This is a genomic window from Clostridium sp. UMB9555A (genome assembly GCF_030222355.1).
GTDB lineage: Bacteria > Bacillota > Clostridia > Clostridiales > Clostridiaceae > Sarcina > Sarcina perfringens.
Genome location: NZ_JASORQ010000001.1, coordinates 230,687 through 288,357 on the forward strand (window position 1 = coordinate 230,687; position 57,671 = coordinate 288,357).

Annotated in this window: 53 protein-coding genes and 1 other annotated feature (2 of these 54 running past the window's edge); of the genes, 38 read left to right on the top strand and 15 right to left on the bottom strand. The window is 28.9% G+C overall.

Annotation, left to right across the window (positions count from 1 at the left end; all coding sequences use genetic code 11):
• The 4 genes from QP548_RS01015 to QP548_RS01030 form a co-directional block, all read left to right on the top strand.
• Positions 1 to 1,879, top strand: partial view of a sensor histidine kinase gene (locus tag QP548_RS01015; protein WP_061428957.1) — the 3' portion only. Its footprint begins 158 nt before the window's first position; the window shows 1,879 of its 2,037 coding nt (coding positions 159-2,037); its start codon lies beyond the left edge, outside the window; it ends in the stop codon at positions 1,877 to 1,879.
• Between the two features lie 45 nt (positions 1,880 to 1,924).
• On the top strand, positions 1,925 to 2,422 hold the full coding sequence (locus QP548_RS01020) for a TspO/MBR family protein (RefSeq protein WP_003481998.1): 498 nt from the start codon (positions 1,925 to 1,927) through the stop codon (positions 2,420 to 2,422).
• Between the two features lie 162 nt (positions 2,423 to 2,584).
• On the top strand, positions 2,585 to 3,742 hold the full coding sequence (locus QP548_RS01025; RefSeq protein ID WP_061428956.1) for an amidohydrolase: 1,158 nt from the start codon (positions 2,585 to 2,587) through the stop codon (positions 3,740 to 3,742).
• 227 nt (positions 3,743 to 3,969) lie between these two features.
• The gene (locus tag QP548_RS01030; protein WP_061428955.1) at positions 3,970 to 6,132 is read left to right on the top strand and encodes a type IA DNA topoisomerase; all 2,163 of its coding nucleotides are present in this window, start codon (positions 3,970 to 3,972) and stop codon (positions 6,130 to 6,132) included.
• A gap of 212 nt (positions 6,133 to 6,344) precedes the next feature.
• Here QP548_RS01030 and QP548_RS01035 read toward each other — a convergent pair whose 3' ends face one another.
• The 5 genes from QP548_RS01035 to asnA all read right to left on the bottom strand — a co-directional run bounded on the left by QP548_RS01035 (position 6,345) and on the right by asnA (position 10,043).
• Entirely contained in the window at positions 6,345 to 6,800 is a 456-nt protein-coding gene (locus tag QP548_RS01035) for a hypothetical protein (RefSeq protein ID WP_061428954.1), read from the bottom strand.
• Positions 6,801 to 6,896: 96 nt separating this feature from the next.
• Entirely contained in the window at positions 6,897 to 7,607 is a 711-nt protein-coding gene (locus QP548_RS01040) for an LrgB family protein (protein ID WP_061428953.1), read from the bottom strand.
• Entirely contained in the window at positions 7,600 to 7,977 is a 378-nt protein-coding gene (locus QP548_RS01045; protein WP_003451739.1) for a CidA/LrgA family protein, read from the bottom strand. The genes QP548_RS01040 and QP548_RS01045 overlap by 8 nt, the downstream gene beginning before the upstream one ends.
• A 111-nt stretch (positions 7,978 to 8,088) precedes the next feature.
• Positions 8,089 to 8,907, bottom strand: coding sequence for a tetratricopeptide repeat protein (locus tag QP548_RS01050; RefSeq protein WP_003461934.1), 819 nt, complete (start codon positions 8,905 to 8,907; stop codon positions 8,089 to 8,091).
• 125 nt (positions 8,908 to 9,032) lie between these two features.
• Positions 9,033 to 10,043, bottom strand: coding sequence for an aspartate--ammonia ligase (asnA, locus tag QP548_RS01055; protein ID WP_061428952.1), 1,011 nt, complete (start codon positions 10,041 to 10,043; stop codon positions 9,033 to 9,035).
• A 187-nt stretch (positions 10,044 to 10,230) separates the two neighbouring features.
• Positions 10,231 to 10,490 (bottom strand) — a binding site (T-box leader).
• A gap of 142 nt (positions 10,491 to 10,632) precedes the next feature.
• Between asnA and ppaX the strand changes: the two genes are divergently transcribed.
• Positions 10,633 to 11,277, top strand: a complete 645-nt coding sequence (gene ppaX, locus QP548_RS01060) for a pyrophosphatase PpaX (protein WP_061428951.1) — start codon at positions 10,633 to 10,635, stop codon at positions 11,275 to 11,277.
• 55 nt (positions 11,278 to 11,332) lie between these two features.
• On the opposite strand, the gene QP548_RS01065 is transcribed toward ppaX, so the two are convergent.
• Positions 11,333 to 12,604: a D-alanyl-D-alanine carboxypeptidase family protein gene (locus QP548_RS01065; protein ID WP_061428950.1), complete on the bottom strand. Its 1,272-nt coding sequence runs from the start codon at positions 12,602 to 12,604 to the stop codon at positions 11,333 to 11,335.
• A gap of 174 nt (positions 12,605 to 12,778) precedes the next feature.
• Between QP548_RS01065 and QP548_RS01070 the strand changes: the two genes are divergently transcribed.
• Together QP548_RS01070 and QP548_RS01075 are read left to right on the top strand one after the other, a co-directional pair.
• Positions 12,779 to 13,345, top strand: a complete 567-nt coding sequence (locus QP548_RS01070) for a hypothetical protein (RefSeq protein WP_061428949.1) — start codon at positions 12,779 to 12,781, stop codon at positions 13,343 to 13,345.
• Between the two features lie 106 nt (positions 13,346 to 13,451).
• Entirely contained in the window at positions 13,452 to 13,607 is a 156-nt protein-coding gene (locus QP548_RS01075) for a hypothetical protein (protein ID WP_164472963.1), read from the top strand.
• A gap of 139 nt (positions 13,608 to 13,746) precedes the next feature.
• Here the strand turns inward: QP548_RS01075 and QP548_RS01080 are convergent, their stop codons facing one another.
• Positions 13,747 to 14,016, bottom strand: a complete 270-nt coding sequence (locus tag QP548_RS01080; protein ID WP_061428948.1) for an acylphosphatase — start codon at positions 14,014 to 14,016, stop codon at positions 13,747 to 13,749.
• A 183-nt stretch (positions 14,017 to 14,199) separates the two neighbouring features.
• Between QP548_RS01080 and ndk the strand changes: the two genes are divergently transcribed.
• Complete coding sequence (gene ndk, locus QP548_RS01085; RefSeq protein WP_061428947.1) at positions 14,200 to 14,631, top strand: nucleoside-diphosphate kinase; 432 nt, start codon at positions 14,200 to 14,202, stop codon at positions 14,629 to 14,631.
• Positions 14,632 to 14,665: 34 nt separating this feature from the next.
• On the opposite strand, the gene QP548_RS01090 is transcribed toward ndk, so the two are convergent.
• Genes QP548_RS01090 through QP548_RS01110 form a run of 5 tightly spaced genes read right to left on the bottom strand, consistent with a single transcriptional unit; the run spans position 14,666 to position 19,012 of the window.
• Positions 14,666 to 15,748, bottom strand: coding sequence for an ABC transporter substrate-binding protein (locus tag QP548_RS01090; protein WP_003451653.1), 1,083 nt, complete (start codon positions 15,746 to 15,748; stop codon positions 14,666 to 14,668).
• Position 15,749: 1 nt separating this feature from the next.
• Positions 15,750 to 16,550 (bottom strand): ABC transporter permease, encoded by an 801-nt coding sequence (locus tag QP548_RS01095; RefSeq protein ID WP_061428946.1) that lies wholly within the window; start codon positions 16,548 to 16,550, stop codon positions 15,750 to 15,752.
• Positions 16,544 to 17,389 carry an ABC transporter permease gene (locus tag QP548_RS01100; RefSeq protein WP_061428945.1) on the bottom strand — a complete coding sequence of 282 codons (846 nt, stop codon included), beginning with the start codon at positions 17,387 to 17,389 and terminating at the stop codon, positions 16,544 to 16,546. The genes QP548_RS01095 and QP548_RS01100 overlap by 7 nt, the downstream gene beginning before the upstream one ends.
• A gap of 2 nt (positions 17,390 to 17,391) precedes the next feature.
• A complete protein-coding gene (gene potA, locus QP548_RS01105; RefSeq protein ID WP_003451084.1) occupies positions 17,392 to 18,441 on the bottom strand; it encodes a spermidine/putrescine ABC transporter ATP-binding protein in 1,050 nt (349 codons plus the stop codon).
• A gap of 31 nt (positions 18,442 to 18,472) precedes the next feature.
• A complete protein-coding gene (locus tag QP548_RS01110) occupies positions 18,473 to 19,012 on the bottom strand; it encodes a helix-turn-helix domain-containing protein (protein ID WP_003451138.1) in 540 nt (179 codons plus the stop codon).
• Between the two features lie 325 nt (positions 19,013 to 19,337).
• On the opposite strand from QP548_RS01110, the gene QP548_RS01115 reads away from it, so the two are divergent.
• The gene (locus QP548_RS01115) at positions 19,338 to 20,414 is read left to right on the top strand and encodes a GNAT family N-acetyltransferase (RefSeq protein ID WP_061428944.1); all 1,077 of its coding nucleotides are present in this window, start codon (positions 19,338 to 19,340) and stop codon (positions 20,412 to 20,414) included.
• A gap of 53 nt (positions 20,415 to 20,467) precedes the next feature.
• Positions 20,468 to 20,860, top strand: coding sequence for a hypothetical protein (locus tag QP548_RS01120; RefSeq protein WP_061428943.1), 393 nt, complete (start codon positions 20,468 to 20,470; stop codon positions 20,858 to 20,860).
• 35 nt (positions 20,861 to 20,895) lie between these two features.
• On the opposite strand, the gene QP548_RS01125 is transcribed toward QP548_RS01120, so the two are convergent.
• Together QP548_RS01125 and QP548_RS01130 are read right to left on the bottom strand one after the other, a co-directional pair.
• Positions 20,896 to 22,296 carry an alanine/glycine:cation symporter family protein gene (locus tag QP548_RS01125; RefSeq protein WP_061428942.1) on the bottom strand — a complete coding sequence of 467 codons (1,401 nt, stop codon included), beginning with the start codon at positions 22,294 to 22,296 and terminating at the stop codon, positions 20,896 to 20,898.
• A gap of 293 nt (positions 22,297 to 22,589) precedes the next feature.
• Positions 22,590 to 25,079, bottom strand: coding sequence for a transglycosylase domain-containing protein (locus tag QP548_RS01130; RefSeq protein ID WP_061428941.1), 2,490 nt, complete (start codon positions 25,077 to 25,079; stop codon positions 22,590 to 22,592).
• Between the two features lie 136 nt (positions 25,080 to 25,215).
• Between QP548_RS01130 and yunB the strand changes: the two genes are divergently transcribed.
• Positions 25,216 to 25,905: a sporulation protein YunB gene (gene yunB, locus QP548_RS01135; RefSeq protein WP_061428940.1), complete on the top strand. Its 690-nt coding sequence runs from the start codon at positions 25,216 to 25,218 to the stop codon at positions 25,903 to 25,905.
• A 33-nt stretch (positions 25,906 to 25,938) separates the two neighbouring features.
• Here yunB and hpt read toward each other — a convergent pair whose 3' ends face one another.
• A complete protein-coding gene (gene hpt / locus QP548_RS01140) occupies positions 25,939 to 26,463 on the bottom strand; it encodes a hypoxanthine phosphoribosyltransferase (RefSeq protein WP_061428939.1) in 525 nt (174 codons plus the stop codon).
• Between the two features lie 106 nt (positions 26,464 to 26,569).
• Between hpt and hflX the strand changes: the two genes are divergently transcribed.
• The 27 genes from hflX to QP548_RS01275 form a co-directional block, all read left to right on the top strand.
• Complete coding sequence (gene hflX, locus QP548_RS01145) at positions 26,570 to 28,363, top strand: GTPase HflX (RefSeq protein WP_061428938.1); 1,794 nt, start codon at positions 26,570 to 26,572, stop codon at positions 28,361 to 28,363.
• Positions 28,364 to 28,494: 131 nt separating this feature from the next.
• A complete protein-coding gene (locus QP548_RS01150; protein ID WP_061428937.1) occupies positions 28,495 to 28,965 on the top strand; it encodes a hypothetical protein in 471 nt (156 codons plus the stop codon).
• Positions 28,966 to 29,010: 45 nt separating this feature from the next.
• Positions 29,011 to 29,913: a nucleotidyltransferase domain-containing protein gene (locus QP548_RS01155; protein WP_061428936.1), complete on the top strand. Its 903-nt coding sequence runs from the start codon at positions 29,011 to 29,013 to the stop codon at positions 29,911 to 29,913.
• A 14-nt stretch (positions 29,914 to 29,927) separates the two neighbouring features.
• Complete coding sequence (locus QP548_RS01160) at positions 29,928 to 31,334, top strand: PLP-dependent aminotransferase family protein (protein ID WP_061428935.1); 1,407 nt, start codon at positions 29,928 to 29,930, stop codon at positions 31,332 to 31,334.
• Positions 31,335 to 31,339: 5 nt separating this feature from the next.
• Positions 31,340 to 31,993 carry a YigZ family protein gene (locus QP548_RS01165; protein WP_061428934.1) on the top strand — a complete coding sequence of 218 codons (654 nt, stop codon included), beginning with the start codon at positions 31,340 to 31,342 and terminating at the stop codon, positions 31,991 to 31,993.
• A gap of 125 nt (positions 31,994 to 32,118) precedes the next feature.
• Positions 32,119 to 32,856, top strand: coding sequence for a YebC/PmpR family DNA-binding transcriptional regulator (locus tag QP548_RS01170; protein ID WP_003451771.1), 738 nt, complete (start codon positions 32,119 to 32,121; stop codon positions 32,854 to 32,856).
• Between the two features lie 281 nt (positions 32,857 to 33,137).
• Positions 33,138 to 33,503 (top strand): hypothetical protein, encoded by a 366-nt coding sequence (locus QP548_RS01175; protein ID WP_061428933.1) that lies wholly within the window; start codon positions 33,138 to 33,140, stop codon positions 33,501 to 33,503.
• Positions 33,504 to 33,537: 34 nt separating this feature from the next.
• Positions 33,538 to 33,822, top strand: a complete 285-nt coding sequence (locus QP548_RS01180) for a hypothetical protein (RefSeq protein ID WP_061428932.1) — start codon at positions 33,538 to 33,540, stop codon at positions 33,820 to 33,822.
• Between the two features lie 526 nt (positions 33,823 to 34,348).
• Complete coding sequence (locus QP548_RS01185; RefSeq protein ID WP_061428931.1) at positions 34,349 to 35,347, top strand: tyrosine-protein phosphatase; 999 nt, start codon at positions 34,349 to 34,351, stop codon at positions 35,345 to 35,347.
• Positions 35,348 to 35,595: 248 nt separating this feature from the next.
• Positions 35,596 to 39,282 carry a multifunctional 2',3'-cyclic-nucleotide 2'-phosphodiesterase/3'-nucleotidase/5'-nucleotidase gene (locus QP548_RS01190; RefSeq protein ID WP_061428930.1) on the top strand — a complete coding sequence of 1,229 codons (3,687 nt, stop codon included), beginning with the start codon at positions 35,596 to 35,598 and terminating at the stop codon, positions 39,280 to 39,282.
• A gap of 249 nt (positions 39,283 to 39,531) precedes the next feature.
• Positions 39,532 to 43,095 (top strand): multifunctional 2',3'-cyclic-nucleotide 2'-phosphodiesterase/3'-nucleotidase/5'-nucleotidase, encoded by a 3,564-nt coding sequence (locus QP548_RS01195; RefSeq protein WP_061428929.1) that lies wholly within the window; start codon positions 39,532 to 39,534, stop codon positions 43,093 to 43,095.
• 303 nt (positions 43,096 to 43,398) lie between these two features.
• Entirely contained in the window at positions 43,399 to 43,992 is a 594-nt protein-coding gene (locus tag QP548_RS01200; protein WP_061428928.1) for a hypothetical protein, read from the top strand.
• 227 nt (positions 43,993 to 44,219) lie between these two features.
• Positions 44,220 to 44,825, top strand: coding sequence for a Holliday junction branch migration protein RuvA (gene ruvA, locus QP548_RS01205; protein ID WP_003451248.1), 606 nt, complete (start codon positions 44,220 to 44,222; stop codon positions 44,823 to 44,825).
• A 13-nt stretch (positions 44,826 to 44,838) separates the two neighbouring features.
• A complete protein-coding gene (gene ruvB, locus QP548_RS01210; protein WP_061428927.1) occupies positions 44,839 to 45,879 on the top strand; it encodes a Holliday junction branch migration DNA helicase RuvB in 1,041 nt (346 codons plus the stop codon).
• A gap of 21 nt (positions 45,880 to 45,900) precedes the next feature.
• Positions 45,901 to 46,926, top strand: a complete 1,026-nt coding sequence (gene queA / locus QP548_RS01215; protein ID WP_061428926.1) for a tRNA preQ1(34) S-adenosylmethionine ribosyltransferase-isomerase QueA — start codon at positions 45,901 to 45,903, stop codon at positions 46,924 to 46,926.
• Between the two features lie 23 nt (positions 46,927 to 46,949).
• Complete coding sequence (tgt, locus tag QP548_RS01220) at positions 46,950 to 48,092, top strand: tRNA guanosine(34) transglycosylase Tgt (protein WP_003468762.1); 1,143 nt, start codon at positions 46,950 to 46,952, stop codon at positions 48,090 to 48,092.
• A 38-nt stretch (positions 48,093 to 48,130) separates the two neighbouring features.
• On the top strand, positions 48,131 to 48,400 hold the full coding sequence (gene yajC / locus QP548_RS01225) for a preprotein translocase subunit YajC (protein ID WP_003451165.1): 270 nt from the start codon (positions 48,131 to 48,133) through the stop codon (positions 48,398 to 48,400).
• A 195-nt stretch (positions 48,401 to 48,595) separates the two neighbouring features.
• Positions 48,596 to 48,736 carry a six-cysteine ranthipeptide SCIFF gene (scfA, locus tag QP548_RS01230; RefSeq protein WP_003451489.1) on the top strand — a complete coding sequence of 47 codons (141 nt, stop codon included), beginning with the start codon at positions 48,596 to 48,598 and terminating at the stop codon, positions 48,734 to 48,736.
• A gap of 69 nt (positions 48,737 to 48,805) precedes the next feature.
• Complete coding sequence (gene scfB / locus QP548_RS01235; protein ID WP_003451573.1) at positions 48,806 to 50,179, top strand: thioether cross-link-forming SCIFF peptide maturase; 1,374 nt, start codon at positions 48,806 to 48,808, stop codon at positions 50,177 to 50,179.
• Positions 50,180 to 50,276: 97 nt separating this feature from the next.
• The gene (secD, locus tag QP548_RS01240) at positions 50,277 to 51,536 is read left to right on the top strand and encodes a protein translocase subunit SecD (RefSeq protein WP_003451081.1); all 1,260 of its coding nucleotides are present in this window, start codon (positions 50,277 to 50,279) and stop codon (positions 51,534 to 51,536) included.
• Positions 51,529 to 52,398: a protein translocase subunit SecF gene (gene secF / locus QP548_RS01245; RefSeq protein ID WP_003451195.1), complete on the top strand. Its 870-nt coding sequence runs from the start codon at positions 51,529 to 51,531 to the stop codon at positions 52,396 to 52,398. The genes secD and secF overlap by 8 nt, the downstream gene beginning before the upstream one ends.
• A gap of 199 nt (positions 52,399 to 52,597) precedes the next feature.
• Positions 52,598 to 53,452 carry a DHH family phosphoesterase gene (locus QP548_RS01250; protein ID WP_003451668.1) on the top strand — a complete coding sequence of 285 codons (855 nt, stop codon included), beginning with the start codon at positions 52,598 to 52,600 and terminating at the stop codon, positions 53,450 to 53,452.
• A 43-nt stretch (positions 53,453 to 53,495) separates the two neighbouring features.
• A complete protein-coding gene (locus QP548_RS01255; RefSeq protein WP_061428925.1) occupies positions 53,496 to 54,014 on the top strand; it encodes an adenine phosphoribosyltransferase in 519 nt (172 codons plus the stop codon).
• A gap of 151 nt (positions 54,015 to 54,165) precedes the next feature.
• Complete coding sequence (locus tag QP548_RS01260; protein WP_061428924.1) at positions 54,166 to 56,346, top strand: RelA/SpoT family protein; 2,181 nt, start codon at positions 54,166 to 54,168, stop codon at positions 56,344 to 56,346.
• A 14-nt stretch (positions 56,347 to 56,360) separates the two neighbouring features.
• Complete coding sequence (dtd, locus tag QP548_RS01265) at positions 56,361 to 56,810, top strand: D-aminoacyl-tRNA deacylase (protein ID WP_061428923.1); 450 nt, start codon at positions 56,361 to 56,363, stop codon at positions 56,808 to 56,810.
• 159 nt (positions 56,811 to 56,969) lie between these two features.
• Positions 56,970 to 57,590, top strand: coding sequence for an MBL fold metallo-hydrolase (locus tag QP548_RS01270; RefSeq protein WP_061428922.1), 621 nt, complete (start codon positions 56,970 to 56,972; stop codon positions 57,588 to 57,590).
• A protein-coding gene (locus QP548_RS01275; protein WP_061428921.1) for a coproporphyrinogen III oxidase crosses the window boundary here: on the top strand, positions 57,580 to 57,671 show its start. It continues 1,351 nt past the right edge of the window; the window shows 92 of its 1,443 coding nt (coding positions 1-92); the start codon lies at positions 57,580 to 57,582; the stop codon falls past the right edge of the window. Before QP548_RS01270 ends, QP548_RS01275 begins: the two co-directional genes overlap by 11 nt.

Genomic DNA, 57,671 nt, shown 5'->3' on the forward strand with positions numbered 1-57,671 from the left:
TACTGCATTATTAATTGGAATAAGTAATAAGATAGGCGATAAGAAAAATTTAGTTTATTTTATTAATATAGGAGTTTTTTGGTTTGTTATTCCGGAAATAATTTCTTTAGTTGCCCAATTAAAATTTTATGTACTAGATAAAATGGTAACTTATAAATTAATAGGTATATTATTTCAATATTTCATTATACTTATAATAATTTTAGGAAAGAAAAAGAATTTAGGTTTCAAAAAATTAAATAGTATTTTGCTAGTATTAAGTATTAGTTTTAATGCTATTTATTTGATTATAATAAATAATACAAATTTAATGAGGGCATTTATTAATGGAATATATATAAATAATTTTATGTTTATATTGGTTGTTCTTTTATTTGTATTATTACTAATAATAATTGTTGTTGATGAGGCAAATACATCTGATAAATTTTTTTATTACTTAATTTTATATATATTATTATTATCAGTAGGGAACATTATTTTTTTAAATAATCTTAATAATATAAATAATACTAAAAGATTAGGAGTGTTTTTTAGTCAAACATTAGAATTCTCAGCTTATTATGTTTTAGTAGAAGGAATAATAAGATTTTCATTAAATAAGAGCTTTAATAATATAAATAGAGTAATGCTTTTAAAAAGAGAATCATATAAGAGAAATAAAAGGTATTTACAAAAAAAAATATATGAATTAAAAGAATTGGAATTTCTTTTAGATAGGGAAGAGTTATTATTTAATAAGATGATATCTATAATTGGAGATTATACATTTATTTTTAAGGATGAAAAACTATTTTATTTAAATAATGAAGCCTTAGAATTTTTAGGAATTAGTAATAAAGAATCTATATTATTTGAAAATATGGAAATCTTATATGAAAAAATATTAGAAAAGCAAGTTTATTTAAAAGAGAAAGGAAGTGTAGATTCTTATCAAGAAATAATTTTTAAGAACCTTAATGGTGGATATTCTAATGGAGAAGTCTATACACTACCTTTTGAAGATAATTATAAAATTATAGTTATAAATGATATTACTAAAAAAAATAATGCTTTAAGATTAAATAAGTATTTAAAAGATAAATTAGAGGAAGAACATATAAAAGGAGAGTTTTTCACTAATATATGTCATGAGTTAAGGACTCCTATAAATGTAATAAGTTCAGCTCTTCAATTAAATAATTTAAATATAGAAAATAAAAATCTTAATTCTATAGAAAGAAATAACTTAGTAATTAAACAAAATTGTTTAAGACTTATAAGGACAATAAATAATTTCATTGATGCTAATAAAATATCAGAGGGACAGATAGAAACAAATATTATGGTTCTTAATATAGTTGAGGTTGTTGAAAATATATTGGATGCATCTGCAGAATATATAAATAAGAAGAAAATAAATTTTATTTTTGATCCAGATTTTGAAGAGATATTTATAGCTATTGATAGTGAGTTTTTAGAAAGAATAATATTAAATCTATTATCAAACTCGGTTAAATATGGAAGAAGAAATGGAAATATATATATGAAGATATATTTTGAAGGAAAAGATCTTGTAATAATGATAGAAAATGATGGAATTGCTATAAGTTATGATGAACAAAAATACATCTTTGATAAATTCACTAAAAGTAATAAGGCTTTAAATAGAACACAAGAAGGAAGTGGGTTAGGGCTTTATATAAGTAAATCTCTTATGAAAATGCAAGGGGGAGATTTAAAAGTTGAGATATATGAGGGATATGGTAATAAATTTAAACTATATTTTTATGATGTAGATTTATTTAAGGAAACTGAAAGAACAGAACATATCGTTAACAACAATTACTATAATTTAAAGGAAAAAGCCGAAATTGAATTTTCTGATATATACATATAATATATATTAAAAGGAATACATATAATTACCTGAGAGGTGATTTATGTGAATATATTCAAGGTTAATGGAAAATTTAATTTAGGTGATTTAATAATAAGTTTGTTAATAACTTTAGGTGGAGGATATGTTATTGGAAAGTTTACTCAGGAGAGTGTACAAGTATATGGCACTTTAAATAAACCTTGGTTTAGTCCACCAGCTATAGTTTTCCCTATAGTATGGACTATTTTATATATACTTATGGCAATAGCAGCCTATAGAATATTTTTAAGGCATAAGCAAGGAGAAAAAACAAAGTCAGCCCTTTGGTTTTATATAATACAACTTGCATTAAATTTTGCTTGGAGCATAATATTCTTTCACTTTAAGTTATACGGATTAGCATTTATAGAACTCATCATATTATTAATATTTATAGTTATAACCACAATTAAATTTTTTAAGTTTGATAAAATAGCAGGAATTCTTATGATTCCTTATATAATATGGGTTTCCTTTGCTGGAGTATTAAACTTTTTTGTATGGATGTTAAATGAAATGTAATTTAAAAATCCCTCTTATTTTAATAGAATAAGAGGGATTTTTTATTTAGTGCTATAATTATATAGAGATATTTAATAAAAACTTTCTTTAAAATAAAGTATGATTTAAAGAATAGCTAAAGGTAATATTTATCAAATCACATAAATAAAAGGGGGATAAAAAATGTTAATTAGAAATGGAAAAATATTTACCTGCGAAGAAGGTAAAATATATGAAAAAGGTGATATTCTAATTAAGGATGGAAAGATAAGTAGAATTGGGGAAGATTTAAGTCAATACATAGGAGAAGAAGAGGTTATTGATGCTAAAGGACTATTAATATTTCCAGGATTTATTGAAGCACATTGTCATTTAGGACTACATGAAGAAGGAAATAATGGGGCTGGAAATGGAACAAATGAAGCTAGTGAGCCTATAACACCGCAAATGAGAGCTATAGATGGAATAAATCCCTTTGATGGAGGATTCCAATATGCAAGGGAAGCAGGAGTTACCACAGCTGTAATTGGGCCTGGAAGTGCTAATGTAATAGGAGGACAGTTTGCCGCTGTAAAAACAAGTGGAATATGTATTGATGACATGATAATAAAGGAACCTGTAGCAATAAAGGTTGCCTTTGGAGAAAATCCAAAAAGGGTTTATTCTGGAAAGAATAAAATGCCTAATACAAGAATGGCTATTGCAGCTTTATTAAGAGAAACTTTAACAGAGGCTGTTAATTATAAAAATAGAAAAATTGATGCTGAAATAGAGGATAGGGATTTTAGTAAGAATTTAAAATATGAGGCTTTACTTCCACTAATTAATAGAGAAATACCTATGAAAGCTCATGCTCATAGGGCAGATGATATTTTAACGGCTATAAGAATAGCTAAGGAATTTAATCTTAAATTAACTTTAGATCACTGTACAGAAGGACACCTAATAAGTGACTATATTAAAAGAGAAAACTTAGATGCTATAGTTGGGCCAACTTTAAGTTTTAATGGAAAGGCAGAGACTTTAAAGAAGACCTTTAAGACTCCAAAGGCTTTAATAGATAAAGGAATTAAAGTAGCAATAACTACAGACCATCCAGTGGTAACAATAGACAATCTTGCACTGTGTGCAGCTATGGCTATGAAAGAAGGAATTACTTTTAATGAGGCCTTAGAAGCAATAACAATAAATCCAGCTGAAATAATAGGTATTGATAAAAGAGTTGGAAGCTTAAAGGAAGGAAAGGATGGAGATTTAGTAATTTTAAATGGAAGTCCTTTTGAAATAGCTACAAAAACTATTTATACAATTATAAATGGAGAGGTAGTTTATAAAGACTAGGAATAAAAGCAATTTTATATTATAATAAATAATGTTTGAATTTGATTTTTAATATATTTTAGATAAATTAATGGAGCTGTATCAATATAACTTAGTAAAACTTATAATTAAATACTAAGTTTTGAGACAGCCCTTATTATTTTAATAAGTGAAATAAATTTTTAAATCTGTCAAAGATATAGAAGAGGAGATAATATAACAAAAGGATTATAATTAGGAGTGATACTTTGAAAAAGGTAATAATTGCAGAAAAACCATCTGTTGCTAGAAATATTGCAGATGCTTTTAATATAAAAAAGAGAAAAGATGGATACTTTGAAGGCGAAGAATATCTTATAACATGGGCTTTCGGACACTTATTGCAGTTATTTGATGCAAAGGATTATGATGAGAACATGAAGGGATGGAGAATGGAAAAATTCCCTTTTATCCCAGAAGTATTTAAATATAAAATAAAACAAGATTCTTTAAATAGAAACATCGTTGATAAGGGTGCGGAAAAGCAAATAAAGATAATAAAAGGTCTTATAGATAGGGAAGATGTAGATGGAATAATTTCTGCTACTGACTTTGATAGAGAGGGACAAGTAATTGCAGATGAAATTTTCCTATATTTTAGTGAAAAGAAACCAGTATATAGACTTTTATTAAATGAATGGACACCAGATGAAGTTAAAAAAGGAATGGAAAAGTTAAAACCTAATGAAGAAATGCAATCTCTTCAAGATGCTGGCATAGGAAGACAGTGGGCAGACTGGATAATTGGTATAAACTTAACTTCTGTTACTACAATAAAATATAAGCTAAATGATGGACAGATTTTAAATATAGGTAGAGTACTCCTACCTACTTTAAAAATAATTTATGACAGAGATAAAGAAATAGAAAACTTTAAATCAAGTGCATATTATAAACTTAATGGTACTTTTAAGACTTCAAAAAATGAGGAGTTTGAAGGAACTTATTATGAGAATAATTCAGAGAAGTTTGAAGATAAGAAGGTTTTAGATGAAATTAAAGAAAAGATAAAGGATAAAAATGCTGAAATAATTGAAAAGCAAACAGAAAGAAAAAAAGAATATCCACCATTTTTATTTAATCTTTCTAATCTTCAAGGATACATAACAAGTAAATACAAAGGATGGACTTCAGATAAGGTTTTAAAAGTAGCTCAATCTTTATATGAAAAGAAGTTTATAACTTATCCTAGAACAGGAAGTATGGCTTTAGAGGAGAGCTTAGTTGATAGAACTAGAAATGTTTTAGAAAAGCTTAAGGTAGGATTACCTTATGAGGAGCAAGTAAAATTTGTTCAAAATAAAAGAGTTTTTGATAATTCAAAGGTTGAGAGCCATAGTGCCATAGTTCCAACTTACATGAAACCTAATAATTTAACCCAAGATGAGAGAATAGTTTATACAGCAGTTAAAAATAGATTTATTATGCAATTTATGCCTATAGCTGAATTTGAGGAAACAAAAATAACTTCTAAGGTAAATGATAAAGATGTTAAGGGAGTATTTATTTCAAAGGGAAAAGTTCAGCTTGTAGAAGGATGGAGAGTTGTTGAAAAAATAGACAGTAAAGATACAATTCTTCCAATGGTAAATGAAAAAGAAATAGTTGACTTAGTAGATAGTAAGATAAATAAGGTTACTAAAAAACCACCTAAAAAGCATACTGAGAAGACTTTACTTAGGGTTATGGAGACTTGTGGCAAGAGTTTTAAAGAGGATGCAGAGGAAGATAGTGAAGAAATGATGGCTTCAATACTAAGTGGATTTAGTATAGGAACACCTGCTACTAGAGCTGAAACAATTAAAAAACTTAAGGATGTAGGATATATTACTACAAAGGGAAAAAGTTTAACTTGTACAGAACTTGGTAGAACCATAGTTGAAATATTCCCTGTTAAGGAGCTTTTAGACTTAGAATACACAGGAAGACTAGAAAAAACTCTTTCAGATATAGAAAGAGGGAAGGTTAAAAAGGAAGATTTCTTAAATCTTATAAAAAACTTCACTATAGAGGGAGTTAAGGCTATAAAAAATGATGATTCCATGGCAAAACACTTTAAAGTAGAGGCTCCAGAAGGGGTAGAGGTTTTAGGAAAATGTCCTAACTGTGGAAATCCTGTTATAGAGGGAGAAAGAGGATTTGGATGTGTTAACTGGAAAAATGGATGTAAATATACCATATGGAAAAATGACAAGTATATAGCTTCCTTTGGGAAACAAGTAACACCTCAGATGGTAAAACTTCTATTGGCTAATGGAAAAGTTGGATTTAGAAATTTAAAAAGTAAAAAGGGAAATACCTTTGCAGCATACTTCATATATGAAAAAGATGAAGAAAAAGGCTATTTCACATGGAAAATGGAATTTATTTAATAAAATATATATGAGTTGTATTAAAAGAAATAAAAATGTTATGTAGCAACATATAATAATAAAACTTACAAACACATTCAGAGAATTACTAGATTTTCCTAAGGTATTCTCTTTATACTGTTTGTAAGTTTTGTAAAAAATTATTTTCATACATACTATTATTAACTTTTGATATAACTCTTTTTGTTTGGTTAAGAGAAAGGTTTAAAATTTTAATTATAATCAAAGGTGAATTTGTAAGATAATTTTGATAAATCTTTTTCTTGTAGGTTAAAAAACTCATTTTCTATGGGAAATAAAATTCTTCTTCCATGTTGTGGAGGAAGTCCCTTAGGGATAACAACACTTTTAAAGGTTTTATTTAGTACCTCTTTATTATTGGTATCACAAACTGAGATATTAAAATTTTCTAAGTTTTCAAAAGTAGTATTTTCAGTTGTATTTAAAAAATAAGCATCTATAAATAGGATATTATCTTCTTTAAACAATTGATTTATTATTAAGTTAAGAGTGTTTTTTTCTGTGGTGAAGGCTGTAATATCATATAAAATTTCTTTGTTTTGAATTTGGTCTTCTTTAGAAAAAGTGCTTGCATCTAAGGTTAGAGTATTTGGATTTAATAGAACTGCTAAGGCAAAAAAGCCTAGAATTTTTTTATATATTTTCATTTTAATGCTCCTTAATTATAGATTTATATTTTTAGTATTTCTATAATTAAGAAATATAGTCATAAAAAGAAAAAAACAGTGAAATTTTATCACTGTTTAGACAAATTTTAATATTAATGCAGATAGCATATATATTGGTGGAGCAAGGAAAACTGTTATTAATCCAGCAACACCTATAGACAATGAACTCATAGCACCATGAGTTTCACCGATTTCTAAAGCTTTAGTAGTTCCAACGGCATGGGCAGCTGTTCCCATAGAAACTCCCATAGCAACTTCATGATCAATTTTAAGTAATTTACATACCATAGGAGCTATGATTGCACCTGTGATACCAGTTATTATTACTGCTATAACTGTGATTGAAGGTATTCCACCAAGTCCACTAGATACTTCAACTCCGATTGGTGTAGTAACTGATTTAGGAACTAAAGAAGCAATAAGTTCATGATTTACTCCTAAGAAATATCCCATTATTATAACACAGCACATAGAAGCAAAACTTCCAACTATTATTCCTGTCATTATTGGTATAAAATGATTTTTTAAAAGTTGTAACTGTTTATATAAAGGTACTGCTAAAATTACAGTTGCAGGTCCTAAAAATGCATTTATAAAACTACCACCAATATTATAAGTTTCAAAACTTATATGGCATGAAACTAAAACTGCAATTACAAGAGCAATTGCTATTAATAAAGGGTTTAGTAGTGGAATTTTAGTCTTCTTGTATATGGTCATACCAATTTCAAATGCAAAAAGAGTTAATAAAATTCCGAATAAAGGGTTATTAACAATGTTATTCATTAACTTCATCTCCTAGTAGTTTTTTTTCTTTTCTTCTTATTAAAGCTTGAACAACTAAACCTGTAACTCCTATTACAACAAAAGTTGAGGCTATACAAATAAATAATAATTTAAGAACATTTCCTTCTAATAATCCAACAGATGTCATAAGTCCAACCCCTGCAGGAACGAAGAAGAAGGCTAAATGATCTAAGAAGAATTGAGCAACACAGTCAATAGATTCTACTTTAACAACTTTAGTACATAGTAAAACTAATAATATTAACATTCCAATAATATTTCCAGGTACACTATGTATAAAACTTTTAGAAATAAATTCGCCTAAGAAGTATATAAACACTACAATAAGCATTTCTCTTAAAAGCTTCACTAGATAATCACTTCCTTTTTTTATTAAAAAAATATAAGGAACTATTTTTTAAGTTCCTTATACATTATAGAATGAATTTAAAATTAAAGCTATAATCAAATATCATAATAATTAATGATTTATACTTATTAAAGCGTTTTCTATATCATTTTTTGATAGGTTGCTTAGAATAGACTCATCATACTTAAGTGCTTTATTTAAAAATTCTTTGGCTTTATAAAAATCTTCTTTTTCTTTTGATATAATTCCCATAAAATAGTATGGTTCTGAAAAATTTACACATTCATCTATTAATTCATCAAAATAAAAGCAAGCTTTTTTTATATCACCAATTTTATAGAAAATCTCTCCTAAATTAGCTCTTATTATTTGGCTTAATTCATCAACTTTTAATCCTTCATTACTTATTGAAATTGCTTTTTCAAAATCTTCATCTTGAATCAAAACATATCCATAAACTTCATAAAAATCTAGAGAGTTAAAATTATTAGCTTTTAAATCATCTAAGATTTGAAGAGAAGTTTTTATATCATTTAATTTCCAATAAAGTATTGCTTGAAGTAAATCAAGTTGATTTGCATCTTCAGGTAAAAATTTTCTTTTAGATACTATGCTTTTTAAAGTTTCTAAAGCTTCAGTATAAGATCCTATTTTAAGTTCTAAGAAAACATAAGTTTTTATAGCTTTTACATTAGAACTATTACATAGAGCAGCCTTTCTATAAAGAGATAAAGCTTCTTCTAAATTATTAGCCCTAAGTTTTTTAGCACCCTTAAACATATAAATTAAATGCTTATTTATAGTTAATTTAAATATTATAAATGATAGAAGTAGTATGCTCCCCATAGGCACACTTACCTTAATCATTAAGAAAACTATAAAAATTATTGCAAGGACATTCAATAATGTATTTAAAATAGACCTTTTCATAATAATTATCCCCCTTATAAATATTAGTTTATTAAAGAAATTATACTATATTTATAAGAGGGATAATATTGAATTTTTTAAAGTTAAATTTAAATTAAATAAAAATCAAAATTTTAATATAACTTTTATAATAAATGTATGTTGTTTTCTTCACAAGTTCTTATCATATCTTCGTCCCACATAGATGCTTGAACTTCTCCAATGTGAGCTTTTCTAAGGAAGAACATACATATTCTAGATTGACCAATTCCACCACCTATAGTATATGGTAATTTTCCTTCAAGAAGCATTTGATGGAATGGTAGTTCTTTTCTTTCTTCACATTCTGCTATTTTTAATTGTTTTAAAAGGCTTTCCTCATCAACTCTTATTCCCATTGATGAAAGTTCTACAGCCTCATCAAATAGAGGATAGTAGAATAATAAATCTCCATTTAATGTCCAATCATCATAGTCTGGACTTCTATCATCATGTTTTTCACCAGAAGCTAATTTTCCACCAATTCCTATTATGAATACAGCGCCAAATTCTTTACATATAGCAGTTTCTCTCTCCTTAGAAGTAAGATCTGGATAACGATCTTCTAATTCTTGTGATGTTATAAATGTTATATCTTCAGGAAGAATTCTTTCTATGTGAGGATATTTTTCTACTATAAAATCTTCTGTTGCTTTAAAAGTACCATATATTGATCTTACAGTTTCTTTTAAAGTTTCTAAATTTCTTTCTTCTTTATCTATTATTTTTTCCCAATCCCATTGGTCAACATAAATAGAGTGAATGTTATCTAAATCTTCATCTCTTCTTATAGCGTTCATATCAGTATAAAGACCTTCACCATGTTCAAACTCATATCTATGAAGAGCTAGTCTTTTCCACTTAGCTAGAGAATGAACTATTTGAATGTTAAACTCTGGCATAGCTTTCATATCAAAACTTACAGGTCTTTCAATTCCATTTAAATCATCATTTAATCCTGAACATTTATTTACGAAAAGTGGAGCAGAAACTCTTGTTAAGTTTAAGTTTTTAGCTAAAGAAGCTTCAAAAAAGTCTTTAAGTTCTTTAATAGCAACTTCTGTCTCTCTAAGTGATAATAAAGGTTTATAGCCCTTTGGTATAAATAATTTTTCCATTTTAAACAACTCCTTAATTTTAAATGTAGTTATATTTTTTGCTACATCTATTTTTTTATAAATTTTGTTTGGCCCCAAACAGGTTATTAAAATTTCTTTAAATGTTTTGTTTTATACGTATAGTTAAAATAATAAAATTTAAAATATAGTTTAAAAGATAATAAAAAAAGCCATCATCCTATATTATTAATAGGACGAAGGCTATATAATCATCTCCGCGGTACCACCTATGTTAGCACAAAAGCACTCACTTAATAACAGTGCATCTTAACACTGTCCTTCTTTTAACGGAAAGAAACCCGTCTAAGTCTACTGTCCAAAATAAATTTTGAAGTTCGGTTAGAAGCTCAAGGATGTTCTTCATCAAAGGTATAGTATGAGGCTTTCACCATCCCTCAATCGCTAAAACTCTTTCCAAAGATTACTTTTTCCTATCAATGCTTTGTACAAGTTATTTATTTAATAATTAATATATACTAAAAATCTTAATTTGTGAAGGGGTTTTTTAAAATTTTTTAAAGTTTATGATATAATTATTAAAAAAATATATATTTTTAAGCTCATTTTTAAAATGACAAAGGAGAAATTTATGATAAAAGCAGTGTTATTTGACTTAGATGGAACATTGATAAATACTAATGATTTAATATTAAAATCATTTAAACATACATTTAAAACTATATTAGATTTAGAACCAACTGAAGAAGAAATTACCATTAACTATGGTAGACCCTTGCAGGAAATTTTTAAATCCTATGATGAAAATAGAATAGAAGAGATGATTAATTGTTATAGAAAAATAAACTTAGAATTACATGATGATGAATGTAAAGAATTTGCTGACGTTGATTTAATGCTACAAACATTAAAGAATAAAGGAATTAAAATTGGTGTTGTAACTTCAAAGAAAAGTGATATGGCAGAACGTGGAGCTAAGTTAATGGGTATATTTAAATATTTCGATACTTTTATAACTCCAGAAGTTACTATAAGGCATAAGCCAGAAGGGGAGCCGGTTTTAAAGGCATGTGAAAATTTAGGAGTTTCTCCTGGTGAAGCTCTTATGGTAGGTGATTCACCTTACGATATTTTAGCAGGTAAAAATGCTGGGGCTAAGACCTGTGGAGTTAAATACACAGCATTGCCTATTGAAAAATTAGGAGAGAGTAAACCAGATTTTTATGTAGATAAACCTTTAGAGATTTTAGAGCTTGTTGAAAAATTAAATTCATAATTTTAGAAGTTTATAATAAAAAAAGATTTAGTCTAAGACTAAATCTTTTTTTATATTAAAATATATTTCTTCTACGTCTTCTACGTTTTCTTAAATTTATTGCTCTTATAATAAGTAATATTAATACAATTACAACTATTGCTAGAACAATTATCCCTAAATAACTTAAGAAATTAGCTTTTATAAGAGTAAATGTACCTATATCAGCTTTTACTGGATAATCCTTAACATAAGCTCTTTGAGTAACAGTAACAGCAGCTGATTCAGGATTAGAAGCTAATTGCCAAGCGTTCATATCATTTAAGTTTATTGATTTTGATGTTTCTTTTTCATTTACATAATTTTTATAATAATCTATGTTTTCAGTTGCAACAAAAGGAACGTCGATTTTCTTTGTTGGTCCAAACCATCTAAAAAGTTTATATTCAACTGGAATAGTATCTATTGTTGTACCAGCCTTTATGTATGGAACTTTATCTACAGAGTAACTGTAATCAATAATTTTATTCATATCATTAAATACAATTTCATCCTTAGCATCATATTGAGAATTTAAAACAGCACCTATTATTTTTCTACCATTTCTTTCGTATACTGATACTAAACATCTTCCAGCAGGAGTTGTAAATCCAGTCTTTCCACCAATATTTCCGTCGATACCAAGTTCTTTATTTCTATTTTCTAAAAGTACTTTTTTTCCGTTTACAGTTATGTCGCTATCCTTAAGTGCCATAGTTTCGCTTACCCAAGGATTTTTATAAGCATTTTGTAAAATAACAGCTAAATCGTAAGCTGTTGAATAGTGATCCTCATTATGTAAGCCGTTTGGAGTAACGAAGTGAGTATTCTTTAATCCTAATTTTTTTACTTCGTCATTCATCATTACACTAAATTTTTCAGCACTTCCAGCCACTCCATCTGCAATTACAGAGGCAGCGTCATTAGCTGAAAACATAAGTAAAGCTTTCATTAAATCATTAGCATTCATTCCTTCGCCAACAGGTATTGGACCAAAGCTATTATTTAATGTATAAGGCTGTTGAGCTTTTGCATCTGCTGTATATGGAAAAGAATCATTCTTTGAAGCATGTTCAGCAAATAAAAGACTTGTCATTACCTTTGTTGTACTAGCAGGATATGCTTTTTCATCAATTCCCTTTGCATAAATAATTTCACCAGTATCATAATCTAAAGTGACAGCATACTTTCCAACTATATTAGGTTGGGAAATTTCAGCAGCCTGAACAGTAGCTTTTGTTGGCGTAAAAAGTGATACTGATAAAGCAATCAATATTGAACTTAAAAGCTTTTTCTTAAATTTAATCAATTTTCATCTCTCCTAATTTCAAAGTCTCATTAAACTTTTTTTATTATAACATCTATAGGGCATAATAACAATAATAATAAAGAAAGAGATGTAAAGCTTTAATTGTGGTATTTACAATACATATCTTATATAATATAAGGTATTTGAAGTAATTAATATTTAGGATGTGATAATATGGCAGCTTTAACTGTAGATGATATTTTGAAAGAAAGTGAAGTTGGAACATTAATTCCACTAATAGTAGAAGTGAATGATAAAGTAGTACCTATAATCTTTGTTAAAGATTATTTAGAAGCTTTAAATGATATAGGTGATAATGTCTTAGTTGCCTTAAAAAGCAGTATTATAAGCAATAAAAAATTAGACTTACTTTTAATTATGATTAGATTTGATGAAAATGAGGAGAACACCTATGATCTATGGTTAAACTATGGATTCAATTGGCACTTTGACTTTTTAAATGGGTTAATTAACTTAGACAAAATACTTATAGATTTTAGAGATGAAGACAACAATAGAATTAAGACTATTGAAGTTGATAATACAATTAAAAAGGATTTAGAAAAGTATAAAGAGTCCTGTGAAGAATCTATTTTAATTAAAGAAGGAAAAGAAGAAAATATAATTAGAGTAGTTAAAAGAAAAAAATATGAATCTTGGAACAATGAAGATGCTTTATATTTAATTGATGAAGTATTAGAAGATTATAGTAGCATACAAGATATGTGGGAGAACTTATAATCTAAGTAAAAAAGTTTATGAAACTATAATATACATAATCAACTTAAAAATAGAGTATATAAATAAGCCTGCCTTGAAATAATAAATTTAAAGGTGGGTGATAAATATGAAAGATAATAAAAATAATAAGAATCATAATAATAAAAAACATAAAGATCATGAACCTGATGACGGCACATTTATTTCATACAAGGAAAATGAAGAGTTTAATAGCAATGGAAGCTCAAGATATGGATATGAACAAGATAGCTGTGACTTATAAAAAGCTATAGGAAGGAGTAGGGGCTTTTAAAAATTTAAGAACAAAATTTATGAACTATATTATAATAATTAGTGAATAACATTTATTATATATTTATAAGTTTTAAATTTAATAATAGCCCCATTTCCTTTACTTATAATTAGTATGTAGAAAATCTTTTTTCACGTGTATCAATAGTTAAATCCTTCTCGTCTATAGAAATAACTTTTGAAAAGCCATTACCATTTAAAATTTTAGTTTTAAATGTTTTTATTGAGGATTCATCACCTTGCACCTCTATAAGCACTTGACCATCATCTAAATTTTCAGCATAACCAGTTAAAGATAATAAGCTAGCTTGATACTTACAAAAGAATCTGAAACCTACTCCTTGGACTCTACCATTTACTAGGAATTCTTTTCTAATCACAGTAAACACCTCCTATATTTATTATAATTACAATACTATATAAAAGCACTTATTTCTCTAACTAAGGTGAAAATAATAATTTAATAACTAAATATTTAGTAATTTCCTTGTGATTGTTTACATAAATAGGAAATTATATGTATAATATATCTTAGAGGGAAATAATATTGAGGAGGAATTTCAATGAGGTTAGAAAAAAGTCTTGTTTTAATAAAACCTGATGCCGTTGAAAGAAATTTAATAGGTAAAATATTAGAGGTTTATGAGGGAGCAGGATTAAAGATAAAGGCTATAGAAATGAAGCAAATAACTAAGGAATTTGCTGAAAAACATTATGAAGAACATAGAGATAAGCAATTTTTTAATTCTCTAATAAAATATATAACAAGAAGTCCTCTTGTAGCTTTAATTCTTGAAGGAGAAGATGCCATAAATAAAATAAGATCTCTAAATGGAGCAACAAACCCAGAAAAGGCTGAGTTTGGAACAATAAGAAGAAGGTTTGCCTTAAGCGGAACAGAAAACTCAGTTCATGCGTCAGATTCAATAGAAAGTGCTGAGAAAGAAATTAAGCTATGGTTCCCAAAAATATTTTGCGAAGAAATTTGTGGATAATATAAAATGCATGTGCTTTTGCACATGCATTTTTTTAATAAACACACTTAATTTCTAACCAAGCTTCATCATATTTTCTAAGTATTTTAGAAGGTAAATCTATAAATACCTCACAATTTTTTAATGACTCTTCATCTGGGTATGCAACTTTATCATCTCTTATATCCTCAGGTAAAAGGTCATATGCAGCTGTGTTTGGAGTAGAGTATCCTATATATTCTACATTTTGCTCAGCATTTTCAGGATCGCAAAGGAAGTTTATAAACTTCTCAGCATTTTCTTTATGCTTTGCATTTTTAGGAATTGCTATGGCATCAAACCATTTATTTGATCCTTCCTTAGGAATAGCATAAGCTAAATCGGGATTTCTCTCTATCATTGTTACAGCATCTCCAGACCAAGCAACAGCAAGGGAAGCCTCTCCACCAACCATGGCATCTTTAACTTGGTCAACCATGTAAGCTAAGATTAATCCATCTTTCTTTTGAGTCATAAGTTCCTTTTTAGCAGCTTCTATTTGATCTAAGTTTTCGGTATTTAATGAATATCCTAATTTTTTTTCTGCAACAGCCATAGCATCTCTAACACTATCTGGCATTATAACTTGATCCTTATATTTAGGATTCCAAAGGATATTCCAACTATCTACAGGATCACTAACTCTCTTTGTATTATATATTATTCCAACTGTTCCCCACATATATGGTACTGAGTATTCATTAGTTGGATCATAAGCTAAATTTTTAAATTGTTCTCCTATATATTTATAATTAGGAATATTAGAATAATCTATCTTAGCTAACATATCTTCTTCTTTCATTTTTTCTATCATGTAATCAGAAGGAATTACTATATCATAAGATACATTACCACTATTAAGTTTTTGATACATTATTTCATTGGTATCATAAACATCGTATTTAACATCTATTCCAGTTTCTTCTTTAAATTTAGTAAGTAGTTCTGGATCTATGTAATCTCCCCAGTTGTAAACATAAAGAACGTTACTGTTTTTATCTTGAGTAGCTTCCTCATCCTTTTTTGGCCCACAACCAAGAAAAAGAGATGATAAAAGAAGTGTTGAACAAGTTAATGCTAAAAATTTTTTTAATTTCATATTAACGTTCCCCCTTCACTAAAGATTGTTTTCTATTAGCAATAAGAAGTAATGCTAAGACAACTATAAACATTAATGTTGAAAGAGCATTTATTTCTGGAGAAATACCTCTTCTAGCCATAGAATAAATTTCTATAGAAAGGTTAGAAACACCAGGACCTGTAGTGAAGAAACTTATAACAAAGTCATCTATTGACATTGTAAATGCTATTAAGAATCCTGCAGCTATACCAGGCATTATTTGAGGAATTACTACCTTTCTTAAAGCGTAAGATGGTTTTGCCCCTAAATCTAAGGCTGCATCAGTTAGATTTGGAGGTAATTGTCTTAGCTTAGGTAAAACAGATAATATAACATAAGGAATATCAAATGTTATGTGCGCTAAAAGCATAGTCCAAAAACCAGGTTTTAAATTAAATAAAACTCCACCAATAGCGAATAAAGTCATTAATGAAATACCTGTAACTATATCAGGGTTTAATACAGGTAAATAGTTTACGTTTAATAATAAGGTTCTAGGACCTTTTTTCATATTATTAATTCCTATAGCACTTATAGTACCTATAACTGTAGCAACAACAGAGGCTATTACCGCTATTAAAATTGTATAATAAAGAGCTGCTATTATTCTATCATTTTCAAGTAGAGAGCTATACCAATCAAAAGTAAAGCCACCCCAAACAGCCATAGATTTTGTTTTGTTAAATGAAAATACCATAAGCGTTACTATTGGTGCATATAAAAATATAAATACTAAGGCTAAATAAAATTTAGAAATAAAATCACCTAACTTTTTTACCATAGCTGTTTACCTCCTTCTTTTCCGTTCTTTTCATATTTAGACATAAAGGCCATTGAAATTAGTATTAATATCATCATAAAGATTGATAAAGCAGAACCGAAGTTCCAGTTACCAATAGTAGTAAATTGTTGTTCTATAAGGTTACCAACTAACATGTATTTTCCACCACCTAGAAGGTTTGGAATTACGAAGTTTGAAACAGCTGGCATAAATACCATAGTTATTCCAGAGATTATTCCAGGAATACTAAGTGGTAAAATAACTTTTCTAAAAGCTTGAGCTTTATTTGCACCTAAGTCATAAGCTGCATTAACTAAGTTTTTATCAATTTTTATAAGTACAGTATATATTGGTATAACCATAAATGGTAAGAAGTTATATACCATTCCAAGTAAGATTGCTCCATCAGTATATAGCATTTTAATTGGGCCTATTCCTATATAGCTTAAAAGAGTATTAATAAGTCCATCTCTACCAAGTATAGCCATCCACGCATATGTTCTAAGTAAGAAGTTCATCCACATTGGTAATATGAATAAAAGTATTAACATATTTCTTCTTTTTATAGGTAATTTAGAAATTATATAAGCTATTGGATAACCTAAAATTAAACATAAAACTGTTGATAAAACAGCAAGCCATATAGAACGTATAAAAACAGTAAAATATATTGGCTCAAATAATCTTTGGAAGTTTTCAAAAGAGAAAACAAATCTTCCATCAACTTTACTTGTAAAACTAAAGAAAACTATTAAAAGTAAAGGGATAACTATGAATATAGCACTCCATACAACATATGGATAAGCTGCAAATGATAAATTTTTATTTCTATTTTTCATCTTTAAACATCACTCTCTTTTTTCATTATGTGTATGCTTTCTGGATCAAGAGATAATCCTATTTTAGATCCTATTTCAGCATGTTTTGTATTGTGTAGTATCCAAGTGTGGTTTTCATCCTTTACTTCTATTTCATAGTGAACACCTTTAAATATAACTGAAGTAACAGTTCCTTTTAGCATACCATTTTCATATTTAACCATTTCAAAATCCTCAGGTCTTATTACAACTTCAATAGCTTCGTTCTTTTCAAAACCTTTATCAACACAGTCAAATATTCTTCCACCAAATTCAACCTTAAAGTCATCTAACATAATTCCATCAACTATATTACTTTCACCGATGAATTTTGCTACAAATGAGTTAGCAGGTTCATTATATATATCTTCTGGGCTTCCCATTTGTTGAATTTCACCTTTATTCATAACAACTATTGTATCTGACATTGTTAAAGCTTCTTCTTGATCATGAGTTACAAATATAAATGTAATTCCTAATTTTTGTTGAATTCTCTTAAGTTCTATTTGCATTCCTTTTCTAAGTTTCATATCTAATGCACCTAAAGGTTCATCTAATAAAAGTACCTTTGGTTCATTTACTAAAGCTCTAGCTATGGCAACCCTTTGTTGTTGACCACCACTAAGGGCTTCAATATCTCTGTTTTCATATCCTTCAAGGGCAACTAACTTAAGCATTTCCTTAACCTTTTGATCTATAACATCTTTAGGCATTTTTTTAAGTTTTAATCCAAAAGCTATATTTTCATATACATTCATATGAGGGAATAGAGCATATTTTTGGAATACAGTATTTAATTGTCTTTCGTAAGGTGGTATATCGTTAATAATATTATTTTCAAAGACCACCTGGCCACTATCTGCCGTTTCAAAGCCAGCTATAATTTTTAAAGTGGTTGTTTTACCACATCCACTAGGTCCTAAAAGAGTTAGGAATTCATTCTTTTTTATATTTAGGGAAAGATTATCTAAAATTGTATCTTTTCCATATGATTTAGTTATTCCTTTTAATTCAATAATATTATTATCTTTCAAATCTAACACCTCTGCTTTCTAAATGTTTATACTAAAATGATGGTGGAGTACTTATCCATATAACCTTTGCAGAAATCTTTCCTGCATTAGAAATATAATGATTAGCCTTGGGCTTAAAGTAGAAACTCTCGCCTTTTCTTACTTTTACTTTTTTGTCTCCTAGATGAAGATATATTGCTCCAGATAGGACATACCCAAATTCCTCACCCTCATGAGGCTCTTCTTCAATATATTGTCCTCCAGGTTCAAGAGTTATCATTATAGGTTCCATATCATTCTTTTGAGCATTTGGAACTAACCACATAAGGTTATATTTTAATTCTTCATTTTCAGTTTCAAACATATCATCCTTAGAGAAGGCTATCTTTTCATTAGTATCTTCACTAAAGAATTCCGTTAAATTAGTTCCTAATATATCTAATATATCTATTAATGTAGCTATAGATGGAGAAGTAAGGTCATTCTCAAGCTGAGAAATAAATCCTTTAGATAATTCACATCTATTTGCTAATTCTTCTTGAGTCAACTGTTTGGCCACTCTGAGACGTCTAATTTTATCTCCTATTTCCAAGTTTTACACCTCAATTTCATTACTATAAGTTTTACTAAACTTTAAGTTTAAAATTACTAAACAAACATAAATAATTATAAATACTTTTAAAATAAAAATCAATAAAAAGTTAAAAAAATATATTAATATTTAAATGTTACCTTAAAATAGTGATTTAGCAACTTTAGAAGGAAAAAAATGTTATGGAGTTTAGGCTAATCTATTATTAAATTTAGTATAACTAAACAATAAAATAACAATTAATAAATAATGTATAAAAAATTTCACAGTTTGTGGTAATTTATGATAAAATACTCTTGAATTAATAAATGATTGGTGTGGTAATGTGATACAAAAAAGAAACTGTTATAGGAGAGAGGGAAGAAAAGTTTATATAAGAACACCATATTTAGAAGAACTAAGGTATACTGAAAAGCTATGGGGAGATATGGAGAGTATGACTGATGTAGGCAAAATAATATCTTTTCCTAGGTATAAGTGGGATAGTTTTTATAAAAAGATGGTGAGTCCTACAGATGGAAGAAATCTATATTGCTTGGTTTTTGATTATAATGATAATCCAGTGGGTGAAGCAAGCTTTCATGGATATGACTCTATAACTAAAACTGCTAGGTTAAATGTTAGGATAGAAAGCTCACATAGGGGAAAAGGTTATGGAAGTGAAGCGGTACATCTTATCTTAGAATGCTTTTTCAATGAATTTGGTGGCTTATATATGCTAGATACGGTTTCGTTAGATGAGAACAGAGAAAGACTTGAAAGAATTGGTTTCAAGATTATGTATAAGAATAAAGATGGATATTCATATAGATTATCTAAGGATGATTTTAATAGTCAAATCAAAGACTTAAAAGAGAGAAAATTTGGAATATTTATTTATGATAAGATGGTCGTAAGCACAGTAATATCTTTCTTAGAAATTTTTCATGATATAAATAAATCATTAGATAAAGAAATAATTTCAGTGGAATTAATAGGGACAAAAAATAATATAATAAAAGATGGAATGTATGATATAAAGTTTGAAAATATAAAATCTATAGAGGAAGTAGATTTAGATGTTATAATTGTTCCAGGAAGTAAGAGCAATAAGTTCTATGAAAATGATGACTTTGAAAAACTTTTAGATAATATCAATGGATGTGAAACTGTTTGTGTTCTAGGAAATAGTATAATTCCATTTATAAAAAATAAGTTTTTGAGAGGACTAAAAGCTTATTATTCTAAGGAATGGGTTGAATTCATAAAGGAAGAAATCGCATTAACATCTTATTCTGATGAAGATATTATTGATAATGGAAGACTTATAATGGTTAAGAAAAAATCCTGTGAAATAGAAGGAATAAAATACATAATTAAAAAGTTATTTGGAGAATCTGTATTAAATAGATTTGATTTATAGATTTAGATTTGATGCTATATTTTATAGTATTATGAATAGGAGTTGTTTATTATATGATAAACATAAAATTAGATGAAAACAAAAGAGGAAAAGTTATATTTAGAGCAAATATAGATGAGTGTCATAAAGATAATAGGATATTAAAAAGAGCTTTATTTGAGAGTAGAGTAGTAAAAGATGAGTTTAAATATAATATACCAATGAAATATTTTTGGCCAATAATAAATAATGTTCATAAAGAATTAATAAGTTTAAGTGAAGATAGTAGACTTGAATTTTTAGAGTTTTCAGATGAATATGAAGAAGTTTATTATTATAATTATAAAGCTACACCAGCTTATATGAAGAAATGGAGAGAAGAAGGATGCCCTCCAATTTTTAAAATAACAATAAATCCTAAGGATTTGAGTGTTGAGAAAAAAGTTATATTTGAAAGATTAATATAAAAAAGCTTTGAGAAAAAAATCTCAAAGCTTTTTTATTATTGCCATTCTTCTACATTCTCTAATCCAGGAATAGAAGATGCTTTAAATACTGGCTCTTTAATTCCCGCTTTCTTTTGAGCTGTATAGTCCTTAAGTGCAAGGAAAGAATATTTACCAAGGAATAATATGGTTATTATATTTAATATAGCCATTAATCCCATGAAAAGATCCGCTAAATTCCAAACTAAATCTACTTTTGCTATTGAACCAAATAGTACCATACCTATAACAAGTATTCTGTATATATTTAATAATACTTTATTAGTATGTATAAACTCTATGTTTGTTTGACCGTAATAGAAGTTACCTACAATAGAACTAAAAGCAAATAATAATATACAAATTGCTATGAAATAAGCTCCGAAAGGTCCTATTTGAGATACAAGAGCTTTTTGAGTTAATTCTATACCTGTTAGTGAACTATCAGCGTATTGACCTGAAAGAAGTATTATGAATGCTGTACAAGAACAAATTAATAATGTATCAGTAAATACTCCTAAAGTTTGAATTAAACCTTGTTTTACTGGGTGAGTAACATCTGCTGTAGCAGCTGCATTTGGTGCACTACCCATACCAGCTTCATTTGAGAATAAACCTCTTTTAATACCCTGCATAACAGCGGCACCAAGTCCACCAGCAGTTAATTGTTTTATTCCAAAGGCTGATTCAAATATAAGTTTGAAAACTGATGGAATTTCAGTAATATTTAAAATTAAAACTATAATAGCAATAAGAATATAAAGAACCGCTAAAATTGGAACTATTATTTCTGAAACCTTAGCAACTCTGTGAATACCACCGAAGATAACTAAAGCAGTTACTATTGCTAATATTATACCAATGGCCCCTCTTGAAAGTCCGAAAGCACTATTGAATGCAACACTTACTGTGTTAGCTTGAACTGCATTAAATACGAATCCAAAACAGATTGTAATAAGAATTGAGAATATAATTCCTAACCATCTCTTTCCAAGTCCTTTTTCCATGTAATAGGCAGGACCACCTCTAAAAGAATCTTTATCCTTAGTTTTATATATTTGAGCTAATGTACTTTCTACGAAACTAGACGCAGAACCTATTAAGGCTATAAGCCACATCCAAAAAACAGCCCCAGGTCCACCAACAGCTACGGCTATGGCAACACCTGCTATATTACCAGTACCAACTCTTGAAGCTGTACTTATACAAAATGCCTGAAATGAAGAAACTCCGCCTTTTTCTTTATTTGACTTTCCTATACCGTCTCCTAATAAACGGAACATTTCTTTTATGTATCTAAATTGAACAAATTTAGTTCTAAAAGAAAATAGAAGGCCTGCACCTATTAATAAAATAATTAATATGTAGCCCCAAAGAAAATCATTAAAACTAACTACTAAGTTATTAAGTATTTCCATAAATTCCTCCTCCTGTTGATAAGTTTTTTATTTTTTTGCGTCACACTTTATATTTAATTTTAATATGAATAACAAAAAAATGCAAGAACTAATATTGTTTTATTCATATGTGCGATATTTGAATGAAAAACATAGAAGTGAAATGTGAATAAAAAGTAAATGGGGTGTATTAGTGAAGAGTAGTGTATTACATAGCTATAGAGTGCTAATTATCAATAATAAAGCCACTATGAAATAAAAAATTCATAGTGGCTTTGTTTTGTATAAGGTCAAAATGCAAGAAAAGCTTCTTTCTATTGCGTAATGGTGCTGTTTTGACCATTTTGATTTTGATTATTTCCAGCTTGAGGTGGAGTAATAACTCCATTATTTGTATTGTTTTCTGTTTGATTTTGAGGTGGAGTTACATTTTCACCTCCGTTATTATTAGTAGTATTATTACCATTGCCTGGTGTATTATCAGGTTTAGTATTTGGATTTTGTTCATTTGGTTTATTATTATTTTCGTTAGGTTTAACTTCTTCAGTTTTATTTTCTTGTTGTTTATTTCCTTCATTTACTCCAGAACTATTATTAGTATTTGGATTAGGTTCAGGATTATGTGATTTTGTATGATAATTACAATATTGAGTAGGAGCAGAACCATTAATAAACCAATCATAATAAACTCTACTACCTCTAGGATCTTGAGTACAAAGGGAAGTAGGTTTAAGTCCAGAATCCATACATACTGCAATCTTGCTTATTCCACTAGGTTGTTCAACCTCTTTGTATTGTAAGTCTTTATGAGCTAAGCCCATTATTTTTCCGAAAATAGGTGAGGTAACAGTACCACTACTAGTTCTCATTTCTCTAGGCTTATCATATCCAATCCAAATAGCTGCAGAATAATATGGAGTTAATCCTGCAAATAAATAGTCTTTATCTCCAGTAGTAGTTCCTGTTTTACCAGCCACAGGGATATTACCGAATTTAGCAGGTTTTGCAGATCCACTTTCTACTTGATCCTTAAGCATATCATAAACTATATAAGAAGCTTGAGGACTAAATATTTTAGTCTCTTCTGGAGTACTTGTATCAAGAATTACATTTCCATGAGAATCTAATACCTTTGTATATAATTTAGCATTTGTTTTAATACCATTATTACCAAAAACACCAAAAGCTGAAGCTAGAGTATAAGTATTTCCTCCATCAGGGTTGTTAGGGTCATTTTGGAATTGACCTAATGCTGTTGTGGAAATTCCCCTAGAATGAGGTCCATAAACAAGACCTAATTTTTCTCCATAAGCTATAGAGTTTGAAGTACCTACTTCGTTAGCAACTTTTATGGCTGCTAAGTTACTAGAAATTTTAATTGCTTCTCTAAAAGTTAAAGGTCCTCTATAACTATTGTATTCATTCTTAGGTTGATCTTTATATCCTGTAGAAGATAACTCTTTATTACTTAATGGAGAATCATTTACCACAGAGCCAGCTCCACCAAGTCCTAAATCAATAGCAGGACCATAAACTGTTAATGGCTTTGTTGCAGAACCTATAGATTTTAAATCATAATAAGCTCTATTATGAGACATTGCTGGTTGTTCCCCTCTTCCTCCAACTAAAGCTTTAACATGGCCTGTTTTATAGTCTATTATTGTGGCAGATGATTGTAATTTATAAACACCATCTTCATTTTTTTCATTAGGATTATTAGTTATAGCTTTATAGTTATTTGGATCATCTAAAACTTTTTGAACATTGTTTTGAAGATCTCTATTCATAGAAGTATAGATTTTTAATCCACCATTAGCTATAAGTTTATCAACTTCCTCTTGAGTATATTTATATTTATCCATTAAGTCTTGTTTAACTTGAGTTATAGCAGGTCTTGTGAACCACTCGAAGTTAGTTTTACTTAATTTATTATTTGGTGTGAATTTTATACCATTTGTGTCAATTTCATTTATTGCGTCATTATATTGTTCACTTGAAATATATCCAAGTTCATGCATTTTAAATAGCACAGATTTAGTTCTATTTAAATATCTACTTGGATTTTCTTTATTTGCTTCTGAAAGACCATCATAAGAAGTTGGTGCTTGAGTAAGCCCTCCTAAATAAGCACATTCAACTAAATTCAACTCTGAAAGATTCTTACTAAAAAATCTTTGGGCAGCTGCGCTAACCCCATATTGGTATCCGCCCATAGGAATTGTATTTAAATACGTAGTAAGGATTTCATCTTTTGAAAGGTGCTTTTCTAATTCTAAAGCTAAGTACATTTCTTTAATTTTTCTTTCATAACTGAATTCATTGGTAAGTACGGCATTTTTTATAAGTTGCTGAGTTATAGTTGAAGCACCTTGAACCATATTACTTCCTGAAAGTTTTCCTTTAATATTAGAAGCTATTACCCCAAAAACTCTTTTAATGTCTATTCCTTTATGCTCATAAAATCTTTCGTCTTCAATAGCTACAAAAGCTTTTTTTAAGTTATCAGGGATTTCTTCAGATTTAACTACATAACGTTGTTCACGAGTTATAACATTATCCATAAAGTTTCCCTGATCATCGTAAAGAATGGATGGCTGATTTAGAGATTGAATTGCCTGAACATCTAAGTCTGGAGAAGAACGTATAATAGAAAGAACGTAAACTCCAACTACTGTTACGGCAGTTATCCCTAGAAGCAGAATTCCTATAAAGAACCATTTCAAAAAATTTGTTGCTTTCGATTGATTTTTATGTGAGTTTTTCTTCTGCTTTCTATTTTTATGCTCTCTTTTTCTTTCAGTCATTTTTTCCTCCTATCATAATAAAACTTTCTATTTCTAAAAAACTACATAATTATATTATTATACATTTAAAGAAATATTATATTATATTATAGCATAATAATATTAAGAGTAAACCAAATTATAAGAGGTGTAGTCTTTGTATTATGTAAATAAAAATAAACGTAGAAATATAGATTTTAAAAAATATTTAATAATTACTTTATTAATGATTATTGCCTGTTTTTTAATTTTCATATATGCATTTGATAAAATAATTGCACCTACAGTTTTACTTGTTTCAGATTCAGAAATGCAAGCTAAAACTTTAGATATTATAAATACTAATATTGCTGAGGTTTATACAGAAAAATTTAATTATAATGATGTAATAAAGGTTCAAAAAGATTCATCTGGGGCAATAAAAATGATTAATGCTGATACTATAAAATTAAATGAGTTAGCCACAGAGGTTGCTATAAAATCACAGAGGGATATAAAGGAAGTTGGATCCATAGGTGTAAAGATGCCAATTGGATATATAACAAAGAATAATATAATGTCTTATTGGGGACCTAGTATAACTGTTAAAATGGAGCCTATAGGAAGAGTAGTAGTTACTTATGATTCTGTTTTTGAAAGTGCAGGAATAAATCAAACAAGGCATAAAATTTTAGTTAATGTAAAAACTAATCTTAAAATAATATTACCACTTCAATCAAAAGAGGTTGAAGTGGTAAATCAAATTCCAATCTCAGATACTGTCATAGTTGGAGAAGTTCCAAATAGCATGTGGGGTGGAAATATGCTACAAGGTATTAATAAAGAAAGTACAGAAGATACAAATTAGGGCATTAAAAAAGGAGGAACTTCCTCCTTTTAATTATTTTTCCCAGTTAAATATGTAAGGGATATTTCTATAATGATCACCATAGTTTAATCCGTAACCAACAACGAATAAGTCCTCTATTTCAAAACAACAATAGTCTGGTTTTAAATCAATTTTTCTTCTAGAAGGTTTGTCTAAAAGAGTGCAAGTTTTAACTGATTTAGCTCCTAGTGATTTAACATGATTTATAACAAAATCCATTGTTATACCTGAATCTATGATATCATCAACGATTAAGACATCTAAGCCTTCAATATTATCAGGAATATCATTTACAACTTTAACTATACCAGTACTTTCTTCACCATGGCCATAACTTGAAGTAGTCATAAATCCTATTTGAGCTTTAGTATCTATTGCTCTAACTAAATCAGCTGCAAATATGAAACTTCCTCTTAATAAAGATAAAACATAAAGGTTTTTATCTTTGTAATCTTCAGTTAATTTTTTGCCTACAATAGATATTTGTTCTTTAATTTGCTCTTCAGAAAGTAGTATATTTCTGTTCTTATCTTCCATTATTTTCTCCCCTAACTATTCCGTATTATTTACAATATTGTATTTATAGTATAAAATTAAATGAAAATTGTCAAGAAACATAATGAATATCACGAGGTGGTAATATATGATACATGGAAATACTGATGGAATAAGAAATTCAGTGCTAAAAGAATTAGAAGAACTTTATAAAATAAATGTGCCAAAGTATAGTGTTTGTACAGAGGATATGATAAATATTATTTCTAGATTATCTTCTCAAATAGAAAGAGAAATTAGTGTAGGAATAAATAGAAAAGGAAAGGTAATTAGTGTAGCTATAGGAGATTCTTCAAGTGTAGAGATTCCACTAATAGATATACACGAAAAAAGATTATCTGGGGTTAGAATAATACATACTCATCCAAGTGGGGTTTCTAGACTTTCTGCTTTAGATATATCTGCCCTTATGAAATTAAAGCTTGATACAATAATGGCCATAGCTGTAGAGGAAGGCAAGGCTAAGGATGCTTCTTTAGGATTTTGCTATGTAGAAAATGAGATTCTTATAAGTGAAGAGGCTCCTCATTTAACTATAGATAAGTGCTTACAAATAAATATTTTAGATAAGATTAATCATGTTGAAGAAGTCATTAAAACAAGTAATGTTGAGGAAGATGATAGTGAAAGAGCCATTTTAGTAGGATGTGATACAAGAGAAAGCTTAGATGAGTTAGAGGAACTTGCTAAGGCTTGTGATATTCCTACATTAGAAAAGGTATTTCAAAACAGAAGTAAAATAGATGCTTCTTTTTATATAGGAAGAGGTAAGGTTTTAGAAATTGCTAACATAAGACAATTAACAAGAGCTAACTTAGTGATTTTTGATGATGAATTATCAGGAGCTCAAGTTAAGAATCTTGAAGCTAACTTAGGAGTTAAGGTAATTGATAGAACCACTCTTATTTTAGAAATATTCTCAAGAAGAGCTAAGACAAGAGAAGCTAAAATTCAAGTAGAACTTGCTCAACTTAAGTATAGAGCCGCTAGACTTATGGGACTTGGAACTGTTATGTCTAGAACTGGTGGTGGAATAGGAACAAGAGGACCAGGGGAAAAGAAACTTGAAATAGATAGAAGACATATAAGAGAAAGAATATACGATCTTCAAGCTGAGCTTAAAAAGATAAAGAAGATAAGAGAAACTCAAAGAGAGAGAAGAAGTAAGGATAAAACTTCACAGGTTTCCTTAGTTGGATATACTAACGCAGGAAAATCTACTTTAAGAAATACTTTATGTGCAGAATCAGCTTCAACTTTAGCTACTCAAGCTAAGGATAAGGTTTTTGAAGCAGATATGCTTTTTGCAACTTTAGATACTACAACAAGGGCTATAAAACTTCCTGATAATAGGGACATAACATTAACAGATACAGTTGGATTTGTAAGCAAACTTCCTCATGAATTAGTTGAAGCTTTTAAGTCAACTTTAGAAGAAGTTATATACTCAGATCTTTTATGCCATGTTGTAGATGCTTCTTCAGATAATGCACAGGAAGAAATTATAGCTGTAGAAAAAGTTTTAGGTGAATTAAAAGCCTTAGAATCAGCAAAAATATTAGTTCTTAATAAAATTGATAAGGCTGATGAAGAAAAACTAAATGAATTAGAAGCAAAATATTCTTCAATATATAATAAAGTAGTAAAAATTTCTGCTAGGGAAAGAATAAACTTAGATGAGTTATTAAAAGCAATAAGTGAAGAGTTACCATACACATTAAAAAGTAAGGAATATATCATTCCTTATACAGATCAACAAGTTGTAGCTTATCTTCATAGAAATGCTAATGTAAGTGAAGAAGAATATAGAGAAGAGGGAACTTATATAAAGGCAGAAGTGGATGAAGAAGTAGAAAATAAATGTAGAGAGTATGAGTTATAATACGATGATTAAATCCATGAGTAAAAGCTAAATTCAGTAAGAATTTAGCTTTTATTATTACATTTTTCACATCATAAATTATAATATATATAAGTATAATAATAATGATACTAATTTTTAGGATGTGAATCATGGAAACTACTGATACTTTAGATCGTGGAAATATAAGAGGTCGTAGAGAAAGGTCAGGAAGCTCTAATAGGCAGGAAGATATTTTTACAGCTCAAGCAGCTGCAAGTGATAATGAGAGTAATAATGTATGTGCAGATGATTTTAATAAGGCATATACTCAATTACAGGATATTTTATTAAAAGCAGCTACTATTCAAGCAAGTGTAGCTACATTAAATATAGGTGACGAATATAAAATGTATTATGATAGGGTAGTTAAGCCAGCTTTGGACATTATTTATTTTCTAAGTTTTGCAATACAAAATACAGCGGCAGCAGCTAACCTTTATCAATCTAATACCTATGGAAAAAAAGGAGAAGGAAAAAAAGCTTTAGATATTTCTTATGACATGTTAGAACAGATGGAAGTTGGAATTTGTTTATTGAAAGAGTCTTTAAAAGTTTTGGTGGAAAAAGGGAATTGTTTATAGATATTATTTAATTAATGAATAGGAGTTATTAAGGAGGAAAAAAATTTGAGTGAAATAATATTGAAATATCAAAATTCTTTTAAATCAGTTATAAATGACCTTCAAAAGAATGATGATGTTATTGGAGTTACGGCATTTGGAAGTATAATAAACGGAGATATATGGGAAGGGTCAGATATAGATTTATTTGTTATTGTAAATGGAGACTTTAAAGGGGTAAAGGATGTTTATGGTGAGGAGCTTGGTGTATCTTTACATTTAAAAATAGTATCTAAAAAGTTTTTAGTTAATTTCTGTCAAGAAGAAATAACAGGTAGCACAATACATAGAAAATTTATATCTTCAAAATTAATTTTTTGCAAGGATCAAGAAATATCAGATAAATTTACTTCAATAAAATATTATACAGATGCTCATAGTGAAAAGTGGAATCTTGTTTATTTAAGTGAGCTTTTACAGGATATGAATTTATATAAAAAATGTATTCATAATGAACATTTCTACGCTGCCTTTGAGGCTCTTATGTATTCAGTAGATAGTTTTAGTAGGCTATATTTAAATTTTAATGGATATTTAATAACAAAAAGCTCTACTGGTATGCTTATGAAATTAGATGAAAACTTTGAGAAAATGGTTAATGGAATATTCAAAGCAGCAGATAAACAGGCTTTAGAATATGTACATTTTTATATTGAAAGCTTCTTAGAGAGAAATATTAGAGGAATAATAAGAGCTTTAGTTGATTTTATGAAAAAACAAAAGGATTATTTAAGCTCAGAAGAAATAAAAAAATCAGAAGAATTCCAAGGGTTTAAAATAGATTTTGAGGAATTATTAGGATATCTTTATAAGAAAAATATAGTTAAGAAAAGTGGAAGAGAGAAATTCTCACCCTGTGGACAAAAGCTTACAACAGAAAAAGTATATTTAATAAAAGATAATATTTAAATAAGGTGTAAGAGATGAATAAATTTAGTGTGGTTTTTAAAGAGGGTTTATGTAAATACTTAATAATATACGATAATATTAAAAGTTTAATTGAAAATGGGAAAATATCAGAGGGAGAAAAGTTACCAACTATAAGAGAACTAGCAGATTTTTTAGAAGTTAATAAGGTAACTATTATTAATGCTTATAAAAAGCTTGTACAAGAAGGATATGCATATCAAGCTCAAGGAAGTGGAACTTATGCTAAAAATAAGGATGTAGGAAAAAGTTTTAAGCATGATTATAATGATTTATTTAGAAAAATAGCCTCCGGAGATTTGAAGAATTGGATAGACTTCACTGGGGAAACTACTAGTGCAAACTTCTTCCAAGTAGAAAAGCTTAAGAAAGTTTTAGACAATGTATTAGTTAGAGATGGTGTAGAGGCACTAATGTATAGTGATCCTTTAGGATATCTAGAATTAAGAAGAAGTATAAATGAAGAGTTTTGGAATGGAAAAAATAATTTAGATAATATACTTATAATTTCTGGAGCGCAGCAAGGTATTGATATTGTAGGTAAGTCCTTAGTAAATATAAATGATAATATTGTAATAGAAAGGCCAACTTATGGGGGAGCACTTTTAGTATTTAAGCTTAGAAGAGCAAATATATTAGAAATTCAAATGGAGAAGGATGGTCCTAATATTGAAAAGTTTGAGAATTTATTAAAGAGAAATAAAATAAAGTGTTTTTATACTATGAGTTACTTTCAGAACCCTACAGGTATAAGTTGTTCTTTAGAAAAAAAGAAAAAAATAATAGAGCTAGCACATAAATATGATTTTTACATATTAGAAGATGATTATCTTTCAGAATTAGTTTATTCTAATGATTTAGAGTATATACCATATAGAAGTTTAGATTCTGAAAGAGTTATATATATAAAAAGTTTCTCTAAAATATTTCTACCAGGTATAAGAATGGGATATTTAATAGCACCAGATAAATTTAAAGAGGAATTTCAAGCTTTAAAGTTTAATACAGATATAGCTACCTCAAGTTTAATGCAAAGAGCTCTTCAAGATTATATTGCAAAGGGATATTGGAAAGAGCATATAGAAAGATTAAATGAGGAATATTCAAAAAGATATAATTTTATAAAAGAACTTATAGATAATAAATTAGGAGATATGGTTTCTTATAGAGAGCCTAAGGGCGGACTTAATTTATTCTTAAACATAAATAAAAACATAGACATAACTTCTAAAAAGTTATTTTATGAACTGAAAGATAGACAAACTATAATTACTCCAGGAAGCATATTCTTTAAAAATCCTAATGATGGAGATAAAAGCTTTAGAATTGGATTTTCCCAAATAGATTATAGTAAGATAGAAAAAGGAATAGATAATATATACGATGTATTAAAAGGTAGGTAGATATTATGAATTATATAACGGTAAAAAAAGCAGCTGATGATAGATTTGAGGAGAAAAAATCAGTTTTTATAGGCTATGTTAAAAGAGTTACAACAGAGGAAGAGGCTAAAGAGTTTGTAGCAGAAATAAATAATAAACATAAGGATGCAAGACATAATTGCTATGCCTATGTTATAGGACAAAATATGGGAATACAAAGATATAGTGATAATGGTGAGCCACAGGGGACAGCAGGTATTCCAATATTAGAGGTAATAAAAAAACAAGGAATAACAGATTGTGCAGTAGTGGTAACAAGATATTTTGGAGGAATATTATTAGGTACAGGGGGACTTACTAGAGCCTATACTAAAGGGGCAGCCATAGCTATAAGTGCAGCAGGTATTGTAGAAAAAGTAGAAGGAGCAATGCTTTGTACAGAAATAGATTATGATCTTTATGGAAAAATTCAATATATATGCGGTCAAAATAATTGGCACATAGAGGATACAGAGTTTACTGATAATGTTAAGATATATATATTAGCAGAAAAAACTATGATAGAGGAAATAGAAAAAAGCTTTACAGAAGCAACAAATGGAAAGGCTATAATGAGTACTGATTTAGAAGGAGTTTATTTTAAAGAAGGAAATAGACTTTATGAAAGTTTTGATGAGTAAGCTTTAACTATAGAAAAGAGCCAAGTTGAAGAGAAAAAATCTCTATGATATAATATTTAGGTGTTATTTCAAGATATTTAAAGAAATTTAAACTATAGTTCACATATATGTTAGGAGGAATAAGGATGTCAGGACATTCAAAGTGGCATAATATACAAGCTAAAAAAGGTAAAATGGATGCCAAAAGAGGAAAAATATTCACTAAGATAGGAAAAGAGATAGCTGTTGCAGTTAAAGAAGGTGGAGCAAACTTAGATGGTAACTCAAGATTAAAGGACGCTGTAGCAAAAGCTAAGGCTGCAAACATGCCAAATGATAACATTCAAAGAGCTATAAAGAAAGCTGCTGGAGAAGGAGATTCAGTAAACTACGAATCAATAGTTTATGAAGGATACGGACCATCAGGAGTAGCTGTAATGGTTGAAGTATTAACAGATAATAAAAATAGATCAGCTGGTAACGTAAGAAGTGCTTTCACTAAAGGTGGCGGAAACATGGGTACATCAGGATGCGTTGGTTTCATGTTCCAAAAGAAAGGTGAAATAGTAATAGAAAAAGCTGAATTAGATGAAGATGAAATAATGATGATGGCTTTAGATGCTGGAGCAGAAGATTTTGCATCAGAGGAAGAAGTATTCATAGTTACAACTTCACCAGAAGATTTTGGTACAGTAAGAGAAGCTTTAGAAGCTGAAGGATTAGAATTCTTAGAAGCAGCAGTTAAAATGATACCAGATACTGAAACTGCTATAAACGAAGACGATGCTAAGAAGTTCCAAAAGATGTTAGACTTACTTGAAGATGACGATGATGTTCAAGAAGTTTACCATAATGCTGAATTCCCTGAAGGATGGGATGAGTAAGATTTTAAACCAAAGTAATATTAATAGTTTAAAGTGATTTAATATCGTAGTAAATATTTATATTTACTACGATGTACATTAGTTATGCTTTTAGTAACTTTGTATATATTAAAAGGTTATTTTCTATCTTTGTAGGTAGGAGATAGCCTTTTGTTATTAATAGATATATTAGATAAGTTGATGCTTGAATTTGTAATATTTTAAAATTATAAAATTATAAGGAAATAGATAAATGTAAATATGATAGAATATAAATAGATATTTAGAAAAGAGAATTTAATATGGAATATATACAATTAATGGCTATAATTTTCTGTATTTATATTGTAATATCAATATTAGAGCAAATAACATTATTTGAAGATTTTTATAGTCTTTTAAAAACCGGTAGTGAAATAAAACAAGATGATTTAAGAGAGTTTATGCAAGAAACTAAGGAAAGATTTAAGAAAGAAAATATGGGTTATTTAATGGAGTTACATTTTATAAATATAATTTGTATAGTTATAACAGTTTTTATTATTGCCTTTGGAGAGGTAAGAAGTTTTTTTATTCCAATTTTAATTGGAATAGGTTTATTGGGATTTATAGTAATCTTAGTTCTAGGTATAAAATTTAAATTTCAAAATATGGATATAGAATTATAATAAGTTAATTAATTTTTAAAAGGGGAAATATAAGATGTTATTTGGAATATTACTAATAATGCTAGTAATTGCATTTATATTTATAAAAGCTTTTTGCGAAAATAAGAATTTTATAGAAATAATGCTTATTAGCATTGAGACAACTTTAATGGCAATAGTTTGTCTTTTATTTAGAGATGATTCTAATAATAATTTGAATTTTTTATTAGGGCTAACTGGTGTGGGGCTATTTATAATAGCCTTAGTCACTAATATATATGGGTTTAAGAAAAATGGGGATTTAAAAAGACTAAAAGATAAGATTTTTATAAAAATATAAGGGATTAATAATTAAGTAAGATTATAAAAAATAAATTTATTTAAAGGCAGTAATATTTAATATGGTAAAAATAAACCATTAAATAGTACTGCCTTTAATTTGGTTTTTCATTAAATATAAAATAAATTTTAATATAATTATTTCTTAGTTTCTCTTAGTGAGGTTGAAAATGCAGTCATAAGCATTATTAAAAAAAGCAATATAAATAATAATTCCATGGGACCTCCTTAAGCATAAATAAAATAGATTTAAATATAATAAAAAGTTCAATTGTTTATTACTATATAAAAATAACTCTTTTATATATAAAAATATAAATAATAAGGTTTACATCTTATAATAATATCTTATCATACATAATATGGAAAAACATTAATTCTTTGAAAAAATTTCTTTAAACTTAAGAATTTTAAGAAGTTTATGATAAAGATAAAATATATATAAGGTTTAAGAAAAGTTAACAATTTATAAAAATAAGTAGTATAATTAAAAAAAAGATTTGGGTTATATTAGGAGATGATGTTTTATGAGAAGCTTAAATGGAAATTTAATAAGAATCTCTGGAGAAGTGTTAAAAATAACATTAAATAAAGAAGTTACTGGAACTTTATATTACTCTGAGAAACTTAATGGAGAATTAAAGTTTATTAAACATATAGAAAAGGAAAATGAATTTGAATTTAAGGATCCAGAGCCTAAGAATAGAACTTTTTATTTTATAAAATGTGAAAATGGAGAGTTGATTTTAGCAGAGAGACTTGTACCACTTAAAAGATTTTGTAATTTTAGAGATTTAGGTGGATATGAAACAAAAGATGGAAGAAAGGTTAAGTGGGGATTATTCTATCGCTCAGAAGCTTTAAATAAATTAAAAGGAGAAGATTTAGAATATTTTAAAACCCTAGGAATTAAATATATTTTTGACTATAGATCCTTAGAAGAAGTTAAATTAAGTCCAGATAGAAATGTTGAAGGAACAAAAAATATAAATATATCTGCAATGAGAAATTTAGATAATCAAAATCTAAATATGGAATCCTATTTGAAAGGAATCTTATCAAAGAATAGCAATCAAGAACCACCTGAAAAGATACTTATGGATGGATATATTGAGATGCCATTAAATAATTTAGCTTTTAAGGAGCTTATAAAGATAATAGAAAATCCTAATAACCTAGCTGTATTACAGCATTGTACCTCAGGAAAAGATAGAACTGGTTTAGGATCAGCCTTAATATTATTACTTTTAGGTGTGCCAGAAGAAAAGGTAATAGAGGATTATATGTTAAGTAATGAATATAGAAAGGGAGAAAATCATAGAATACTTCAAATTTATGAAAAGCATATATCAAATGAAACTATAAAGGAATTGATAGATGATATTTTAGGAGTAAAAAAGAAATTTATAGAACTTAGTTTAAATAAGATAAAAAATACTTATGGTAGCTATGAAACATATTTTCTAAAAGAATATGGATTAACTAAGGAAAAAATAGAGTTTTTAAGAAATGAATATTTATATTAGTTAAATAAATTTAAGAAATCTTACAACCTTTATTTAATATAATGTGAAATAATATTTAGATTAATTTTAAAGAAAATAGGATTTGTTATGATGGAGTTTAAAAAATCTTTCATAATAAATCCTATTTTATTGTTTATATACTTTCTTTGAATTTTTATAACAAAATATTGAAAATATATTAATATATGTTACAATTAGTATGTATAAAATTAACTTTTATAACAAATAAAATTCAAGGGGGATAATTTATGTTAAAGAAGTTTAGTAACAAAAAAATTACTGCTTTAATGGTTGTATTAGCAATGGTCTTTAGCTTTATACTACCAATACCAGTTAAAGCTGCTGAAATTTCTGAAACAAAAAATTCAAATGTAACAGAAAAGACAGATAAAAAAACTGTCAATATTCAAATACTTGCCACTTCTGATTTGCATGGTAAGTTTATGGATTATGATTATGCACAGGGAGAGGAATCTGTTGGTGGATTAAATCAAATAGCTACTGTGGTTAAAGAAGCTAAAAAGAAAAATCCTAATACTCTAGTGCTAGATAATGGTGATACTATTCAAGGAAATTACAATCACCTATTTATGAATAAAGAAAATCCTATGATACTTGCTATGAACACAATAGGATATGATGTTTTTTCATTAGGAAATCATGAATTTAATTTTGGAATGGACAAACTTCATAATATTATTGGTCAAGCAAACCCAAATCTTCATGTCTTATGTGGAAACCTTTACAGAAATGGGGAGAGAGTTTTTAATCCTTATACAATTAAAGATGTAGATGGAATAAAGGTTGCAATAATAGGAGTAGTTACTCCGCATATAATGCAATGGGATTCTCAAAACCTAAAAGGTTATGAAGCTAAGAATCCAACAGAAGAAGTAAAGAAAATAATAGGAGAAATAAAGGCAAATGGAGGCGCTGATGTCTATGTAGTAACTTCTCATGCAAGTTTAAATGGAGAATATGGTGATGGAGATAGTGCTGCTGGAATAGCTGAAGCAAATCCAGAAGTAAGTGTAGTAGTTGCTGGACATAGTCATGATACAGTTAAATCAGAATTAAGAGGAAACGCTATAATTAGTGAACCAGCAAGTAGAGCAAAATATGTTTCTAAATTTAATTTAACTGTTGAAAAAGATGAAAGTGGAACAAAAGTTCTTGATAAGAGTGCAGATCTTATAAGCCTTAAAGGGGTACAAGGAGATCCTGAATTAACTGAGAAACTTAAGCCTTTCCATGAAGCTGCTATAAATGATGCAACAGCTAAGATTGGAGAATTAAAAGGTGGAGATTTAGCAAAACCTGATGAAGTAAAAGGTATTCCACAATCAATAGTTGAAGACCAAGGGGTTACTGATTTTATAAATGAAGTACAATTATATAATAGTAAAAAGTTTTTACAAACTAAAGGAATAGATCCAAATAATGTGTACATGGTTTCATCAGCAGCTTTATTTAGTCCTAAGGCTAATCTTAAAGAAGGTCCTATAAGCAAGGCTGATGTTTCAAATATATATAAATTTGATAATAAATTATATGTTATAAAAACTAATGGAAAACAATTAAAGAAATACATGGAAGAAAACTCTAAGTTCTTTAATAAATATAAAGATGGAGATTTAACTATATCTTTTGATGAAAATGTAAGAATGTATAAGTATGATATGTTTGAAGGGGTTAATTATGAAATAAATATAGCTAAAGATCCAGGTGAAAGAATAGAAAACTTAAAATTCTCTAAAGATGGTAAACCAGTTGAGGATTCAGATGTAGTGTATTTATCAGTAAATGATTATAGATATAATTCAGGGTTAGCTGCAGGAATAATGGATCCAGGTGAACATGAAAAAATATATGATACAGTAAATGATGATATATCAGCAATAAGAGATTTAATAAGTGATTATATAATTAATGTTAAACATGGAGTAATAAATAGAAATGTAGATGGAAACTGGAAAATAACAGGTAACAATTGGAATCCGGAACAAAGAGCTTTAGCAGTTAAACTTATTAATGAAGGAAAAATAAAGCTACCAACTTCATCAAATGGAAGAACTCCAAATGTTAAATCTGTTACTTGGGATGAAGTATCAAAATTTGCAGAGGCTTTACCAGAAGAAAAGAAAGAAGTTGAAATTCCTATTTTAACATTCAATGATTTTCATGGTTCTTTAAAAGAATCAGGAGGAAACCCTGGAGCTGCTAAATTTGTTGGGGAATTAAAGAAAGTAAAAGAAAAAAATCCTAACACAATAGTAGTAAGTGGTGGAGATATGTATCAAGGAAGTGCATTATCTAACCTTTTAAAAGGAAAGCCAGTTAGTGATATGAATAAAGCTTTAGGTGTTCAATTTTCATCTGTAGGGAATCATGAATTTGACTGGGGTTATGATTTAATTCCAGGATGGGCTAAAGATGGTGGATTTGAATTCTTAGCTTCTAATATATATGAAAAAGCTACAGGAGAACCTGTAAAATGGGCTAAACCTTATGGAGTTGTTGAAAAAGGTGGTAAAAAAATAGGATTTATAGGCCTTGCAACACCTGAAACAGCATATAAAACAAATCCTGATAATGTAAAAGATTTAGAATTTAGAGATCCTAACACTGAAGCAGAAAAATGGGTTAAACATTTAAGAGAAGTTGAAAAAGTTGATGCAGTAATTGCTTTAACACACATTGGAAGTCAACAAGATAGAGAGACTGGAGAAATAACAGGTGAAGTAGTTAATCTTACAAAAGTTCCAGGCTTAGATGCAATTGTATCAGCTCATAGCCATATGCCTGTTAAGGGAACTGTTAATGGAGTTCCAATAGTACAAGCTTATAAAAATGGACGTGCTATTGGCCTTATAGATTTAAAATTTGATAAAGATGGAAAATTATCTGTTGAAGCTCAACGTATGGATATTTCTAAAAATATTAAAGATTTACCTGTAGATAAAGAAATGGAAGAAACATTAGGAAAATATGAAAAAGAATTATCACCTATCTTAGATGTTAAGGTGGCTGATTTAAGTGAGGATCTTCCACACAATAGAGATGCAGGTGTAAGCCCAATGGGAGCAACTGTTACAGAAACTATGAGAAAAATAGTAGATGCAGATATAGCTATAAATAATGGTGGTGGAGTAAGAGCTCCATTAAAGAAAGGCGTAATAACAGTAGGAGATATGTATACTATACTTCCTTTTGATAATACTATAGTAACAATGGATATGAAAGGTTCAGATATTATTAAAGTATTAGAACATGGAATTGCTCCTAAAGATTTTGGATGGGGCCAACATGCTGGTCTTAAATTCTGGTATAATCCAGATGCTGAACCTGGAAATAGAATAACTTCTGTAAGATTATTAGATGGAAGTAAGCTAGATCCAAATAAATATTATAAATTAGCGACTAATGATTTTATGGCAGCTGGTGGAGATGGATATGATTTCTCAGCAGCTAAGAATATTAAAGATACTAACAAAGTTTTAAGAGAAGGCATAAGTGATTATTGGAAAAATCATGGTATAAATCCTATAACTAACTTAGCAACTCTTATTGAACCTGGAGAAGAGAAGGGTGAAGCTGTTAACCCAGTAGAACCAGAAAATCCATCTTTAGATTCTAATAAACCGGTAGAACAAGAAAAACCAACTATAGATACAAATAAGCCTATTGAACAAGAAAAACCATCTATAGAAGTAAATAAGCCAATAGATCCAACTATAGATGATATTAATACAGATAAGCCTGAAATATCTGATACAGATAATAATTCAAATAATGAAGAAAATAAAAAGGATGATTTAATTAAATTACCTAACACAGGAAATCCTTTTGGATCAGAAGTTTTTGCAGCAATGGGAGTTTTAGCTACTATAGGCGGTAGCATAATTCTAAAAAAGAAACATAATGATGCAGCTTAATTTAAAATAAATAAAAAAAGCAGTAAAGAAATTCTCTTTACTGCTTTTTTATTTAATAAGATTAATTCCATTACTAATTTTAAAATTTATTTAAGTATAAAATTTACTAGGAATTAAAAAATAAAAAGTTAATTAAAGTTAACGAATATTTAACAATAAAAGATTGAAAAATATTCGCTAAACAATGTACAATACATATGTATAAAATTTACTTTTATAACAATAGTAAACTAAATGAGGGGGAAAAATATGCTTAAAAAAGTAAGGGATAAGAAATTTACAGCATTAGCAGTTGCTACTTCAATGATTTTTGGAATTGCAACACCGTTAACTACTGTAAAGGCTACTGAAAATTTAGCACCGGAAAACTTAGAGAAAAAAGGAGAAGATGGTACTTTAGAAAAAGAAGGAGATGTAACTATTCAGATTTTAGGTACATCAGACCTTCATGGTAGATTTATGAATTATGAGTATGCTCGTAATCAAAAATCTGATGGTGGATTAAATCAAATATCCACTTTAGTTAATGAAGCTAGAAAAGAAAATCCTAATACAATAGTGGTTGATAATGGAGATACTATACAAGGAAACTTCAATCACTTATTTAAGAATGGTCCTAATCCGATGGTTATGGGAATGAATGCTATAGGATATGATGTTTTCTCTTTAGGAAATCATGAATTTAACTATGGAATGGACAACCTTAATAATGTTATAGGCCAAGCTAATGAAAATTTAGATGTATTATGTGCAAATCTTTATAAAGATGGTAAGAGAGTTTATGAAGGATATACAACTAGGGAAATAGAAGGCGTTGAAGTTGCTCTAATTGGAGTTGTAAGTCCTCACATAATGAAATGGGATTCAGAAAATCTAAAAGGATATGAGGCTAAAAACCCTGCAGAAGAAGTTGGGTTTGTAATAGATGAAATAGAAAATAGACCTGAGGGTGGCGCTGATGTTTATGCAGTAGTTTCACACGTGGGATTAGAAAGTGAATATGGTAATGGAGATAGTGCTAGAGCCATAGCTGAAATGAACCCAGAGGTATCTGCTATAGTTGCAGGACATAGTCATACTAATGTACCAGAAGAAAAAATAAATAATGCAGTTATAAGCCAACCTACAAGTAATGGTCAAATGGTTTCTAAAATAGAATTAACTGTTAGAAAAAATGGAGAAAAAGTAGAAGTTGTAGATAAAAAGTCTAAATTATTAAGCACAAAGGGTGTAGCAGAAGATCAAAAAATAAATGATTTACTTGCTGATTTTCATAACACAGCAATTGCTGATGCGACAGCACCTGTTGGTGAAATGGTTGGAGGAGATCTTGCTGATAAAAATGAAATAAAAGATATACCACAATCATTAGTTGAAGATCAAGGTATAACTGACTTTATAAATGAAGTTCAATTATATAATAGTAGAAAGCATTTAGAATCAAAGAATATAAATCCAGATGAGGTTTATATGGTTTCTGGAGCAGCTTTATTTAGTGCTTCATCAAACTTATATGAAGGAAATATAAGCAAAGCAGATATTTCAAATATTTATAGATATGATAATAAATTATATACTATAAAAACAAATGGAAAGCAACTTAAAAAGTATATGGAAAAAAATGCTGAGTATTATAATACTTATAAAGATGGGGATTTAACAGTATCTTTTAATGAAGATGTTAGAATGTATTTATATGACATGTTTGATGAAATAAGTTATGAAATAAATATATCTAAAGAGCCAGGTCAAAGAATTGAAAACTTAAAGTTTGAAAAAGATGGTAAGCCAGTTGAAGACTCAGATGTAGTTTACTTAACAGTAAATGATTATAGATATAATTCTGGATTAGCTGCTGGAATAATGGACCAAGGTGAACATGAGAAAATATATGATACAAATAATGATCAAATATCAGATATGAGAGATTTAATAGTTGATTATATTCAAAATGTAAAAGGTGGAAAAATCACTAAAAATGTTGATAATAACTGGAAGATAACAGGTAATGACTGGGATGCAGAACAAAGAGAATTAGCTGTTAAACTTGTAAATGAAGGTAAAATAAAAATACCTGTATCAGAAGATGGAAGAACTCCAAATGTAAAAGCTGTAACTTGGAATGATGTTTTAGAAGCTTTAGGAACTAAGGAAGTTGAAATACCAATAGTTACTTTCAATGATTTCCATGGATCTTTAGCAGAATCTAAGAGTGATGTTGGAGCAGCTAAGTTAGTTGGAGAAATAAAGAGAATAAAAGAAGAAAATCCAAATACTGTAGTTGTTACAGGTGGAGATATATATCAAGGAAGTGCTATGTCAAATCTTTTAAAAGGTGAGCCAGTTACTGCTATGCTTAAGGAAATGGGATTAGAATTTTCAGCAGTTGGTAACCATGAGTTTGACTGGGGATATGAATATATACCAGATTGGGCTAAAGCCGGAGAATTTGATTTCTTAGCATCAAATATATATGAAAAAGAAACTGGAGAACCAGTTGAATGGGCTAAGCCTTATGGCGTTGTTGAAAGAGAAGGAAAGAAAGTTGGATTTATAGGACTTGCTACTCCTGAAACTGCATACAAGACCAAGCCAGATAACGTTGCTCATTTAGAATTTAAAGATCCTGTAGAAGCAACTAAGACTTGGGTAGATTATTTAGAAAATAAAGAAAATGTAGATGCCGTTGTTGTTTTAAGTCATTTAGGAAGTGAACAAAATAGAGAGACTGGAGAAATAACTGGTGAGATTGTTGAAGTTGCTGAAGTACCAGGAGTTGATGCTATAATATCAGCTCATAGTCATCAAAAAGTTGAAGGAAAAGTTAATGGAGTACCAGTTATACAAGCATATAAAAATGGTAGAAATTTAGGATATGTTAACTTAAAATTTGACTATAAAGATGAATTAGTAGTTACAACTAAACTTGAAGATATTTCTAAGAGAAAAGATACTCTTCCAGTTGATAAGAATATGGAAGATATATTAGCAAAATTTGAAGCTGATTTAGCTCCTATAATGAATGAAAAAGTTGCTGATTTATCAGTAGATTTACCACATGATAGAGATACTGGAGTAAGTCCTATGGGGGCTACTGTAGCTGAAACTATGAGAAGAATAGTTGATGCTGATATAGCAATAACTAATGGTGGAGGAGTAAGAGCCCCATTAATGGCTGGAACAATTACTGTTGGAGATATGTACACAATACTTCCATTTGATAATACTTTAGTTACAATGGAAATGAAAGGTTCAGATATAATAAAAGTTTTAGAGCATGGAATAGAACCAGATAACTTTGGATGGGGACAACATGCTGGTGTTAAACTTTGGTACACTCCAGGAGCTGAAAGAGGAGAAAGGATAACTTCTGTTAGATTAGCTGATGGAACTAAATTAGAAAATGACAAGTATTATACAGTGGTTACTAATGATTTCATGGCTGTAGGTGGAGATTCTTATGATTTCTCAGCTGCTAAAAATGTAGTGGATACAAACTTAGTTATAAGAGATGAAATGGCAAATTATTGGAGAGAAAATGGAATAGATCCTATAACTGATTTAGCTACTTTATTAGAAGCAGGTGAAGATACAACTGTTGATTCAGAAAAACCTGAAAATCCAGAAAATCCAGAAAATCCAGAAAATCCAGGTAACCCAGAAACACCACAAAATCCAGAAAATCCTGATAATGGTGAAAACTTACCTAACACAGGTATGCCATTTGGAACTGGAGCAGTAGCTGCTATGGGTACAGTATTAACAATTGGTGGACTAGCTGTATTAAGAAAGAAAAAGAATAATGCTGCATAGTAATTAATTATTTGGGGAGTGAATTTTAATCACTCCCTTTTTATTTTATAATATACTTTAGTCTAATTTTGATCTTAGATAGAAAAGTAGAGATTTTTTTAGTTTAAACATGAATATTTTTGTTTGATTTTGACTTTAGATAAAATAGTAAGGATTTAATTATTATAGGAGGATTCTTAAAAACAAAAAGCTTTAGGGCTTTAGATATAACATTAGTATTAAAAGCGTTTGGAAAATTAAAAAATATAAAAATGTGTGTATAAAAAGAGAAAATATGTTAATAATCACCAATGAGGTGATGATATGAATTTTAATAATATAAAAAATAATGATAAAATCAAAAACTTAATATTTATTCTTTTAGGCATATTTATATTTGCAAGCAGTTATATGATAACTTACTTTTATAATAGTAAAAAGATTCAACAAACTAATATGAAGGTTACAGAGAAAAAAGGTGAAATTGTTTTAGCTGAGGATATGGATGTAATATTTACAAGAAGAACTTTAGATGACCATGTTGTAGTTGATTATAAAACTACTATTGGAGAAATGGTTAAAAATGATGAAATTAAGGGAGAAAATATGGATGAGTTAATTTCTGCCGTAGAAAAAGATGGATATGAATTAGTTTCATCAACTTCGGGAGAAATAATTTTCTTAAATGATATGGGAATATTAGAAGCTGGTAAGTATTATATAGGCGAAAAAGATGGGTACATAGCAATGTTTAAGGCTGGTGAAGATGGGAGACCATTTATTGAAAAGCCAGAGGATGTTAGTACAAAGAAAATAGATGATTTGCCAGAGGTTGATAGAAGTAAAATAAGTAATTTTGAAAAGAAATATGATACAAGAGAAGAGTGTGAAGAAAATATAACAAATTATATAAGTTAAAAATATTAGCAAATTTATCAGTTGAAAAAATATATATAATTAATAGCTATGTCTTAGAAAGATGTGGCTTTTTTTATTACTTAAATGAAAGTATGATCTAGGAAAATAGAGAGTTTATGGTGTTTTTAATGAATAGTAAATTTTGTGTAATTCATTGATAATATTCCCTCTTCATGTTAAAGTATTATATAGATTTAAAGAACTTATTATACATAGGAGCATTAAATATGTACGAATATATAAGAGGCCAATTTCAAGGGATAAGTAAGGATTATGTTGTAATAGAATTAAATAATATAGGATATAAAATTTTCACATCTGGAAATACAATGTCTAATATGCCAAAAGTAGGAGATGAAGTTCTTCTATACCTAGAGCAGATCGTTAGGGAAGATTTCATAGGTCTATATGGATTTACAACAAGAGAAGAATTAGAAATGTTTAAGCTTTTATTATCTATAAATGGAGTAGGAGCAAAAGCTGCTTTATCACTTTTATCAATTAGTACTGTTAATAATTTAAAGTATGCAATAATGATGGGAGATGAAAAGCATATAACAAGGGCACCTGGAATAGGAAAGAAAACGGCTCAAAGAATTATTTTAGAGCTTAAGGATAAGTTAAAACCAGATGAACTTACTTCTGAAGAGGGACAATTAATAGAAGGAATTAATGATAATTCTGATTATAGTTTCAATATAAATGAAACATTAAGTGCCTTAATGGCATTAGGATATACAGAGAAGGAAGCTCAAAAAGCTTTAGAAAAAGTTGATAAGACATTATCTATAGAAAATATGATAAAGGAGTCTTTAAAACTTTTAATGCGTTAGGAGGTGTAATTAAATGAGTGAAAGATTAGTTACCTCTAATGAGATTGGAATAGATTCAACTAATGAATACAGTTTGAGACCAGAGAAAATAAATGAATATATAGGTCAAGACAAAGTTAAAGAAAGATTAAACATATTCATAAAAGCTGCTCAAAGAAGAGAGGAAGCCTTAGACCATGTAATTTTATATGGGCCACCAGGTCTTGGAAAGACAACATTAGCCAATATAATAGCAAATGAAATGGGTGGAAATCTTAAAATAACATCAGGGCCTGCTATTGAAAGAGCAGGAGACTTAGCGGCAATATTAACAACTCTAAATACTAATGATGTTCTGTTTATTGATGAGATACATAGATTAAATAGAAGCGTAGAGGAAATACTATATCCTGCAATGGAGGATTATGTTTTAGACATAATTATTGGTAAAGGGGCTGCTAGTAAATCCATAAGATTAGATTTACCTAAATTTACTCTAATAGGTGCAACAACTAGAATTGGTATGCTTAGTTCACCTTTAAGAGATAGATTTGGGGTTTTGTGTTCTATGGAATATTATACTGATGAGCAATTAAAGGAAATAATAATTAGAAGTGCTGAAATTTTAGGATGCCATATAACTGAAGAAGGAGCCTTTGAAATTGCTAAAAGGTCAAGGGGTACTCCTAGAATAGCAAATAGACTTTTAAAGAGAGTAAGAGATTTTGCAGAAGTTTTATATGATAATGAAATTACAGAAGAGGCTGCCAAAAAATCCCTAGAGATTTTAGAAGTTGATGGAGAAGGGTTTGATAGAATTGACAATAAAATTCTAGAAGCCATAATAGATAACTTCAATGGAGGACCAGTAGGTATAGAAACCTTAGCGTACTTCGTTGGAGAAGAATTAGATACTGTAGAAGATGTCTATGAGCCATATCTTCTACAAAAAGGGTTTATAGTTAGAACTCCAAGGGGAAGAATGGCAACAGATAAGGCATATAAACACTTAGGAAGAGTTAGATTTAATGAATCTAAAATAGATTCTAAACAATGTACGTTATTTGAAAAATAAAATAGAGAAGGTGTAATTAAAATGAAAGTAAGTGATTTTTATTTTGAGCTACCAGAGGAACTTATAGCTCAATATCCACTTGAAAAGAGAGATTCTTCAAGATTAATGGTTTTAGATAAAAAAACTGGAGAGATTGAACATAGAAAATTCCATGATATATTAGAGTATTTAAATGAAGGAGATACTTTAGTTTTAAATAATACTAGAGTATTACCTGCTAGACTTATAGGAGAAAAAGAAGAAACAGGTGGCAAAATAGAATTTCTTCTTTTAAAGAGAATAGAAGGAGATAAGTGGGAGTGTTTAGCTAAGCCAGGAAGAAAGGCTAAAGTAGGTACAGTTTTCACTTTTGGAGAAGGTAAACTTAAAGCAATAGTTAGAGAAATTGGTGAAGAAGGAAACAGAATAATAGAGTTTAAGTATGATGGTATATTTGAACAAGTTCTAGATGAATTAGGACAAATGCCACTTCCACCTTATATACATGAAAAATTAGAAGATAAAGAAAGATATCAAACAGTTTATTCTAAGGAAAAAGGATCAGCAGCAGCCCCAACAGCTGGATTACATTTTACTGAGGAATTATTAAAAGAAATTAAAGATAAAGGTGTTAATATAGTATATTTAACTTTACATGTAGGACTTGGTACATTTAGACCAGTAAAGGTTGATGATGTAAATAATCATGTTATGCATTCAGAATATTATCATTTAGATAAAGAAAATGCAGAGCTTATAAATAAAACTAAGGAAGCTGGAAAGAGAGTAATTGCTGTAGGAACAACATCTTCAAGAACTTTAGAAACTATTGGAGATGAAAATGGAAGAGTTAGAGAACAAAGTGGATGGACAGATATATTCATATATCCAGGATATAAGTTTAAAATAGTTGATAATTTAATTACAAACTTCCATTTACCTGAATCAACTTTAATAATGCTTGTTTCAGCTTTAGCTGGCCAAGATAACATAATGAATGCTTATAACACTGCAGTAAAAGAAAAATACAGATTCTTCTCATTTGGAGATTCAATGTTTATAAAATAAAAAGCAAAGGAAGGACTTTTTTCATGACTAAAAAAAGATATACTCTTTTAAAAAAAGACGGAAAAGCTAGAAGAGGTGAGTTTGTAACTCCTCACGGTACAATTCAAACTCCTGTTTTTATGAATGTAGGAACTTTAGCAGCTATAAAAGGTGCTGTTTCTTCAATGGATTTAAAAGAAATAGGATGTCAAGTAGAGCTTTCTAATACATACCATTTACATTTAAGACCAGGAGATAAGGTTGTAAAGCAAATGGGAGGCTTACATAACTTTATGAATTGGGATAGACCAATCTTAACAGATTCAGGTGGATTCCAAGTTTTCTCATTAGCAGGAATGAGAAAGATAAAAGAAGAGGGAGTTTATTTTAACTCACACATAGATGGTAGAAAAATATTCATGGGACCAGAAGAAAGTATGCAAATACAAAGTAACTTAGGTTCAACAATAGCTATGGCTTTTGATGAATGTATTCCAAACCCATCAACTAGAGAATATGTAGAAAAGTCAGTTGCAAGAACAACAAGATGGCTTGAAAGATGTAAAAAGGAAATGGATAGATTAAATTCATTAGATGACACTGTTAATAAAGAGCAAATGCTTTTTGGTATTAACCAAGGTGGAGTTTATGAAGATATAAGAATAGAACATGCTAAAACTATAAGAGAAATGGATTTAGATGGATATGCTATTGGAGGATTAGCAGTTGGAGAAACTCATGAAGAAATGTATAGAGTTATAGATGCTGTAGTTCCTCACTTACCAGAGGATAAACCAATATATTTAATGGGGGTTGGTCTTCCATCAAATATATTAGAGGCAGTAGAAAGAGGAGTAGACTTCTTTGATTGTGTTTTACCTGCTAGAAATGGAAGACATGGTCATGTTTTCACTAAAGAAGGTAAAATAAACTTAATGAATGCTAAGTTTGAATTAGATGCTAGACCAATAGATGAAGGATGTCAATGTCCTGCATGTAAAAATTACACAAGAGCATATATAAGACACTTATTTAAGGCTAAAGAAATGTTAGCTATGAGATTATGTGTTCTTCACAATCTATACTTCTATAATAAGCTTATGGAGGATATAAGAGATGCTATAGATGGCGGATACTTTGCAGAATTCAAAGCTAAAAAATTAGAAGAGTGGAATGGAAGAGCTTAATAATATAAAATTTACATAATAAGAAGGGAGTGGCTAGTATGAATTTTCAACAAATAGCAACAATGGTATTACCTTTTATTTTAATGTTTGGTGTATTTTATTTCTTACTTATCTTACCAGAAAAGAAAAGAAAGAAAAAATATGATGCTATGATAGATGAGCTAAAAGTAAATGATAAGATCATAACTAGAGGCGGAATCATAGGTAGAATAGTAAAATTAAAAGATGATAGCGTTATAATAGAGACTACTCAAGATAGAACAAAGATCGAGTTTTCAAAACAAGGCATAAGTTCAAAGATTGATTAGTATAATTTAAAGAAATAGTTGTTTTAATGTATTTTATGCATTAAAATAACTATTTTTTCATTTTAGGTATTGAATTTTACAGTATAATGTGAAAGAATAAGGGTGGTAAATCAAATTAGCTTTTTAAAAAGAACTTTAAAATTAAACCTTAACATGGTATAATATTAAAGATAGTTTTGATTGGAGGAAGAGTAAATGAAGCGTATAAAAACAGTAAACAAGTCAAGCTTAAAAAAGAGCTTATGTAAACCAGCAGATTGCAGAGAGTGTGCTAACTCATGCCAATCAGCTTGTAAAACATCAGCTACAGTAGCAAACTTAGCTTGTGAAAATTAATTATAAAAATTCTTAAGTGGCAGTAACTTTTAAAGTTGCTGCCATAGTTCTTAGTTAGGAGGAAATATTGTGGCATTAATTCATAAATTTATGCAAGGTGGAGAGTATTACGTAGTAGACGTAAACTCAGGAAGTGTTCATATTGTTGATGACCTTATTTACAATATGATAGATAATGATAACAAATTAAGTAGTAAGGAATCTTTAATTGAAAAGTTAAAAGATAAATATCCAGTTGAGGAAATTGAAGAGGCTTATGAAGATTTACTTCAATTAGTAGAAGAAGACGCTTTATACTCAGGAGATTTATATGAAGAGGTTGCTAAAGAAAGTGACAAGGCACCTTCATACATAAAAGCATTATGCTTAAATGTTGTACATGATTGTAATTTAAGATGTAAATATTGTTTCGCTGACGAGGGAGAATACAAAGGATGTAGAAAACCAATGAGTGCTGAAGTTGGTAAAAAAGCTATTGATTTTGTATTAGCAAATTCAGGTGGAATAAAGAATATAGAAGTTGATTTATTTGGTGGGGAACCACTAATGGTATTTGATACTATAAAAGAAATAATAGATTATGGTAAGAAAAGAGGACAAGAAGTAGGCAAAAATGTAAGATTTACTATGACTACTAATGCAACTCTTTTAAATGATGAAAGAATCGATTATATAGATAAAAACATCGGAAATATAATTCTTTCAATAGATGGAAGAAAAGAAGTTAACGATGCTGTTAGAATAAGAGTTGATGGTTCAGGAAGTTATGATAGAATACTTCCAAACATAAAGAAAATGGTTGAAAAGAGAGATCCAAGTAAACAATATTATGCTAGAGGAACATTTACAAGAAATAATACTGACTTCTTCCAAGATGTAATGGCTCTTGCTAATGAAGGATTTACTGAGATTTCAATAGAGCCAGTTGTTCTTCCAGATGAACATGAATTATCTTTAAGAAGAGAAGATTTACCGACTATCTTTGGAGAGTATGATAAATTATACAATGAAATGGTGAGAAGATTAGAAGAGGGAGATAACATATTCAAATTCTATCACTTTAACATTGATTTAAATGGTGGTCCTTGTGTTTATAAGAGAATAGCAGGATGTGGAGCAGGTCATGAGTATATTGCTGTAACTCCAGATGGAGAAATATATCCATGTCACCAATTCGTTGGAAATACTGATTTCTTACTAGGAAATATCTATGATGGAGAAATCAGAAAAGATCTTTCAACAGAATTTAAACAAGCTCACATATATAATAAACCAAAATGTAAAGAATGTTGGGCTAGATTCTACTGTAGTGGTGGATGTCAAGCTAATAACTTTAACTTTAATGGCGATATTCATGTTCCTTATGAAGTTGGATGTGAAATGCAAAAGAAGAGAATTGAGTGTGCTATTGCATTAAAGTCAAAGACTATGGACGCTGAATAAAAATATAATATTAATAATTGTTGCCATATATTGACTATATGGCAACATATTAATATAATTTAGTTTATCAGAGAAAATTTTACAGAGGGGGATAACCATGAAATCAAAATTAGGTAGCTTCATATTATTTTTTATCTCCATAGCAGTGATAAGTTTTTTAGCTCTAGCAGGGTTCAAAGGATTTACATTAGGGGACTATCAATTTAAAACGTTTAATGAGGTTATAACTAAAGGATTGGATTTACAAGGTGGAGTTTCTGTTCTTATGGAAATCCAAAGTAATGACGTAACAGTAGATCAATTAAACACAACAAAGGAACTTCTATCTTTAAGGGTTAATAAGGTTGGAGTTTCAGAAACTGTAGTAACAACAGAGGGAAATAATAGAATAAGAATTGATATTCCAGGACAATACGATTCAGGAACTATAGTGGATTCTCTTCAAAAAACAGGGGAGTTAACATTTGTAGGGCCTGAGGATGATGTTATTTTAACAGGTAAAGATGTTGAAAAGTCAAGTGTATATATAGACCCTCAAACAGGTAAGCCAGTTATAAAATTAGAGCTTAACGAAGAAGGTAAGCAAAAGTTTGCTGAGGCAACAAAAAAATATAAAGGCCAAAAAATAGCTATAAAAATGGATAATGAAACATTAACAGATCCAGTAGTAAATGACATAATTTCTAATGGTGAAGCTATTATTTCAGGAAATAGATCAATGGAAGAAGCTGAAAAGGTATCTGGAATAATAAATGCTGGTGCATTACCAGTTCCAGTTAAGGCGGTTTCAGTTGAGACTGTAGGTGCTCAATTAGGTGCAAATGCTCTTCCAAATGCTCTGAAAGCAGGAGCAATAGGTGTAGCTATAATATTCTTATTTATGATACTATACTATAGAGTTCCAGGATTCATTGCATGTATGTCGCTAAGTGTTTATATATTATTAGTGCTTTATATATTTGCATTAGTAGGAGTAACTCTTACTTTACCAGGTATAGCAGCTTTCTTATTAACAGTAGGTATGGCAGTAGATGCTAACGTACTTATATTTGAAAGAATCAAAGAAGAACTTGGAAATGGTAGAAGTATAACATCAGCTATGAAAATAGGTTTTAGCAATGCGTTAAGATCAATAATGGATTCTAATATAACAACCCTTATTGCTGGTTTAGTATTATACTTCTTTGGATCAGGACCAGTTAAAGGATTTGCTTTAACATTATTAATAGGTATTGTAATAAGTATGTTTACCGCTATAATAATGACAAGATTCTTTATGAATTTAGGATTCAACATGGGAATATTAAATAAGCCTTCAATGTTTGGTCGTATAAAAGGAGGTAGACATAATGCTTAAAATTGTAGAGAAGAAGAAAATATGGTTTACTATATCAATTCTTATAATTGTTATAGGTTTTGGATTTATGTTTACTAAAGGTATGAACTTTGGAATCGACTTTAGAGGGGGTACTCAGGTTGTAATAAACATGGGTACAGATTTTAATAAAACCGATGTTGATAAAATTGTAGATGAATATTCAAAGGATGCCGTTACAAATCAAGTTAATGGTACTGAACTTCAAATAAAAGCAAAAGAGTTAAATAGTTCTCAAGTTAATGATATCTTTAAGGCTCTTAAAGAAAAATATGATTTAAAAGATGATGCCTTAGTATCACAAAATGAGATTGGGGCTTCAGTAGGAAGAGATTTAACAACAAATGCCATAGTAGCTCTTGTGATAGCCGTAATAGGTATGCTTATATACGTAGTTATAAGATTTGAATTCTCTTTTGGTATTGCAGCTATAATAGCTCTATTACATGATGTATTAATAACTATAAGTGTTTATGCTGTATTTGGAATAACAATAAATACTCCATTTATAGCGGCTATACTTACAATAGTAGGTTATTCTATAAATGATACAATAGTTATATTTGATAGAATAAGAGAAAATAGAAAAAAACTTAGAGGAAAATCTGTAGAAGAGATTGCAGACATGAGTATAACTCAAACAATGTCAAGATCTATAAATACAACACTTACAACTTTAATCACTATAGTTTGTGTTTATATATTTGTTCCTACAGTTAGAGATTTTGCTTTCCCATTAATAGTTGGTATAGCATCAGGAGCTTGTTCTTCAATATTTATAGCAAGTCCAATTTGGTGTATTTTAGCTAACAGACAAAAAAATAAAAAGGCAAGAAATAAGTAATAGTATAAAAATGCTAAAAGTTTTATAACTTTTAGCATTTTTTTTATTTTAATTAGAATTTTTATTGTTTTTTAAGAAAAATAGGAGAAAAGTAATAAAAATGACTAATAAATACGTATTTATTTGAAAAGTATTTGTCAAAAAGGTAATTTTAAATTATAATATACTTGTTTTCTTAATTTTATGGAGGAGTTAAATTATGCAGAAGGCTTGGAAAAACATATATTGCACTAATTACATATCTGGGTATAGCCCTTTTAACATTAAAAATATGAATAAAGCAATAGAAAGACTAGCATCTGCAATTAACAATAGAGAAAAGATAGTTATATATGGTGGATGTGATTTAGATTCCATATGTGCAATATCATCTTTAATGCTTATACTAAAGTATTTAAATGCTGATGTTGAATATTGTGTAAGTTCAGAACATGAAGAAAAAAATTATGATATAGATGAATATACTTTAAGAGAAGATATTGCTTTTTTAGGTGCAGAACTTTTAATAACAGTAGGTTGTGGACTTAAAAATAAAGAGGTGGAGAATCTCTGTAATAGATTTAATATAGATCTAATAATAATGGAAAATAAACGCACAAAATGCATATATGATTCAACATATATAAACCCAAGTGAAGAAAAGTGTTCATATAGATATAAGGATTTGACTAATTCGGGGTTAACTTTTAAGTTAATGCAAGCTATTGCTATATATTATAACATGAAAAGAATAAATAAGTATTTAGATTTAATACTTATAGGTAGTGTTTCAAAGAACGTTAAAAATAAAGGGGAAAATGGAATAATATTAAAGGAAGGCATTCAATATTTAAGATATACTAATAGTATAGGATTGAATGCTATTAAGAGTTTCTTTAATATTAGTGATATAAATATAGATAGTATTAATAAAATAGTTAATGAGATAACTCCAAGAGAAGGTGCCATTAGCAAAAAAGATAACGCGAAGATAATTGTGGAGTTATTAACTACAAATGATAAGGACAGAGCGGAGCAAATAACTAAATATATTTATAATGAAAAAATAAGGTAGTAATTAAAATTTATATATATTTATTGATTTTGGAGGCAAAGTAATGAGTTTAAAGGATAAAATAAGAGTTATAGAAGATTTTCCTAAAAAGGGAATAAGTTTTAAAGACATAACTACTCTAATAGCAGATGGAGAAGGCTTAAGAGATTCAGTTGACCAAATGGCAGAATTCTTCAAAGATAAGAATATTGACGTTGTAGTTGGACCAGAAGCTAGAGGATTTATATTTGGAGTTCCTGTAGCATATGCTTTAGGTGTTGGATTCATTCCAGTAAGAAAGCCAGGTAAACTTCCAGGGGATACAGTAAAAGTAGAATATGATTTAGAGTATGGAAAAGATGCTTTAGAAATACACAAAGATGCTATAAAACCAGGTATGAGAGTTGCTATAGTTGACGATCTTTTAGCTACTGGTGGTACAATAGCTGCTGTTGCTAAATTAGTAGAACAAGCTGGTGGAGAAGTTGCTGGATTAGCATTTACTATTGAGTTAACAGAATTAAAAGGAAGAGATAAATTAAAAGGATACGAAGTAACATCATTAGTTGATTATGATGTTTAAAATTCTTTAATTTTGTAAAAAATTATAATAGAGTTTAAAATGGCTGGTTTATTGACCAGCCATTAATTTTATTATTGGTTTATTTTATTTTTTTGTTATATAATAATATAATATATTAAAAGAAATTTTAAGTAGGGGAGAATAATCCAGTATGTTAGAAGAACTAATTTCTAAAATAAAAGCTAATGGGAACAATGTTGATATAGATTTAGTTAAAAAAGCATATGATTTAGCTTTTGAAGCACATAAAGAACAAAAAAGAGAATCAGGAGAGCCATACATAATCCATCCTATTAGCGTAGCTATGATATTAGCTGATATGGGAATGGACACCAATACTATAGTTGCAGGACTTCTTCATGATGTCATAGAAGATACGGATTATACTTATGAAGATATAAGTAATATTTTTAATGTTGAAGTAGCTAACTTAGTTGATGGCGTTACTAAACTTGGTAAGATAAAATATAAAAGCAAAGAAGAACAACAAGCTGACAATGTAAGAAAAATGCTTTTAGCAATGGCTAAAGACATAAGGGTTATAATAATAAAACTAGCAGATAGACTTCATAATATGAGAACACTTAAATATATGAAGCCTGAAAAACAGAAGAAAAAAGCTCAAGAAACTTTAGATATATTTGCACCTTTAGCTCATAGATTAGGTATATCTAAAATAAAGTGGGAATTAGAAGATTTGTGTTTAAGATATATTCACCCAGAAGAATATTATGATTTAGTAAATATGATAGCTGAAAAAAGGGTGGAGAGAGAAAAATTTATTTCTCGTATAATTGAAGAGCTAAAAGAGAATTTAGATAAAGCTAATATAGATAGCGACATAGAAGGAAGACCAAAACATTTCTACAGTATATATAGAAAAATGGTAAATAAACATAAGAGCATAGAGCAAATCTTTGATTTAACAGCAATAAGGATTTTAGTTAATACAGTTAAAGATTGCTATGCAGTACTAGGTATAGTACACACTATTTATAAGCCAATACCAGGTAGATTTAAAGATTACATAGCAATGCCAAAACCGAATATGTATCAATCATTACATACAACAGTAATAGGAAGTGAAGGAAAGACTTTTGAAATTCAAATAAGAACTTTTGAAATGCATAGAACGGCTGAGTACGGAATAGCGGCTCACTGGAAATATAAGAGTGGTGTTACTGGAACTGATTCAAAAGATATGACTTTTGAAAACAAGTTAACATGGCTTAGAGATATACTTGAGTGGCAAAAGGAAGCTGTTGATGCAACTGAATTTATGGAAGGATTCAAACTTGACTTATTCTCAGATGAAATATTTGTATTTACTCCTAAGGGGGTAGTTATAAATTTACCAGCGGGAGCAACTCCTATAGACTTTGCATATAAGATTCATACAGATATAGGAAATAAGTGTGTAGGAGCCAAAGTTAACGGAAAGATAGTAACTTTAGATTACAAGCTTAAAACTGGGGAGATAGTAGAGATATTAACATCTTCATCATCTAGAGGTCCTAATATAGATTGGTTAAATATAGCTAACAGTAATCAAGCTAGAAGTAAAATAAAACAATGGCTTAGAAAAGCAAGAAGAGAAGAAAATTTAGAAAGAGGAAAGGAAATGCTTGAAAAGGAATGTAAAAAGCAATCCTTAGTATTTTCAGATCTTTGCAAAGGGCCGCTATATGACAAGTTATTAAAGAGATATCATTTAAATAATGTTGAAGAAATATATGTAGCCGTAGGAGAAGGAGAGTTACTTTCATCTACTGTAATATCTAAGCTTAAAGAGAATGTTGTAAAACAGGTTAGCGAAGAGGAATTAAATAAGAATATTGAGGAACAAATAGCTAAAACTGAAAGACAAACAAAGAAAAAACAAAGCTATGGAGTAACTGTTAAGGGATTAAACAATATAATGGTTAGATTTGCAAGATGTTGTAATCCTGTACCTGGAGATGATATAGCTGGATATATAACTAAGGGAAGAGGAGTTTCTGTACATAGAAAGGACTGTTCTAACTTTAAGGCTATAGTAGAAAAACAGGGAGAGAAAGTTGTAGATGTTAGCTGGGGAACTGAAAAGGGAGCTGCATATGTGGCTGAACTTGAAGTTAAAGCAGAGGATAGAATGTGTTTATTATCTGATGTTATGTTAGTTATAACTGATTCTAACCTTAGCCTTCTTTCTTTAAATGCTAAATCAGGTAAAAATGGAGTAGCTAATATAAATATTCAAGTAAAAATTGATAATATAGAACAATTAAAAGACTTAATGAAGAAAATAAGAAGACTACAAGGAATATTAGATGTTTATAGAGTAAACAAATAAAAGGGGGCATAACAGTGAGAGTTGTAGTTCAAAGAGTAAATAAATCCTCTGTTAAAGTGGATAATGAGATAGTTGGAAGTATAAATAAAGGCTTTAATGTATTGGTTGGGATTGGTAAAGAGGATACTATTGAAGACTTAAAATATATGAAAGATAAAGTTTTAAACTTAAGAGTTTTCGAAGATGAAGAGGATAAAATGAATTTATCTTTAAAGGATGTTTGTGGAGAACTACTTCTTATATCACAATTTACCCTTTATGGAGACTGTAGAAAGGGAAGAAGACCAAACTTCATGAATGCTCTTGGAGGTGATGAGGCTAAGAAACTTTTTGATGAGTTTGTAAGCATGTGCAGAGAAGAGGGCATAAAGGTTGAAACTGGAGTCTTTGGTGCCCATATGGTAGTTGACATAGAAAATGATGGGCCTGTAACTTTAATGCTAGATAGCAAAAAGAATTTCTAAACAAATATTACTATTTTGCCAATAAAGCATTATAATAAATATAGGCTTTTAGAAAAGTTAAACATTGAGATTTTTTATAGGAGTTTAGCTTAACAAGTTAGACTCCTATAAATTCGGTTAAAAATATAAATTAAACTTCATTTTTTAGGAGGGATTGATATGTTAATAAAAACAATTCCAGTAGGAATGTATCAAGCTAATTGTTATGTTGTTATAGATGAAGAAACTAAGGATTGTATAATAGTAGATCCTGGTGAAGAAGCATCAAGAATTGAAAGTGTAATAGAATCTTTAGATGCAAAACCAAGAATGGTATTATTAACTCATGGACATTTCGATCATGTGGGAGCTGTGCAAAAACTTGCAGAAAAATATAAAATACCTTTTTATATAGATAAAAAAGATGAAGATATGATAGAAAGAAATGTTGATGTTTTTGGAAAACTTCCAAAGGCAGATGGATATTTAAAAGATGGAGATACTCTTAAGTTCTCAGATAATTATGAAATAAAATGCCTAGAAACACCAGGACATACTCCAGGAGGATTATGCTTCTTAATAGATAATTGTCTTTTTACAGGAGATACTCTATTTAGAGAATCAATTGGAAGAAGTGATTTTGAAGGGGGTAATCATGCCACTCTTCTTAAGAGTATAAATGATAAATTGGTACCATTAGGTGATGACATAGCAGTATATCCAGGACACGGACCAAGTTCAACTATTAAACACGAAAGACAAAGAAACCCATTTTTAGCAGGAGATTTTTATGTATATTAAAATATATCTTAATGACTTAAAGTATAGATATGACGTTTATCAAATGTTTAATATATTCTATACTTTTAAGGAATTAAAGTT

Coding starts and splice junctions, on each gene's coding strand:
- QP548_RS01195 (WP_061428929.1), top strand. CDS start 39,532: ATGCTTAAAAAAGTAAGGGATAAGAAATTTACAGCATTAGCAGTTGCT.
- QP548_RS01035 (WP_061428954.1), bottom strand. CDS start 6,800: ATGAAAATATATAAAAAAATTCTAGGCTTTTTTGCCTTAGCAGTTCTA.
- QP548_RS01160 (WP_061428935.1), top strand. CDS start 29,928: ATGAATAAATTTAGTGTGGTTTTTAAAGAGGGTTTATGTAAATACTTA.
- queA (WP_061428926.1), top strand. CDS start 45,901: ATGAAAGTAAGTGATTTTTATTTTGAGCTACCAGAGGAACTTATAGCT.
- ndk (WP_061428947.1), top strand. CDS start 14,200: ATGAGGTTAGAAAAAAGTCTTGTTTTAATAAAACCTGATGCCGTTGAA.
- QP548_RS01095 (WP_061428946.1), bottom strand. CDS start 16,550: ATGGTAAAAAAGTTAGGTGATTTTATTTCTAAATTTTATTTAGCCTTA.
- QP548_RS01040 (WP_061428953.1), bottom strand. CDS start 7,607: ATGAATAACATTGTTAATAACCCTTTATTCGGAATTTTATTAACTCTT.
- QP548_RS01190 (WP_061428930.1), top strand. CDS start 35,596: ATGTTAAAGAAGTTTAGTAACAAAAAAATTACTGCTTTAATGGTTGTA.
- hflX (WP_061428938.1), top strand. CDS start 26,570: ATGATACATGGAAATACTGATGGAATAAGAAATTCAGTGCTAAAAGAA.
- QP548_RS01270 (WP_061428922.1), top strand. CDS start 56,970: ATGTTAATAAAAACAATTCCAGTAGGAATGTATCAAGCTAATTGTTAT.
- QP548_RS01175 (WP_061428933.1), top strand. CDS start 33,138: ATGGAATATATACAATTAATGGCTATAATTTTCTGTATTTATATTGTA.
- QP548_RS01165 (WP_061428934.1), top strand. CDS start 31,340: ATGAATTATATAACGGTAAAAAAAGCAGCTGATGATAGATTTGAGGAG.
- scfA (WP_003451489.1), top strand. CDS start 48,596: ATGAAGCGTATAAAAACAGTAAACAAGTCAAGCTTAAAAAAGAGCTTA.
- QP548_RS01025 (WP_061428956.1), top strand. CDS start 2,585: ATGTTAATTAGAAATGGAAAAATATTTACCTGCGAAGAAGGTAAAATA.
- QP548_RS01260 (WP_061428924.1), top strand. CDS start 54,166: ATGTTAGAAGAACTAATTTCTAAAATAAAAGCTAATGGGAACAATGTT.
- asnA (WP_061428952.1), bottom strand. CDS start 10,043: ATGGAAAAATTATTTATACCAAAGGGCTATAAACCTTTATTATCACTT.
- QP548_RS01180 (WP_061428932.1), top strand. CDS start 33,538: ATGTTATTTGGAATATTACTAATAATGCTAGTAATTGCATTTATATTT.
- QP548_RS01075 (WP_164472963.1), top strand. CDS start 13,452: ATGAAAGATAATAAAAATAATAAGAATCATAATAATAAAAAACATAAA.
- QP548_RS01255 (WP_061428925.1), top strand. CDS start 53,496: ATGAGTTTAAAGGATAAAATAAGAGTTATAGAAGATTTTCCTAAAAAG.
- QP548_RS01170 (WP_003451771.1), top strand. CDS start 32,119: ATGTCAGGACATTCAAAGTGGCATAATATACAAGCTAAAAAAGGTAAA.
- QP548_RS01070 (WP_061428949.1), top strand. CDS start 12,779: ATGGCAGCTTTAACTGTAGATGATATTTTGAAAGAAAGTGAAGTTGGA.
- tgt (WP_003468762.1), top strand. CDS start 46,950: ATGACTAAAAAAAGATATACTCTTTTAAAAAAAGACGGAAAAGCTAGA.
- secD (WP_003451081.1), top strand. CDS start 50,277: ATGAAATCAAAATTAGGTAGCTTCATATTATTTTTTATCTCCATAGCA.
- QP548_RS01130 (WP_061428941.1), bottom strand. CDS start 25,079: ATGACTGAAAGAAAAAGAGAGCATAAAAATAGAAAGCAGAAGAAAAAC.
- QP548_RS01185 (WP_061428931.1), top strand. CDS start 34,349: ATGAGAAGCTTAAATGGAAATTTAATAAGAATCTCTGGAGAAGTGTTA.
- QP548_RS01125 (WP_061428942.1), bottom strand. CDS start 22,296: ATGGAAATACTTAATAACTTAGTAGTTAGTTTTAATGATTTTCTTTGG.
- QP548_RS01150 (WP_061428937.1), top strand. CDS start 28,495: ATGGAAACTACTGATACTTTAGATCGTGGAAATATAAGAGGTCGTAGA.
- ruvA (WP_003451248.1), top strand. CDS start 44,220: ATGTACGAATATATAAGAGGCCAATTTCAAGGGATAAGTAAGGATTAT.
- QP548_RS01100 (WP_061428945.1), bottom strand. CDS start 17,389: ATGAAAAATAGAAATAAAAATTTATCATTTGCAGCTTATCCATATGTT.
- secF (WP_003451195.1), top strand. CDS start 51,529: ATGCTTAAAATTGTAGAGAAGAAGAAAATATGGTTTACTATATCAATT.
- yajC (WP_003451165.1), top strand. CDS start 48,131: ATGAATTTTCAACAAATAGCAACAATGGTATTACCTTTTATTTTAATG.
- QP548_RS01120 (WP_061428943.1), top strand. CDS start 20,468: ATGATAAACATAAAATTAGATGAAAACAAAAGAGGAAAAGTTATATTT.
- hpt (WP_061428939.1), bottom strand. CDS start 26,463: ATGGAAGATAAGAACAGAAATATACTACTTTCTGAAGAGCAAATTAAA.
- QP548_RS01090 (WP_003451653.1), bottom strand. CDS start 15,748: ATGAAATTAAAAAAATTTTTAGCATTAACTTGTTCAACACTTCTTTTA.
- QP548_RS01250 (WP_003451668.1), top strand. CDS start 52,598: ATGCAGAAGGCTTGGAAAAACATATATTGCACTAATTACATATCTGGG.
- QP548_RS01050 (WP_003461934.1), bottom strand. CDS start 8,907: ATGAAAAGGTCTATTTTAAATACATTATTGAATGTCCTTGCAATAATT.
- QP548_RS01200 (WP_061428928.1), top strand. CDS start 43,399: ATGAATTTTAATAATATAAAAAATAATGATAAAATCAAAAACTTAATA.
- ruvB (WP_061428927.1), top strand. CDS start 44,839: ATGAGTGAAAGATTAGTTACCTCTAATGAGATTGGAATAGATTCAACT.
- ppaX (WP_061428951.1), top strand. CDS start 10,633: ATGATAAAAGCAGTGTTATTTGACTTAGATGGAACATTGATAAATACT.